47 protein-coding genes and 4 tRNA genes (1 of these 51 running past the window's edge) are annotated in these 57,671 nt (G+C 62.8%); 21 read left to right on the forward strand and 30 right to left on the reverse strand.

What is annotated here, in order from left to right:
- On the forward strand, window positions 1–419 hold a 419-nt coding region (locus tag GTP41_RS16215; RefSeq protein WP_229502912.1), incomplete at its 5' end, for an Ig-like domain-containing protein.
- A 199-nt stretch (window positions 420–618) separates the two neighbouring features.
- Window positions 619–2,346, forward strand: a complete 1,728-nt coding sequence (locus tag GTP41_RS16220; protein WP_161026623.1) for a S8 family serine peptidase — start codon at window positions 619–621, stop codon at window positions 2,344–2,346.
- Between the two features lie 57 nt (window positions 2,347–2,403).
- Here the strand turns inward: GTP41_RS16220 and GTP41_RS16225 are convergent, their stop codons facing one another.
- Window positions 2,404–3,270 carry a PEP-CTERM sorting domain-containing protein gene (locus GTP41_RS16225; RefSeq protein WP_161026624.1) on the reverse strand — a complete coding sequence of 289 codons (867 nt, stop codon included), beginning with the start codon at window positions 3,268–3,270 and terminating at the stop codon, window positions 2,404–2,406.
- Between the two features lie 235 nt (window positions 3,271–3,505).
- Here GTP41_RS16225 and GTP41_RS16230 point away from each other — a divergent pair, with 235 nt between their 5' ends.
- The 7 genes from GTP41_RS16230 (at window position 3,506) to GTP41_RS16260 (ending at window position 8,692) form a co-directional block, all read left to right on the forward strand.
- Entirely contained in the window at window positions 3,506–4,969 is a 1,464-nt protein-coding gene (locus tag GTP41_RS16230) for a protein adenylyltransferase SelO (protein ID WP_161026625.1), read from the forward strand.
- Window positions 4,970–4,978: 9 nt separating this feature from the next.
- The gene (msrB, locus tag GTP41_RS16235; protein ID WP_161026626.1) at window positions 4,979–5,374 is read left to right on the forward strand and encodes a peptide-methionine (R)-S-oxide reductase MsrB; all 396 of its coding nucleotides are present in this window, start codon (window positions 4,979–4,981) and stop codon (window positions 5,372–5,374) included.
- Between the two features lie 8 nt (window positions 5,375–5,382).
- Window positions 5,383–6,012 carry a septation protein A gene (locus GTP41_RS16240; protein WP_161026627.1) on the forward strand — a complete coding sequence of 210 codons (630 nt, stop codon included), beginning with the start codon at window positions 5,383–5,385 and terminating at the stop codon, window positions 6,010–6,012.
- The gene (locus GTP41_RS16245) at window positions 6,009–6,281 is read left to right on the forward strand and encodes a BolA family protein (RefSeq protein WP_161026628.1); all 273 of its coding nucleotides are present in this window, start codon (window positions 6,009–6,011) and stop codon (window positions 6,279–6,281) included. The genes GTP41_RS16240 and GTP41_RS16245 overlap by 4 nt, the downstream gene beginning before the upstream one ends.
- Window positions 6,282–6,371: 90 nt before the next feature.
- Complete coding sequence (locus tag GTP41_RS16250; RefSeq protein ID WP_161026629.1) at window positions 6,372–7,151, forward strand: peptidylprolyl isomerase; 780 nt, start codon at window positions 6,372–6,374, stop codon at window positions 7,149–7,151.
- 63 nt (window positions 7,152–7,214) lie between these two features.
- Window positions 7,215–7,991 carry a peptidylprolyl isomerase gene (locus tag GTP41_RS16255; RefSeq protein WP_161026630.1) on the forward strand — a complete coding sequence of 259 codons (777 nt, stop codon included), beginning with the start codon at window positions 7,215–7,217 and terminating at the stop codon, window positions 7,989–7,991.
- A 47-nt stretch (window positions 7,992–8,038) separates the two neighbouring features.
- On the forward strand, window positions 8,039–8,692 hold the full coding sequence (locus tag GTP41_RS16260; protein ID WP_161026631.1) for a DNA alkylation repair protein: 654 nt from the start codon (window positions 8,039–8,041) through the stop codon (window positions 8,690–8,692).
- 101 nt (window positions 8,693–8,793) lie between these two features.
- On the opposite strand, the gene purL is transcribed toward GTP41_RS16260, so the two are convergent.
- Complete coding sequence (gene purL, locus GTP41_RS16265; RefSeq protein ID WP_161026632.1) at window positions 8,794–12,837, reverse strand: phosphoribosylformylglycinamidine synthase; 4,044 nt, start codon at window positions 12,835–12,837, stop codon at window positions 8,794–8,796.
- Window positions 12,838–13,078: 241 nt separating this feature from the next.
- Here purL and GTP41_RS16270 point away from each other — a divergent pair, with 241 nt between their 5' ends.
- Together GTP41_RS16270 and GTP41_RS16275 are read left to right on the forward strand one after the other, a co-directional pair.
- Complete coding sequence (locus tag GTP41_RS16270) at window positions 13,079–14,689, forward strand: tetratricopeptide repeat-containing response regulator (RefSeq protein ID WP_161026633.1); 1,611 nt, start codon at window positions 13,079–13,081, stop codon at window positions 14,687–14,689.
- A gap of 12 nt (window positions 14,690–14,701) precedes the next feature.
- Window positions 14,702–16,339, forward strand: a complete 1,638-nt coding sequence (locus GTP41_RS16275; protein ID WP_161026634.1) for a tetratricopeptide repeat protein — start codon at window positions 14,702–14,704, stop codon at window positions 16,337–16,339.
- Here GTP41_RS16275 and GTP41_RS16280 read toward each other — a convergent pair.
- Window positions 16,336–19,941 (reverse strand): hydantoinase B/oxoprolinase family protein, encoded by a 3,606-nt coding sequence (locus GTP41_RS16280; protein WP_161026635.1) that lies wholly within the window; start codon window positions 19,939–19,941, stop codon window positions 16,336–16,338. The two genes, GTP41_RS16275 and GTP41_RS16280, sit on opposite strands and share 4 nt — an antisense overlap.
- Window positions 19,942–19,994: 53 nt before the next feature.
- Here GTP41_RS16280 and GTP41_RS16285 point away from each other — a divergent pair, with 53 nt between their 5' ends.
- The gene (locus tag GTP41_RS16285; RefSeq protein ID WP_161026636.1) at window positions 19,995–21,518 is read left to right on the forward strand and encodes an NAD(P)H-hydrate dehydratase; all 1,524 of its coding nucleotides are present in this window, start codon (window positions 19,995–19,997) and stop codon (window positions 21,516–21,518) included.
- A 5-nt stretch (window positions 21,519–21,523) separates the two neighbouring features.
- Here GTP41_RS16285 and GTP41_RS16290 read toward each other — a convergent pair whose 3' ends face one another.
- Entirely contained in the window at window positions 21,524–22,243 is a 720-nt protein-coding gene (locus GTP41_RS16290; protein WP_229502913.1) for an ABC transporter ATP-binding protein, read from the reverse strand.
- Window positions 22,244–22,247: 4 nt separating this feature from the next.
- On the opposite strand from GTP41_RS16290, the gene GTP41_RS16295 reads away from it, so the two are divergent.
- Both GTP41_RS16295 and mnmH read left to right on the forward strand, forming a co-directional pair.
- Window positions 22,248–22,877, forward strand: a complete 630-nt coding sequence (locus GTP41_RS16295) for an arylesterase (RefSeq protein ID WP_202419763.1) — start codon at window positions 22,248–22,250, stop codon at window positions 22,875–22,877.
- Window positions 22,874–23,929 (forward strand): tRNA 2-selenouridine(34) synthase MnmH, encoded by a 1,056-nt coding sequence (mnmH, locus tag GTP41_RS16300; protein ID WP_161026639.1) that lies wholly within the window; start codon window positions 22,874–22,876, stop codon window positions 23,927–23,929. Before GTP41_RS16295 ends, mnmH begins: the two co-directional genes overlap by 4 nt.
- A 46-nt stretch (window positions 23,930–23,975) precedes the next feature.
- Here the strand turns inward: mnmH and GTP41_RS16305 are convergent, their stop codons facing one another.
- The 14 genes from GTP41_RS16305 to GTP41_RS16370 form a co-directional block, all read right to left on the reverse strand.
- Entirely contained in the window at window positions 23,976–25,985 is a 2,010-nt protein-coding gene (locus tag GTP41_RS16305) for a SurA N-terminal domain-containing protein (protein ID WP_308700857.1), read from the reverse strand.
- 28 nt (window positions 25,986–26,013) lie between these two features.
- Window positions 26,014–26,090 (reverse strand) — tRNA-Asp (locus GTP41_RS16310).
- 19 nt (window positions 26,091–26,109) lie between these two features.
- Window positions 26,110–26,186: transfer RNA gene (locus GTP41_RS16315), tRNA-Asp, on the reverse strand.
- A 27-nt stretch (window positions 26,187–26,213) separates the two neighbouring features.
- Window positions 26,214–26,289 (reverse strand) — tRNA-Val (locus GTP41_RS16320).
- Window positions 26,290–26,330: 41 nt separating this feature from the next.
- A complete protein-coding gene (gene hbs / locus GTP41_RS16325) occupies window positions 26,331–26,603 on the reverse strand; it encodes a non-specific DNA-binding protein Hbs (protein ID WP_028102781.1) in 273 nt (90 codons plus the stop codon).
- 271 nt (window positions 26,604–26,874) lie between these two features.
- Window positions 26,875–29,283: an endopeptidase La gene (lon, locus tag GTP41_RS16330; RefSeq protein WP_161026641.1), complete on the reverse strand. Its 2,409-nt coding sequence runs from the start codon at window positions 29,281–29,283 to the stop codon at window positions 26,875–26,877.
- 244 nt (window positions 29,284–29,527) lie between these two features.
- Window positions 29,528–30,796, reverse strand: a complete 1,269-nt coding sequence (gene clpX / locus GTP41_RS16335) for an ATP-dependent Clp protease ATP-binding subunit ClpX (protein ID WP_161026642.1) — start codon at window positions 30,794–30,796, stop codon at window positions 29,528–29,530.
- A gap of 134 nt (window positions 30,797–30,930) precedes the next feature.
- A complete protein-coding gene (gene clpP, locus GTP41_RS16340; RefSeq protein WP_161026643.1) occupies window positions 30,931–31,548 on the reverse strand; it encodes an ATP-dependent Clp endopeptidase proteolytic subunit ClpP in 618 nt (205 codons plus the stop codon).
- 58 nt (window positions 31,549–31,606) lie between these two features.
- Window positions 31,607–32,944, reverse strand: coding sequence for a trigger factor (gene tig, locus GTP41_RS16345; RefSeq protein ID WP_161026644.1), 1,338 nt, complete (start codon window positions 32,942–32,944; stop codon window positions 31,607–31,609).
- A gap of 36 nt (window positions 32,945–32,980) precedes the next feature.
- Window positions 32,981–33,067: transfer RNA gene (locus GTP41_RS16350), tRNA-Leu, on the reverse strand.
- A gap of 140 nt (window positions 33,068–33,207) precedes the next feature.
- Window positions 33,208–35,121: a RiPP maturation radical SAM C-methyltransferase gene (locus GTP41_RS16355; RefSeq protein WP_161026645.1), complete on the reverse strand. Its 1,914-nt coding sequence runs from the start codon at window positions 35,119–35,121 to the stop codon at window positions 33,208–33,210.
- Between the two features lie 9 nt (window positions 35,122–35,130).
- Window positions 35,131–35,589, reverse strand: a complete 459-nt coding sequence (locus GTP41_RS16360) for a hypothetical protein (protein ID WP_161026646.1) — start codon at window positions 35,587–35,589, stop codon at window positions 35,131–35,133.
- Window positions 35,590–35,722: 133 nt separating this feature from the next.
- Window positions 35,723–38,818 carry an efflux RND transporter permease subunit gene (locus GTP41_RS16365; RefSeq protein ID WP_161026647.1) on the reverse strand — a complete coding sequence of 1,032 codons (3,096 nt, stop codon included), beginning with the start codon at window positions 38,816–38,818 and terminating at the stop codon, window positions 35,723–35,725.
- On the reverse strand, window positions 38,815–39,888 hold the full coding sequence (locus GTP41_RS16370) for an efflux RND transporter periplasmic adaptor subunit (protein WP_371867363.1): 1,074 nt from the start codon (window positions 39,886–39,888) through the stop codon (window positions 38,815–38,817). Before GTP41_RS16370 ends, GTP41_RS16365 begins: the two co-directional genes overlap by 4 nt.
- 163 nt (window positions 39,889–40,051) lie before the next feature.
- Between GTP41_RS16370 and hpnC the strand changes: the two genes are divergently transcribed.
- From hpnC to GTP41_RS16395, 5 genes are all read left to right on the forward strand, one after another.
- Window positions 40,052–40,885, forward strand: coding sequence for a squalene synthase HpnC (gene hpnC / locus GTP41_RS16375; protein WP_161026648.1), 834 nt, complete (start codon window positions 40,052–40,054; stop codon window positions 40,883–40,885).
- 38 nt (window positions 40,886–40,923) lie between these two features.
- Window positions 40,924–41,757, forward strand: a complete 834-nt coding sequence (gene hpnD, locus GTP41_RS16380; protein ID WP_161026649.1) for a presqualene diphosphate synthase HpnD — start codon at window positions 40,924–40,926, stop codon at window positions 41,755–41,757.
- Window positions 41,750–43,078, forward strand: coding sequence for a hydroxysqualene dehydroxylase HpnE (hpnE, locus tag GTP41_RS16385; RefSeq protein ID WP_161026650.1), 1,329 nt, complete (start codon window positions 41,750–41,752; stop codon window positions 43,076–43,078). The genes hpnD and hpnE overlap by 8 nt, the downstream gene beginning before the upstream one ends.
- Before the next feature lie 132 nt (window positions 43,079–43,210).
- Window positions 43,211–43,996 (forward strand): DUF1700 domain-containing protein, encoded by a 786-nt coding sequence (locus tag GTP41_RS16390; protein WP_161026651.1) that lies wholly within the window; start codon window positions 43,211–43,213, stop codon window positions 43,994–43,996.
- A gap of 11 nt (window positions 43,997–44,007) precedes the next feature.
- On the forward strand, window positions 44,008–44,823 hold the full coding sequence (locus GTP41_RS16395) for a head GIN domain-containing protein (protein WP_161026652.1): 816 nt from the start codon (window positions 44,008–44,010) through the stop codon (window positions 44,821–44,823).
- Here the strand turns inward: GTP41_RS16395 and GTP41_RS16400 are convergent.
- The 9 genes from GTP41_RS16400 to kbl all read right to left on the reverse strand — a co-directional run bounded on the left by GTP41_RS16400 (window position 44,797) and on the right by kbl (window position 54,141).
- Window positions 44,797–46,017: a TIGR03862 family flavoprotein gene (locus tag GTP41_RS16400; protein WP_161026653.1), complete on the reverse strand. Its 1,221-nt coding sequence runs from the start codon at window positions 46,015–46,017 to the stop codon at window positions 44,797–44,799. The two genes, GTP41_RS16395 and GTP41_RS16400, sit on opposite strands and share 27 nt — an antisense overlap.
- Window positions 45,990–46,601 (reverse strand): GGDEF domain-containing protein, encoded by a 612-nt coding sequence (locus tag GTP41_RS16405; RefSeq protein ID WP_161026654.1) that lies wholly within the window; start codon window positions 46,599–46,601, stop codon window positions 45,990–45,992. The genes GTP41_RS16400 and GTP41_RS16405 overlap by 28 nt, the downstream gene beginning before the upstream one ends.
- A gap of 4 nt (window positions 46,602–46,605) precedes the next feature.
- Window positions 46,606–47,370, reverse strand: coding sequence for a substrate-binding domain-containing protein (locus tag GTP41_RS16410; protein WP_161026655.1), 765 nt, complete (start codon window positions 47,368–47,370; stop codon window positions 46,606–46,608).
- Between the two features lie 156 nt (window positions 47,371–47,526).
- Entirely contained in the window at window positions 47,527–47,781 is a 255-nt protein-coding gene (moaD, locus tag GTP41_RS16415; protein ID WP_161026656.1) for a molybdopterin converting factor subunit 1, read from the reverse strand.
- A gap of 1 nt (window position 47,782) precedes the next feature.
- Window positions 47,783–48,979, reverse strand: a complete 1,197-nt coding sequence (locus GTP41_RS16420; RefSeq protein WP_161026798.1) for a molybdopterin molybdotransferase MoeA — start codon at window positions 48,977–48,979, stop codon at window positions 47,783–47,785.
- A 9-nt stretch (window positions 48,980–48,988) separates the two neighbouring features.
- Window positions 48,989–50,464 (reverse strand): threonine synthase, encoded by a 1,476-nt coding sequence (gene thrC, locus GTP41_RS16425; RefSeq protein WP_161026657.1) that lies wholly within the window; start codon window positions 50,462–50,464, stop codon window positions 48,989–48,991.
- A gap of 90 nt (window positions 50,465–50,554) precedes the next feature.
- Window positions 50,555–51,934: an L-serine ammonia-lyase gene (locus GTP41_RS16430; protein ID WP_161026658.1), complete on the reverse strand. Its 1,380-nt coding sequence runs from the start codon at window positions 51,932–51,934 to the stop codon at window positions 50,555–50,557.
- A 20-nt stretch (window positions 51,935–51,954) separates the two neighbouring features.
- Window positions 51,955–52,917, reverse strand: a complete 963-nt coding sequence (locus GTP41_RS16435; RefSeq protein WP_161026659.1) for an NAD-dependent epimerase/dehydratase family protein — start codon at window positions 52,915–52,917, stop codon at window positions 51,955–51,957.
- A 21-nt stretch (window positions 52,918–52,938) separates the two neighbouring features.
- Window positions 52,939–54,141, reverse strand: coding sequence for a glycine C-acetyltransferase (gene kbl, locus GTP41_RS16440; protein WP_161026660.1), 1,203 nt, complete (start codon window positions 54,139–54,141; stop codon window positions 52,939–52,941).
- Window positions 54,142–54,255: 114 nt separating this feature from the next.
- Between kbl and GTP41_RS16445 the strand changes: the two genes are divergently transcribed.
- Window positions 54,256–54,831 (forward strand): helix-turn-helix domain-containing protein, encoded by a 576-nt coding sequence (locus tag GTP41_RS16445; RefSeq protein WP_161026661.1) that lies wholly within the window; start codon window positions 54,256–54,258, stop codon window positions 54,829–54,831.
- Window positions 54,832–54,834: 3 nt separating this feature from the next.
- Window positions 54,835–55,167 (forward strand): hypothetical protein, encoded by a 333-nt coding sequence (locus GTP41_RS16450; RefSeq protein ID WP_161026662.1) that lies wholly within the window; start codon window positions 54,835–54,837, stop codon window positions 55,165–55,167.
- Here the strand turns inward: GTP41_RS16450 and GTP41_RS27995 are convergent.
- The 3 genes in view from GTP41_RS27995 to GTP41_RS16460 are tightly spaced (at most 43 nt apart) and all read right to left on the reverse strand, a layout consistent with a single transcriptional unit that may run on beyond the window.
- A complete protein-coding gene (locus GTP41_RS27995; protein WP_371867370.1) occupies window positions 55,164–55,505 on the reverse strand; it encodes a DUF6404 family protein in 342 nt (113 codons plus the stop codon). The genes GTP41_RS16450 and GTP41_RS27995 overlap by 4 nt on opposite strands.
- Window positions 55,457–55,849 (reverse strand): nuclear transport factor 2 family protein, encoded by a 393-nt coding sequence (locus tag GTP41_RS16455; protein ID WP_161026663.1) that lies wholly within the window; start codon window positions 55,847–55,849, stop codon window positions 55,457–55,459. The genes GTP41_RS27995 and GTP41_RS16455 overlap by 49 nt, the downstream gene beginning before the upstream one ends.
- 43 nt (window positions 55,850–55,892) lie before the next feature.
- Window positions 55,893–57,671, reverse strand: partial view of a zinc-dependent metalloprotease gene (locus GTP41_RS16460; RefSeq protein ID WP_161026664.1) — the 3' portion only. 624 nt of this gene lie beyond the right edge of the window; 1,779 of the gene's 2,403 nt are visible here — the last part of the coding sequence; its start codon lies off the right edge, out of view — the gene reads right to left on this strand; it ends in the stop codon at window positions 55,893–55,895.

Consider the following 57,671-nt stretch of genomic DNA (forward strand, 5'->3'; position numbering starts at 1 on the left):
CCACCGACGCGGCCGGCCCTTACAGCTTCGCCTGGGACACCACCACCCGTGCCGATGGCGCCACCAGCATCGTCGCCAAAGCCTACGACAGCTCCGGCAACGTCGGCACCAGCACCATCAACGTCACTGTGGGCAACAACGTCGTCGCCGACACCACCGCGCCGGTTGTGAACATCACCAACCCGGTCAACGGCGCCACCATCTCCGGCAACGTGAACATCGGCGCCAGCGCCACCGACAATGTGGCCATCGCCAACGTCAGCCTGTATGTGGACGGCGTGCTGAAGGCCACCGGCAACGGTTCCGTGACCTATACCTGGAACGCCCGCAAGGAAGCCAGCGGCACCCACACCATCCAGGCCATTGCCCGCGACACCGCCGGCAACAGCACTACCAAGACCGTACAAGTCGTTAAGTAAATCTCCCGCTCCACCAAATGCCGGCCTGCGGGCCGGCATTCTCTTTTCTATCACGCACAAGTGTCACTTCTACCATGATAGTTGCTGCGCATAATTACGTAAGTCGTTGAATACGCACAATGTTTTCCTCGGATAAAATTTGCGCGGCATAACTTCTGGTATCGCTCACACCACTCATTTTTGCAATAAGGACGCCTCAATGAAGATTCACACCACCGCCAGCTACCTCTCCTTGGCGCTCGCCGCCGCAGCCAGCCCGGTTCTCGCACAGGATGTCGAGCCGGAGCAGTTCGCCAGCGGCCGCATCCTGGTATCGCCCCGTCCCGGCCTGCCGGAAGCGGCGTTCAAAAAGCTCCTCAAGGATCACGGCGGCAACGCGGCCCGCAAGCTCAATGGGCTGAATGTGTATGTGGTGGAAATGCCCCATGGCCGTGAGAAGGCCCTGAAGCAGGCGATGAAGCGCAATCCCCATGTGAAATTCGCCGAGCTGGACGGCGTACTGCAAATGCAGCAAACCCCGTCCGACCCGTACTACGCCAATGAGTGGCACCAGGCCAAGATCGGCGCGCCATCGGCATGGGATATCGCCACCGGCAGCGGCGTCACCATCGCCATCCTGGATACCGGCGTCGATGCAACGCACCCGGACCTGGCGGCCCGCATCGTCCCAGGCTGGAATACCTACGACAACAACAGCAATACCTCCGATGTGTATGGCCACGGCACCAAGGTGGCGGGCGCCGCTGCGGCCGCTGGCAACAACGCAGTCGGCGTGGCAGGTACCGCTTGGAACGCCAAAATTATGCCGATGCGCATCAGCGACACCAACGGCTACATCACTTACTACAGCATGGTGGCCAACGCCATCACCTGGGCCGCCGACCGTGGCGCCCGTGTCGCCAACATCAGCTACGGCGTGCAACACGTGGCTTCCGTGCAGTCGGCCGCGCAGTACATGCGCAACAAGGGCGGCGTGGTGGTGACCGCCGGCGGCAACAACGGCGCGCTGGATTCGAACGCTGGCACCCCGACCATGCTGACCGTGGCCGCCACCGATGGCAACGATGTGCGCGCCAGCTGGTCCACCTACGGCGCACCCATCGACCTGAGCGCGCCGGGTGTTGGCATCTGGACCACGGTCAAGGGCGGCGGCTATGGCGCCGTCAACGGTACCTCTTTCGCCAGCCCGGTCACCGCCGGCGTTGTGGCGCTGATGCTGTCGGCCAATCCGGCCCTGAAGGCGGAGCAGATCGACTCGATCCTGCTCTCCACCGCAGATGATCTTGGCACTGCCGGGCGCGACACCTACTATGGCGCCGGGCGCGTCAACGCCTACCGCGCTGTGTTGGCTGCCAAGTCGGCCGTCACCAGCGATACCCAGGCGCCCACCGTGGCTATCGCGTCGCCTGGCAGCTCGGTCAAAGGCATTGCCAACATCAATGTCAGTGCAACGGACAACCTGAGCGTAAGCCGGGTCGAACTGTATGTCGGCGGCGCGCTGCTGGCGAGCGACACCACCGCGCCGTACAGCTTCGCCTGGGATACCAGCACCCGCGCCGACGGCGCCACCACGCTGGTGGCCAAAGCTTATGACAGCTCGGGCAATGTCGGGACGCACTCGCTGAACGTCACGGTCGCCAACACGGCAGGCAGCGCCGACACCACGCCGCCGGTGGTCAGCATCAGCAATCCGGCCAGCGGGGCGACCGTTTCGGGCAATGTTGCGGTCAGCGTTACGGCCAGCGACAACGTGGCGCTGTCCAATGTGAGCCTGTATATCGATGGCGTGCTCAAGGCCAGCGGCAATGGTGCGGTCTCCTACAATTGGAACAGCCGCAAGGAGAAAAGCGGCAGCCACACTGTGCAAGCCGTCGCCCGCGATAGCGCCGGCAACACCAGCAGCAAGTCCGTCCAGGTCTGGAAGTAATCTCCCAACGAAAACGCCGGCCTGGTGGCCGGCGTTCCGTATCTAGTTCCATCAAGCTCAGCGCATCCAGCGTTGACGGCCCCGCTTGATCGCAATCGCTGCCCCGAGCAGGCCGAAGGAGAACAGGATCAGAGAGTTCGGCTCCGGAATTTCACGTGGACCGCAATCTTCGACGGCTGGATTGCAAGGCTCCTCGCCAATCGGATTGCCCGAGTAGTGCGCCCATTCCTCAAAGCCGTCATTATTTCCTTCAAACCTGGAATACAGGTACAGGTAAGCGCCGTTCTGAGAGACAGCATCGTTCAGCCCCAAGCTGGCAAACGCGCCCGCGAACATGCTGAGCGGGATATCCAGTGTCATGTCCCCGCTGCCGCTGCCGCTATTCAGCGCGTAGTTAAGCTGGGCACCATCGTCGCCCGCGCCATCCATCTGGTACACCAAGGCGCTGAGAGCCAATGGCAGCAAGTCACCCTGCCCCAGGACCGGTTCGATGCTCTGGTTAGGACTGGTGGACAGGAAGATTTGTACTTCACTCAATAAGAGGAATGGATTGGCTTTGGTCTGGTTGATGTCGAGCAGGAAGCGCATGACCTCGCCGCCGGCGTCGGCACCATTGATATCGATAAAGCCAATGGAGCCCACAGTCACCTCGTGGTTGTAGGTGTCCGTGCCGTCGTTCTGGTAGGTATTGCTGACCCTGGTGTTATAGGCCTGGACCGTGGCTTGATTGTCGCGGATCCGCACAAATGGATCGATCACGCCCGACCCGGTCGATTGTGGTGGAACCTGAGTATAGGTAGCGCCATTGATCGTGCCGAATGCTCCGGCAGTTGTTAAATCAAGCGGCGCAGCTTGTGCTCCGATCCCAACCCCCAGCGCTAGCGCCGCAAATGCCGGCGCGAGTAGTGTTTTTATAACGCTCATGTTACCCCCAATTTTTGTTGGACTGCACCGGAGTAACTCGCATAAAGCATGCCTGTTGATAGCACCTTAGTATTTTCAATGGCTTACACTCAGCAGTTTGACTGCGCAGTCATGAGTTGTAAAACTTTCCGACAGAAAGCCATTTGAAATCAAGAACTTAAAGCTTCCTTAAGGCCATTATTTTTGCCTTGTAGTACATACGTGAAGTCGCCAGCTGCGTTACAATTCGCCGCATATGACAGCTGCCCTCTTCCCTTTTGAAAATTCCTTCGCGGGCTTGCCGCCTGTGTTTTATACCCGCCTCGTGCCTACGCCGCTGCCAGCGCCCTACCTGGTTGCGCTCAGCCCGTCCGCCGCCACGCTGATTGGCGCCGATCCCGCTGCACTGCGCAGCCAGGAAAGCGTCGAGACGCTGGTTGGCAATCGGGTGGCCGAACGTTCGCAACCGCTGGCCGCCGTTTATTCAGGGCACCAGTTCGGTGTCTGGGCCGGACAGTTGGGCGATGGCCGCGCCATCCTGCTGGGCGATATCGCCACGGCCGATGGCCCGCTCGAACTGCAGCTCAAGGGCGCCGGCCTGACGCCCTACTCGCGTATGGGCGACGGACGCGCCGTGTTGCGCTCCTCGATCCGCGAATTCCTGTGCTCGGAAGCGATGCATGGCCTTGGCATTCCCACCACCCGCGCCTTGTCGGTGGCAGGCTCGGACCAGGGCATTGTGCGCGAGTCGATCGAAACGGCCGCCGTCGTGGTGCGCATGGCGCCCACCTTCATCCGCTTTGGCTCGTTCGAGCATTGGTACTACAACCGCAAGCCCGAGGAACTCAAGCAGCTGGCCGACTATGTGATCGAGCGTTTCTACCCTGCCCTGCAGGACGAGGAAAACAAATACGCCGCGTTGCTGGAGGAAGTCACCCGCCGCACCGCGCGCATGATCGCACACTGGCAGGCGGTCGGCTTCATGCATGGCGTGATGAATACGGACAATATGTCGATCCTGGGCCAGACCATCGATTACGGCCCGTTCGGCTTCATGGAAGGCTTCGACGCCAACCACATCTGCAACCACAGCGACAACCAAGGCCGCTATTCCTATGCCAACCAGCCGCAGATCGGCCACTGGAACTGTTACGCCCTAGCCCAGGCTCTGCTGCCGCTAATCGGCGAAGTCGAGCTGACTCAGGAAGCGCTTGATGTCTACCAGCCTGAGTTCGCGCGCCACATCAACCAGCTGTTGCACGCAAAACTCGGCTTGGAAACCACCCAGGAAGGCGATAGCGAGCTGCTTGACGGACTGTTCGCCATTCTTCAGGCCAACCATGCCGACTACACGATTTTCTTCCGCCGCCTGAGCGGGCTGCGCGCAGCCGGTGCGGAAGGCGACGAGCCGCTGCGCGACCTGTTCATCGATCGCGCCGCGTTCGACCAGTGGGCGGAAGGCTACCGTGCGCGCCTGCGTGCCGAGAACAGCAACGATACGGCGCGCAAGCTTGCGATGGATCAGGTCAACCCCAAGTATGTCCTGCGGAACTATATGGCACAGGTGGCGATTGAAAAGGCGCAGAATAAGGACTTTTCCGAAGTCGAGCGCCTGCGGGCCCTGCTCGAACGCCCGTTCGACGAACAGCCTGAAAATGAACATTATGCGGCCCTTCCGCCAGACTGGTCCAACCAGCTGTCGGTGAGCTGCTCATCTTGAAAGAAGAGAATGGATAAAGTCGTCAAACCGGACGCCGAATGGCGCGCCCAGCTCGATGCACTGGAGTATCAGGTCACTCGCCACGCCGCCACCGAGCGCGCCTTTACCGGCAAGTTCTGGGATCACCACGAGCATGGCATCTATACCTGCGTCTGCTGTAACACACCGCTGTTTGAATCCGACGCCAAGTTCGATTCCGGCTGCGGCTGGCCAAGCTATTTCAAGGCGCTCGATCCGGCGAATATCATTGAGAAAACCGACCGCTCACATGGTATGCTGCGCACCGAAATCATCTGTGCAGTATGTGATGCCCACCTGGGCCACGTGTTTCCCGATGGCCCGCCGCCAACCGGATTGCGTTATTGCGTGAATTCGGCCTCGCTGCGTTTTGATCCCAAGCCCTAACAATAAGCATGAAATTCATTTTCGACCTGTTTCCGCTGATCCTGTTCTTTGGCAGCTATAAATACGCCGGCAGCAACCAGGAAGCCGCCCATGCGTGGCTGAATGGCCACCTGAGCGGCCTGGTATCGGGCGGCGCCATTCCGGCCTCGCAAGCCCCTATCATTGTCGCCACGATCGTTGGCATCCTTGCCACGGCCGCCCAGGTGCTGTATCTGCTGGCGCGCCGCAAAAAAGTCGATGGCGCGCTGTGGGTGTCCCTGGTGGTGTTCGTGGTCTTCGGCGGCATGACCATCTATTTCCATGATGACAACTTCATCAAATGGAAACCGACGATTATTTATTGGGCGCTGGCGACCGCCATGCTGGTGGCCTACCGCTTCTTCGATAAGAACCTGATCCGCCTGGCCATGGAAAAACAGGTGCAATTGCCCGAGCACGTCTGGGTCCGCTTGCACTTCATGTGGATTACCTTCTGGCTGGTGTTGGGTTTTGTTAACCTATTTGTCGCCTTCGTGCTGTTTAAATCAGACAACGACGCCTGGGTCAATTTCAAAGCCTTTGGTGTTACTGGGCTGATGCTGGTGTTCTTTATCGCCCAGGCTTTCTATCTTTCTAAACATATTAAGGATGAAGCATGAGCGACCCGCGCCTGGCCAAGATCCGCGAGCGTCTGGAAGCGGCGCTGGCACCGCAGGAAATTGAACTGGATGATGAATCCGCGCTGCACGCCGGCCACGCCGGCGCTGCATCCGGCGGCGGTCATTACCGCCTGAAAATCGTCTCCAATAAATTCGAAGGTGTGAAACTCGTCATGCGCCATCGTCTGGTGTATGATTCCGTGCACGATATGATGCATAAAGAAATTCATGCATTGGCCATTACCGCATTGGCACCGTCCGAAGTATGATATGCGCGGAGTTTTTGGGAAGTCCTCAAAGAAGAACCTCAATTCAAAATCCCCGCAATTCAGTAAACTTTCCCGTAGGAATTAAACTAAATGACTTTCAAGCCAGCCCGCTTGCTGCTCGCACTTATCGCCGTTGCTGCCGTACCAGCTTTCGCTCAGAACGCCGCTGTTGTTAATGGCAAAGCTATCCCGTCCGCTAAAGTTGACGCCCTGGTCAAGCAAGTCACGGCCCAAGGCCAGCAGACGGATTCCCCGCAACTGCGTGAAATGATCAAGAAGTCCCTGATCGGCCGCGAAGTAATGATCCAGGAAGCCGAAAAGCAAGGCCTGTCCAAGAGCAACGAAGTGAAAGCTGCCCTGGAACAAGCCCGCCAGGACATCATGCTGAACGCCCTGGCCGCTGATTTCGTGAAGAAAAACCCGGTTGGCGATGCTGAAATCAAAGCTGAATACGACCGCGCGGTAGCCGCCGAAGGCGACAAGGAATACCACGTTCGCCACATCCTGGTGGAAACCGAGAAAGAAGCAACCGACCTGATCGCCAAGCTGAAAGGCGGCGCCAAGTTCGAAGACCTGGCCAAGAACTCCAAAGACACCGGCTCCGCTGCCAACGGCGGCGACCTGGACTGGGGCACTCCAGCCAACTTCCCTAAAGTCTTCGCTGACGCCTTCACCTCCCTGCAAAAAGGCCAGGTGACCGAGAAGCCAGTTAAGACCGACAGCGGCTTCCACGTGATCAAAGTGGACGATACCCGTCCAGTGAAACTGCCTACCCTGGAAGAAGTGAAGCCACGTATCGCCGACACCCTGGTGCGCGCGAAACTGCAGGCCTACCAGGAATCCCTGGTGAAGAAAGCCAAAGTACAATAATCCCTCACGGATCAAAGCCGGCGCCCACGTGGCGCCGGTATTATTTCAACTAAGGAATACTCGATGAAATTTAAACCAGCTACCCTGCTGTTGGCCCTGATCGCAGTTGCTGCAACCCCTGCTTTCGCCCAGAACGTCGCTACCGTGAACGGCAAAGCCATCCCGGCCGCCCAGATGGACGCTGCTCTCAAACAAGCAGCCGCCCAGGGCCAGCCGGATTCGCCGCAACTGCGCGAAATGATCAAGAAGTCCCTGATCGGCCGTGAAGTGCTGGTGCAAGAGGCCACCAAGCAAGGCGTTGCCGCCAGCAAGGACGTGAAAGACGCCCTGGAGCAAGCTCGCCAGGACATCATCATCCGCGCCCTGCTGGTTGACTACGTCAAGAAGAACCCAGTGAGCGATGCCGAGATCAAGTCCGCTTACGAGCAGTTCAAAGCCACCAAAGGCGACAAGGAATACCACGCGCGCCACATCCTGGTGAAAACCGAAAAAGAAGCGACCGACATCATCGCCAAGCTGAAAGGCGGCGCCAAGTTCGAAGAGCTGGCCAAAGTCTCGCAAGACCCGGGTTCGGCGGCCAACGGCGGCGACCTGGACTGGTCCCCTGCCGGCCGCTACGTCAAGCCGTTCGGCGACGCCATGGTGGCACTGAAGGACGGCCAGTTCACTGACAAGCCGGTCCAGTCCGAATTCGGCTACCACGTGATCAAACTGGAAGGCTCGCGCGCCGCCAAGGTGCCGGCACTGGAAGAAATCAAGCCACAGATCGCCGAGTCCCTGACCCAGCGTAAAGTTGCGGCTTACCGCGACCAGCTGGTTGCCAAAGCCAAAGTGCAATAATCCCGGGCCCTGCCCAGATAAAGCGCCCCACGGGGCGCTTTTTTATTATGCCGACCACACAAGATATTATTGCCGCCCTGACGCCGCTGGCCGACGCCGCCCGCGCCCCGGCCATGCGCGCTTATATGCGCGACCAGTTTGATTTCCTCGGCATCGCCACCCCCGAGCGCCGCGCCGCAATAAAACCAATTGCCCGCGAGTTGCGCCACGCCACACCGGCCGAATTAATCGCCCTGGCGCAGGAATTATGGGCCCTGCCTGAGCGCGAATATCAATACGCCGCGCTCGATATTCTCGCCGCGAATTGGAAGCAATTAAGCACGGGCGAGCTTCCGGAATTAATGGCCCTGGTGCAGCAGAAATCCTGGTGGGATAGTGTGGATGGCCTGGCCGCTATTATTGGCGATATCCTGCGTGGCGAACACGACGGTATGGATGAGGCCCTCGCGCACAACGACTTCTGGGTGCGCCGTATCGCCCTGCTGCACCAACTGGGCTGGCGCGAGCGCACCGACCAAGAGCGCTTGTTCCGCTACGCGCGCGCCTGCGCGCATGAGCGCGAGTTCTTCATCCAGAAAGCTGTCGGCTGGGCGTTGCGCGACTACGCGCGCCATGCGCCCGACGCCGTGCGCGCCTTCCTCGCCGGGCCGGGAACCAGCCTCGCAGCCCTAAGCCGTCGGGAAGCCGCCAAGCACCTGTAAGCTGCACCTTGGCGCGATCGCGCCAGAAGCTGGCGTAAATCGGTGCCGGTGGGACGAAAAAAAGGCCGGGAATCCCCGGCCTTTCTTATCGCACCGGCGCCTTAGCCGATGAACTTGCGGGCGTTGCCCCACATGCGCGCCCAAGGCGAATCCTCGCCCCAACCGTCTGGGTGCCAGGAGTTCTGCACCGTGCGGGAAACACGCTCAGGGTGCGGCATCATGACCGTGAAGCGGCCATCAGCCGTGGTCACCGAAGTCAGGCCGCGCGGTGCGCCATTCGGGTTATATGGATAAGCTTCGGTAGCTGCGCCTTTATTATCAATAAAGCGCAACGCGCCAATCGCCTCATTAATATTCCCGGTCTGGCTGAAATCAGCAAAACCTTCACCGTGCGCAATAGCGATCGGTGCCTGGGTGCCGGCCATACCCTGCAGGAAAATAGAAGGCGAATCCATCACTTCCACCATCGAGAAACGCGCTTCGAATTTCTCGGATTTATTGGTGGTGAATTTAGGCCATGCATGCGCGCCTGGAATCAGCGATTTCAGGTTCGACATCATTTGGCAGCCATTGCAAATACCCAGGCCGAAAGTATCGGTGCGGTGGAAGAATTTCTGGAATTGCTCCGCCATTTCCGGATTAAACAGGATCGATTTAGCCCAGCCTTCACCCGCGCCCAATACGTCGCCATAAGAGAAACCGCCCACCGCGATAATGCCCTGGAATTCATCCAGAGAAACCCGGCGGGAAATCAGGTCGCTCATGTGCACGTCGACAGCGCTAAAGCCGGCGCGGTGCATGGCCCAGGCAGTTTCAATATGCGAGTTGACGCCTTGCTCACGCAGGATGGCGACACGCGGACGCACGCCGGTCGCCAGGAATGGCGCGGCAATATTCTCGTTCAGGTCGAAAGTCACCTTCGGCTGCATGCCAGGATCGGTTTCGTCCAGCAGGCGGTCGTATTCAGCATCGGCCGTGGCAGGATTTTCGCGGACGCGGGAAATACGCCAGCTGGTCTCGCTCCACAGGCGGTGCAGTTCTGCCCGCGGCTTGTTATAGATGATCTTGGCGTCGCGGGTGAATTCGATCACGCCCCGGTCGTTCAGCTTGCCGATGATATGGCTGCAGGCGCCCAGGTTGAACGAGCGCAGCACGTCCATCACAGCCGATTTTTCGTCGGCGCGCACCTGGATCACCGCGCCCAGCTCTTCGTTGAACAGCGCAGCGAGGGTCAGCTCGTTGCGGCGTTCGGCCACCTGGCCGGCCCAGTTCTTGGCATCGCCATGGTCCATGGTGCCTTCGGCGCCCAGGGTCAACATGTCCAGGTTGATGGACAGGCCGGCACGGCCGGCAAAGGCCATCTCCACCAGGGTGGCGTACAGGCCGCCGTCCGAGCGGTCGTGGTAGGCCAGGATCTTGCCTTCCTTGTTCAGCTGCTGGATGGCGTTGAAGAAACCTTTCAGGTCTTCCGCCGAATCCACGTCCGGCGCGGCATTGCCCAGCTGGCCCATGACCTGGGCCAGGGCGGAGGCACCCATACGGTTCTTGCCGCGACCCAGATCGATGACGATCAGCGAAGTTTCGCCCAGATCGGTGCGGATCTGGGGAGTCAGCGTTTTGCGCACATCGTATACCGGCGAGAAGCCGGAAACGATCAGGGACACCGGCGAAATCACCGCCTTGTCGGCGCCATCATCCTTCCAGGTGGTGCGCATCGACAGGGAATCCTTGCCGACCGGGATCGACAAGCCCAGCGCCGGGCACAGTTCCATGCCGACAGCCTTGACAGTGTCGAACAGGGCCGCATCCTGGCCCGGCTGGCCGCAAGCGGCCATCCAGTTGGCGGACAGTTTGATGTCGGAGATATCGCTGATTGGTGCCGCGGCCAGGTTGGTGACAGTCTCGCCCACCGCCATGCGGCCCGACGCCGGCGCATCGATCACGGCCAGCGGGGTACGCTCGCCCATGGCCATCGCCTCGCCCACATAGCCGTCGTAGCTCAGGGTGGTCACGGCGCAGTCAGCCACCGGCACCTGCCATGGGCCGACCATCTGGTCGCGCACCGACATGCCGCCCACGGTACGGTCGCCAATAGTGATCAGGAAGCTCTTGTCGGCCACGGTTGGCAGCAGCAGCACGCGCTTGGCGGCCTCCTCCAGCTCAATACCGGTCAGGTCGATGGCCGGCAGCTCATTCTGCACGTGGTGCACGTCGCGGTGCATCTTCGGTGGCTTGCCGAGCAGGACTTCCATCGGCATATCGACCGGGTTGTTGCCCATTTCCGGGTCGATCACCTTCAGCTGGCGCTCTTCGGTCGCCACACCCACCACGGCGAACGGGCAGCGCTCACGCTCGCACAGGGCCTGGAACAGGGCCAGGTCGCTCGGGGCGATCGCCAGCACATACCGTTCCTGGGATTCGTTGGACCAGATTTCCTTCGGCGCCATGCCGGACTCTTCCAGCGGCACCTTGCGCAGGTCGAAAATCGCGCCGCGCTTGGCGTCATTGGTGATTTCCGGGAAGGCATTGGACAGACCGCCCGCCCCCACGTCGTGGATCGAGATGATCGGGTTCTTGTCGGCCAGCTGCCAGCAGCCGTTGATGACTTCCTGGGCACGGCGCTCCATTTCCGGATTGCCGCGCTGGACCGAGTCGAAGTCCAGGTCGGCGGTATTGGTGCCGGTCGCCATCGAGGAAGCGGCCGAGCCGCCCATGCCGATGCGCATGCCCGGACCGCCCAGCTGGATCAGCAGGCTGCCGACAGGTATGTCGTTCTTGTGGGTGTGGGAGCCGGAAATATTGCCGATACCGCCAGCAATCATGATCGGCTTGTGGTAGCCCATCACGGTGTCCTTACCACCGGCAAACTGCTGGCCGATGTTCTGCTCGTAGGTACGGAAATAGCCTGCCAGTACCGGGCGGCCGAACTCGTTCGAGAACGCGGCGCCGCCCAGCGGACCTTCGATCATGATCTGCAGGGCCGAGGCGATGCGCTCCGGCTTGCCGTACACCTGGCTTTCGTCGCGCTTGCCGACCGGCGCGGTCACGCAAGCTGCGTTTTCCCAGGCTTGCACTGCGCCCGGGATCATCAGGTTGGAAACGGTGAAGCCGGTCAAGCCTGCCTTCGGCTTGGAGCCACGGCCGGTCGCGCCTTCGTCGCGGATCTCGCCGCCGGCGCCGGTGGAGGCGCCCGGGAATGGGGAAATCGCGGTCGGGTGGTTGTGGGTCTCCACCTTCATCAGGGTGTGCACCAGTTCGGTGGAAGGCGCGTACTCCTGGCCTTCACGCGGGTAGAAACGGGTCACTTCCGCGCCTTCGATGATCGAGGAGTTGTCCGAGTAGGCGACAACGGTACCGCGCGGGTTCTTCTCGTGCGTGTTCTTGATCATTTTGAACAGCGACTTGTCCTGCGCCACGCCGTCGATGGTCCAGTCGGCGTTGAAGATCTTGTGGCGGCAGTGTTCCGAGTTCGCCTGCGCGAACATCATCAGTTCCACGTCGGTCGGGTTGCGCTTGGCGTTGGTGAACGCTTCCAGCAGGTAGTCGATCTCGTCGTCCGACATCGCCAGGCCCAAGTCCGTATTCGCCTTTTCCAGCGCCATACGGCCGGCCCCCAGCACATCGATGGATTCCAGCGGCTTCGCTTCCAAGCTGCCGAACAGGCCGGCGGCCTGGTCCGGGTGGCGCAGCACGGATTCAGTCATGCGGTCGTGCAGCAGCGCGGCCACGGCTTGCGCCTGTTCCGCGTCCAGCTTTTTCGCCGCGCCCAGGCCGGTGCCCAGGATGCCGCCTTTCAGGTTGATGCGGTAGGCGACGCCGCGCTCCACCCGGTGGATATGGGCCATGCCGCAGTTATGCACGATGTCGGTGGCTTTGGAAGCCCACGGCGAAATGGTACCGAAACGTGGGATCACCACAAACTCTTCCACCACGCCGTCGGACTGTTCCGGCAGGGCTGGCTCACCATAGGTCAGCAGGCCGTTCAGGCGGTTCAGGTCGTCTTCGGACGGGGCCGAGGCGGAATCCACAAAGTGGATATAGCGGGCTTGGACCGACGTAATGGCCGGCAAAACTGCTTGGAGTTGGTTGAGGAGGCGTTGGCTACGGAAGGAGGACAGGGCGTTGGAACCCGGCAGAATCAACATGGTTGGGGCGTGAAGAGTGCAGCGTGGCTGCGGATTAAAGGAATACTGTGCACGAGCTGACTGGTCTTGCTGTATTTCGATTTGCCGACATTATACTTGTTTCAGCTTAAGCTTCCCACCCTTATCCACCCTTCCCCGCTGAGAGTCTGATTGGCTCGAAAGCAACATTCGTCGCCATAGGGCCTGTTTTTTGCCTCCCCTTGGAGTATTCTCCCTCCTATAACAGCCTTTTGCCCTGAAAATGCAAGAATATAGCGCCCTGTCGGTCCTGGTTATCGACCCCAACCAGCATATGCGCTCGGGTCTGCACAATATGCTGACCCAGCTGGGCATCACGCGCATCGAGCATGCCGTCAGCGCCGGCACCGCCATCCGCCACCTGGAGAAGAAGTCGTTCGACCTGATCCTGTGCGAATACGACCTGGGCAGCGAGCAGGGGCAGGATGGCCAGCAGCTGCTGGAAGACCTGCGCCACCACAAACTGATCCTGCCATCCGCCATCTTTATCATGCTGACCACCGAGGGCGTGTACAGCAAGGTGGTGAGCGCGGCCGAACTCACGCCGACCGACTACATCCTCAAGCCTTTCACGGTCGATGTGCTGGCGCAGCGCATCGCGCGCGCCGTGGATCGCCGCAGCGCCCTGCTCCCGGTGCACCAGATGACCGAGCAAGGCCGCATGCGCGAAGCGATTTTGGCGAGCGAGGTGTCTGCCGCCGCCAATCCGCGCTATGCCACCGAATGCGGCCGCCTGCGCGCCGAAGCCCTTATGGCCTTGGGCGAAATGGCCCAGGCGGAAGCCATCTACCGCGAAATCCTGGAAGTGCGCCCGCTGGGATGGGCGCAGCTGGGCCTGGCGCGCTGCCAGAAGGAACAGGGTCAGTTGCCGGCGGCGCTGGAGACCTTGCAGCGGCTGGTGGACGAGAACCCCAAGTTCATGGCCGCGTATGACATGACCGCGAGCATCCAGCAAAGCCTGGGGCAGCCGGCCGAGGCCCGCGCGGCGCTGGAGGCGGCGGTCTCGATATCGCCGCATATGGTGCGGCGCTTGCGCCACTTGGGCCAGGTGGCGTTCCAGTCCGGCGACCTGGAGGCGGCGGAGAAGACCTTCAAGCAAGTGGTGGCCAAATCCAAGTATTCCGAATTCCGCGATCCGGAAGACCATGTGAACCTGGTGCGCACACTGGTGGAGAAAGGCGACGCCAGCGCGGCGGCCAATGTCCTGCGCGACCTGGAGCGTTCCGCCCGGCCCGGCGCGGCCACCGAAGTATGCAAAGCGTATTCGGCCGCCCTGGTGCAGGGCCTGAACGGCAAGGACGAAGCCGCGCGCACGGAGCTGGGCAACGCCTTGCGTGCCCTGGGCGACGCCCGCTCCATTTCCAGCGCCGTGAAAATGGGCCTGGCGCAGAACTGCCTGCAGCAAGGCATGGACGAACAGGGCATGGAATTGCTGGATGCATTGGCCGGCGATCCAGCCAGCGGCGTGTCGGAAGCCGACGCCCTCGCCGTCTACGAACGTGCCGGCCGCGCCGAACTGGCGCAAAACGAGGGTGACAGCGTGGAGCGTTACCTCGATGGCTTGGTGCGCCAGGCTGCGGCCTACAGCGGCCAGGGCGACCAGCGCGGCGCGATCCAGGTGCTGCAGGTGGCTGTGCGCCGCCGCCCCGAGAACGCAGGACTCATGTCCGCCCTCGCCTCCGCCATCCTGCGCCTGATGCTCGATAGCGGCTGGGAGACGGCGCTCGGGGAGCAATGCGCGGCCATCCTGGTGCGCATGCGCAAAACCGATCCCCAGCATCCCATGCTGTCTGCGCTATCATCGCAGTATGTCACCCTGCGCGGTAAACAATAAGAGACAGAATCAATGCAATCGTATAGCGACCTGTCGGTGTTGATCATCGACCCCAACCCGGCCATGCGGGGCAACCTGCATAATATGCTGAACCAGGCCTCGATCACGCGCATCGAGTATGCCGTCAGCTCCGGCACGGCGATCCGCCAACTGGGGAACAAGCGTTTCGACGTGATCCTGTGCGAGTACGACCTTGGCAACGGCAGCGAGGACAGCGGCCAGGATGGCCAGCAACTGCTGGAAGACCTGCGCAACCACAAGCTGATCGACCGTTCGACCATTTTCATCATGCTGACCTCGGAAGCGGTGCAAAGCAAGGTCATGGGCGCGGCCGAACTGACGCCGACCGACTATGTGCTGAAACCCTTCACTGTGGATGGCCTGATGCAGCGCATTGCGCGCGCGGTCGACCGGCGCGCGGTATTCATGCATATCTACCAGCTGATTGCCCAGGGCCAGCAGCGCGAGGCGATTGCCGCCTGCCAGGAGGCAGAAGCCAGCAATCCACGCTTTGCCACCGACTTCGCGCGCCTGCGCGCGGAAATGCATGTCGAGCTGGGCGAGCTGGCCGATGCCGTGCTGGTCTACCAGACCGCACTGGCCGGCCGTCAGCTGGGCTGGGCGCAACTGGGCCTGGCGCGCTGCCAGTTCGGCCTTGAGCGCTACGACGATGCCATGCAAACCCTGGAGCGCGCGCTGGAAGGCAATCCCAACCTGATGGGCGCTTACGATCTGCTGGCGCGCACTTATGTGGCCATGGGCCAGGCCCCGCAGGCGAAGAAGATCCTGGAGGATGCGGTGGCGATGTCGCCCAACCTGGTGCACCGCCTGCGCCATTTGGGCGAAGTCTCCTACGAGACAGGCGACATCACGGCAGCGGAAAAAGCCTTCCGCCAGGTGGTGGCCAAGGCGCGCTATTCGGAGTTCCGCGACCCCGAGGACCATGTCAACCTGGTACGCGCGCTGGTGCGCAAGGGCGACGTCAACCAGGCATCGAACGTGATCCGCGATATGGAGCGCACCCTGCGCGCCAGCGCCAATACAGAAGTCTGCAAGCACATCTCCTCCGCCCTGCTGCTGGATGTGACGGGCCACGCGACGGAAGCTGCGTCCGAACTGTCGAATGCCGTGACGGCGGTCGGCATGGCGCGCGGCCTGTCGAACCAGTTGCGCATCGGGCTGGTGAATTCCTGCCTCAAGCACCGCCTGGACAAGGATGCGGCCGATGTCGTCATGCATATGATGAACGACAACGACAAGCCGATCACGATGGAGGAAGCGGTCGGCGTGTTTGAAAAGGCCGGCCGGCACGACCTGGCGCGCGGCGTGGGCGACAAGATCGACAACGTCATGCAGGAACTGGTCACCGAGGCGGAAGCCATGGCGCGCCAGGGTGACCACCGCGCCGCCGTGGCAACGCTGCACCAGGCGCTGCGCCGCACGCCGGGCAACCTCAAGGTGCTGTATGCCGCCGTGGGCGCCATTCTGCGCCAGCTGGACGAACTGGGCTGGGAGGCGCCGCTGGGCGAGCAGGCCGGCACGCTGATCAACCGCATCCGCCGCCTGGATCCGGACAGCCCGGCACTGGAAGCCTTGCTGATCCAGTACGCCGGCACCCAGCGCAAGTACGGTATTTCGACCACGGCCTAAGCTTCGGGGCCGTAGCCCCCGCCACCAGGCGTTTCCACCACAAAGATGTCGCCTGGCTGCATATCGGTCTTGCCGATGTGGCCCAACTGCTCGCTGCTGCCGTCCGCGCGCAGCACCGTATTGCGGCCCAGGGCGCCGGGCGCACCACCCGCCATGCCGAACGGGGCGTGGATGCGGTTGTTGGACAGGATGGCGGCCGTCATCGCTTCCAGGAAGCGCACTTTGCGCACGCCGCCGCTGCCGCCATGCCAGCGGCCAGCGCCGCCCGAGCCCTTGCGGATCTCGTAGCTCTCCAGCCGCACCGGGAAGCGGAATTCCAGGATTTCCGGGTCGGTCAGGCGCGAATTGGTCATATTCGTTTGCACCACATCCGTGCCGTGGAAGCCTTCGCCCGCGCCGGAGCCGCCGCTAATGGTTTCGTAATACTGGTACTTGGCGTTGCCGAAGGTGAAGTTATTCATCGTGCCCTGCGATGCGCCCTGCACGCCCAGCGCGCCGTACAAGGCGTTGGTGATGCAGGTCGAGGTTTCGACATTGCCCGACACGACCGAGGCGGGATAATGCGGATTCAGCATCGAGCCGGGGGGAATAATCACGTGCAGCGGCTTGAGGCAGCCGGCGTTCAGCGGAATATCGTCGTTCACCAGGGTGCGGAAAACATAGAGCACGGCCGCCATGCACACAGCCGACGGCGCGTTGAAATTGTTGTCCAGCTGGCCGGAGGTGCCGGTGAAGTCGATTTCCGCGCTGCGCTCGGCGGCATTGACGCGCAGCGCAACACGAATCACGGCGCCATTATCCAGTTGTAATTCATAGCTGCCGTCGCGCAGGGCCGAGATGACGCGGCGCACCGCCTCCTCGGCGTTGTCCTGCACGTGGCCCATATAAGCGCGCACCACCTCCAGCCCGAAATGCGCCACCATGCGGCGCAGTTCTTCCACGCCCTTCTGGTTGGCGGCCACCTGGGCGCGCAGATCGGCCATATTCTGGTCGGGATTGCGCGCCGGATAGCGCGCGCCGGCCAGCAGGGCGCGCGCTTCGGCGTCGCGCAGTTGGCCGCCGGCGGCGCCATCGACCAGTTTGAAGTTGTTGATCAGGACGCCCTCTTCCTCGATGCTGCGCGAATCGGGCGGCATCGAACCGGGCGTGCTGCCGCCGATGTCGGCATGGTGGCCGCGCGAGCCCACATAGAACAGGATCTCGCGCTCCGCCTCATCGAATACCGGCGTGATCACGGTGACGTCCGGCAGATGGGTGCCGCCGTTGTACGGGTCGTTGAGCATGTACACGTCGCCCGGCTGCATCTTGCCGGCATTCTGCCGCATCACGGTCTTGATGCTCTCGCCCATGGAGCCAAGGTGCACCGGCATGTGCGGCGCATTGGCGATCAGGTTGCCGCCCGCATCGAAGATGGCGCAACTGAAGTCCAGGCGCTCCTTGATGTTGACCGAGTAGGCAGTGTTCTGCAGGCGCAGCCCCATTTGCTCGGCGATCGACATGAACAGGTTGTTGAAGATCTCCAGCATCACCGGGTCGGCGCTGGTGCCGATGGCGCGGCGCTGCGGCAGCGCTTCAACGCGTGTCAGCACCAGGTGGTCTTGCGGCGTGACCTCGGCCTGCCAGCCCTGCTCCACGATGGTGGTGGCATTGGCTTCCGCGATGATGGCCGGGCCCTTGATGATGTCGCCGATGCGTGTGGTGTCGCGTTTGAACAAACCGGTGTCATGCCACTGGCCCGCGCTATACATACGCACCAGTTGTGTCGGCGCCAGCGCCGCCTGGCGCGGCGCCTGTTGCGGCAGCGCTTCGGCCGGGGCGTCGGACTTGCCGATCGCCTCCACCGAGACCGCCTCCACCACCAGGGCCTTGGCCGGCATCAGGAAGGAGAAGCGTTTGCGGTAGGCGGCCTCGAACTGCGCCTGCATGCTTTCAATACTGTCGAATAACACCAGCAAGGCCGAATCGGTGCCTTCGTAGCGCAAATGCGCGCGCCGGATCACGCTGATACGCTGGTCGGCGACGCCTTGCGCGTGCAGGGCGGCCACGGCCTCTCCGGCCAGGCTTGCCAAACGCGCTTCCAGCGCGGGCAGCGCCTCCGGCGCCAGGCGCAGCTCGACCGCGCTTTCGCGCATGGCGGTCTGGTCGGCCAGGCCCATGCCGTAGGCCGACAGCACGCCGGCCAGCGAGTGGATGAAGACCGTCTTCATGCCCAGCGCGTCGGCCACCAGGCAGGCGTGCTGCCCGCCCGCGCCGCCAAAGCTGGTCAGGGCGTACTCGGTCACATCGTGGCCGCGCTGGACGGAAATCTGTTTGATGGCGTTGGCCATATTGCCGACCGCGATCTCAATAAAGCCTTCGGCGACTTTCTCCGGGGTGGTGGCGGCGCCGGTGGCGGACGCGATCTCGGCGGCCATGGCGGTAAACTTTTCGCGCACGATTGCCGCATCCAGCGCCTGGCTGCCATCGCTGCCGAACAGTTTAGGGAAGAAGCCGGGCTGGATCTTGCCCAGCATGACATTGCAATCGGTGACCGCCAACGGGCCGCCACGGCGGTAACTGGCGGGGCCGGGGTCGGCGCCCGCGCTATCAGGCCCCACGCGGAAGCGGCTGCCGTCGAAATGCAGGATCGATCCGCCGCCCGCCGCCACGGTGTGGATGCTCATCATCGGCGCGCGCATGCGCACACCCGCCACCTGGGTCTCGAAAACGCGTTCAAACTCACCGGAGAAATGCGACACATCGGTCGAGGTGCCGCCCATATCGAAGCCGATCACCTTTTCGAACCCGGCGGCGCGGCTGGCGCGCACCATGCCGACAATGCCGCCGGCCGGGCCGCTCAGGATGGAATCCTTGCCCTGGAAGGTGCGGGCGTCGGTCAGGCCGCCGTTCGATTGCATGAACTGCAGGTTCACGCCGGGCAGCTCGGACGCCACCTGGTCCACATAGCGGCGCAGGATGGGCGACAGGTAGGCGTCGACCACCGTGGTGTCGCCGCGCGCGACCAGTTTCATCATCGGGCTGACCTGGTGCGAAACAGAAACCTGGGTATAGCCGATGTCGCGCGCAATCGCCGCCAGCGCGGCCTCGTGTGCGGTGTAGCGATAGCCGTGCATCAGCACAATGGCGATGGAGCGCAGGCCCTGGTCGAACTGCGCCTGCAACGCGGCCCGCGCGGCGCTTTCGTCGAGCGCCTGTACGATGTCGCCGTGCGCGCCCATGCGCTCATTGATTTCCACTGCCTGCTGGTAGAGCAATTCGGGCAGCACGATATGGCGGTCGAACAAGCGCGGCCTGTTTTGGTAGGCGATGCGCAGGGCGTCGCGGAAACCGCGCGTGATGGCCAGCACGGTGGGCTCGCCCTTGCGTTCGAGCAGGGCGTTGGTGGCAACCGTAGTGCCCATCTTGACCGCCTCCACCTGCGCCACGGGAATCGGGCCGCCGGCGGCGACGCCAAGCAGGTGGCGGATGCCGGCAAGCGCGGCGTCGCGGTAGTGTTCGGGGCTTTCGGACAGGAGCTTGTGGGTGGTCAGGCTGCCATCCGGGCGGCGCGCCACGATATCGGTGAACGTGCCGCCACGGTCGATCCAGAATTGCCAGTCCATGCCCTGCCTCGCGCTAGTCGTGAAGCCGCTATTGTAGTGCTAGAATTGCCGGCATGACGCCCTTGTTTACGATTGCTGAAATCCGTGCGATCGAGCACGCTGCGGCCCAGCGCCTGCCCGCCGGCGCCCTCATGCAGCGCGCCGGCCAGGCCGGCGCCAACGAGGCGCTCGACCTGCTGCCGTTCACCATCAGCCGCGCCCGCGTGCTGGTGCTGGCGGGTCCGGGCAATAACGGCGGCGATGCGCTGGAAACTGCCGCGCATCTCGGCCATGCCGGGGCGCAAGTCACTATCCTCCATCTTGCGCCAAACGGTGCGGCTGCGCCGGAGCGCGTGGCCGCCCTGCAGCGCGCGCGCAGTTCGCCCGCACGCTTTGCCGATATCGCCAGCGCGGCTGACGGCGCCGCCCTGGCCTCGGGCACGGACTGGACGCTGGTGGTCGATGGCTTGTTCGGCATCGGCCTGGCGCGCCCGATCAGCGGGGACGTTGCGACGCTGGTGGAAGCGGTCAACGCCCTGCGCTGCCCCATCGTCGCGCTCGACGTGCCGAGCGGGCTGGACGCCGACACCGGCGCGATCGTCGGCGGTGCCGGCGGCGTCGCGCTGCGCGCAACGCACACCATTACCTTCATTGCCGATAAACCCGGCCTGCATACAGCGGAAGGCCGCGACCATGCGGGCATCGTCATCGTCAGCAACCTCGATATCGAGCGCGAGCTGTTCCCGCCCGCGCGGGCGCGCCTGAACGATGTGGCCCTGTTCGGGCATTGCGCGCGGCGCCGCCGCCACAGCTCGCATAAAGGCAGCCATGGCAGCGTGGCCGTGATCGGTGGCGCGCCCGGCATGGCCGGGGCGCCGATCCTCGCCGCGCGGACGGCGCTGGCCAGCGGCGCGGGTCGGGTCTATGCCTGCTTTATCGGCGAGGCGCCCGCCTTCGATGCGGCGCAGCCGGAACTGATGTGCCGCAGCGCCCAGGGCTATGATTTTTCCAGCGCCGTGCTGGTCATCGGTCCCGGCATGGGCAGCGCCGCCGCCAGCGCCGCGCTGCTGGGCAGCGCCCTGGGCAGCGAAAGCCCGGCCGTGCTCGACGCCGATGCGCTGAACCTGCTGGCAGCCGGCGCCGCCCTGCGCGCGCAGTTGGCACAGCGCGGGGCGCCATGCATTTTGACACCGCACCCCTTGGAGGCCGCGCGTTTGCTCGGCATTTCCGCCGCCCAGGTGCAGGCCGATCGCCCCGCAGCGGCTCGCGCTTTGGCGCAGCAGCTGGCAGCCACGGTGATTTTGAAAGGATCGGGAACGCTGATCGCAGCGCGCGATGGCGCGATCGTCGTCAATACCACCGGCAACCCGGCGCTGGCAACGGCCGGCACCGGCGATGTGCTGTCAGGGCTGTGCGGCAGCTTGCTGGCGCAGGGCTGGCCGGAATGGGAGGCAGCGCTGGCGGGCGTCTGGCTGCACGGCATGGCCGCCGACGTGCTGGTCACGGAAGGCGCCGGCCCGATCGGCATCGGCGCCAGCGAGCTGATTCCCGCCATCCGCACCGCCATCAACCGCCTGGCGGCGCATCACGGCAGCTAAGGGCCTTAATCGAGGACTGCGCCGCCCTCGGCGATGCGTCCCGCAGCGATCGTGATGGTGCGGCCGCAGCGCGCCGCGATATGGCGGTCGTGGGTCACCAGCACCAGGGTCGATCCGTGCTCGCGGTTCAACTCGAACATCAGCTGGATCACCGCTTCGCCGGTCGCCGCATCCAGGCTGCCGGTCGGTTCGTCCGCCAGCAGCAAAGGCGGCTGCGTCACGAAAGCGCGCGCCAAGGCCACGCGCTGCTGCTCGCCGCCGGACAGGAACTTGGGATAGTGTTTCAGGCGGCTGGAAAGCCCGACCCGGCCCAGCATGGCTTCGGCCTTCTCGCGCGCGCCGCTGTCGCCGGCCAGTTCCAGCGGCAGCATCACGTTTTCCACCGCCGTCAGGTGCGGCAGCAGCTGGAAGGACTGGAACACAAAGCCCAGCTTCTCCTTGCGCAGGGCGGCGCGGCCGTCCTCATCCAACGCGAAGATATCCACGCCATCCAGCACCACAGTGCCATCGGACGGGGTATCCAGGCCGGCCAGCAGGCCAAGCAAGGTCGACTTGCCGGACCCGGAGGCGCCGACAATGGCAAGCGTTTCGGCCTTTTGCACTGTAAAATCCACCCCATGCAGGATGGTCAATTCGCCGCTGGCGTCGGCCACCCGTTTGCCAAGGCCAGAAACGGAAATAGCCGCCTGCACCAACTGGCTGGAGGTCTGAGGAATATCACGCATGGTCATGTTCAATAAAGTATACAGTTTCCTTGCGGTGCTGCTGTTGTCGTTCAGCGCCGCCACGAACGCCTATTCTGCATCAAAAACCGTCCTCGTGGTGGGTGACAGTTTATCCGCCGAATACGGCATCGCTCGCGGCACCGGCTGGGTCGCCCTGCTGGAGCAGCGCCTGAAAGAGCAAAAGCTCGCCGCCACTGTGGTGAACGCCAGTGTCAGCGGCGAAACCACCAGCGGTGGCCGCACCCGCATGCCCGCCCTGTTGAGCAAGCATAAACCGGACGTTGTCGTGATCGAACTGGGCGCCAATGATGGCCTGCGCGGCCTGCCGGTACCGGCGGCGGAATCCAATTTGCGCGCCATGATCGACGCCTCGCGCAAGGCCGGCGCGCGCGTGCTGCTGGTGGGTATGCGCATGCCACCGCAATATGGCCGCGACTACACGGACCGTTTCTTCGCCATGTACGGCACCCTGAGCAAGGAGACCAAGGTGCCGCTGGCGCCCTTCATGCTCGATGGCGTGGCGCAAAAGCCGGAGTGGTTCCAGGCCGACCGCCTGCATCCGCTGGCGGAAGCCCATCCCACCATCCTGGGCAATATCTGGCCCCACCTACAGCCTATCCTTAAAAGCAAATGAAGTATCCTGAGATCCTCTCCATCGAAGACGTGCTGGCGCGCCTAGACGACTTCGACACCATTATCGATGCCCGCAGCCCCGCCGAGTACGCGCTCGACCACCTGCCGAATGCGATCAACTGCCCGGTGCTGGACGACCAGCAGCGCATCACCGTGGGAACCATGTACAAGCAAGTCGGTTCCTTCGAAGCGAAAAAGGTCGGCGCCGCGATGGTGTCGAAGAACATCGGCCACCATATCGAGACCCTGTGGCTGGACAAGCCCCGCACCTGGAAGCCGCTGGTCTATTGTTGGCGCGGCGGCAACCGCAGCGGCTCGATGGCGACCGTGCTGGCCAAGATCGGCTGGCCGATCGTGCAGCTCGACGGCGGCTATAAAGCCTTCCGCACCGCCATCAATGCCGACCTGGAAAAGACCCCGGACCTGGACTTCCGCGTGATCTGCGGCACCACGGGCAGCGGCAAGACCCGCCTGCTCGACACGCTGGAGTCGATCGGCGCGCAGGTGCTGGACCTGGAGCAGCTGGCCGCCCATCGCGGTTCGGTGCTGGGGAACATCCCGTGCCAGCCGCAGCCCTCGCAGAAAGCGTTCGAAACGTCGATCTGGGACCGCTTGCGTCGTTTCGACCGCAGCCTGCCGGTCTTCGTGGAGTCGGAAAGCCGCAAGGTTGGCTCGCTGCGCGTGCCGGGTGCCTTGATGGAGCGCATGCGCGCCTCGCCATGCGTCGCCATGCAGGTGGCGCGCGCCGACCGCGTCAAACTGCTGATCGAGGACTACCAGCATTTCGCCTGCAACGCCCCTGCCCTCAACGCCCAACTGGAATACCTGGTGCAGTTGCACGGCCGCCAGCGTATCGAAAGCTGGCAGCGAATGGCCACGGCCGGCGACATGCCGCAGCTGGTGGACGAACTGCTGGTGGATCACTACGACCCGGCCTACCTCAAGTCGATCGACCGCAACTTCGTACAGTATGACAAGGCGCTGCAACTTGAACTGCCCGATATCACGCACGATTCCTTCCTCGCCGCAGCCCGCAAGCTGCATGCGGGATAAAAAAAAGGAGGCTCCGAAGAGCCTCCTTTTTTTATGCCGCAGCTGATTATTCAGCCGCTGGCTTGGTGATCGTGCCGACCGGACGCAGGATCTTGATCTTCGCCTTTTGCTTCAGCACTTCCAGGTAGCTGGAGAACTCCGACTGGGCCACCAGTTGGCCGATACGCTGGCTTTCCTGTTCGCGGCGAGCCGCATCTTGTTCTGCCGGCTGGCCGACCTTGCTGATGCGGTAGACGCCATAGCCCGCGCCAGGGATTTCCACGCCAACGTAGGCTGGCAGCTTGGCGGCATCTGCCTTCATCACGGCGGCAAATGCGGCAGGCGGAATACCTTGCGATTTCGCGCGCGAGACGGTCTTCGCTTCCGAGAAGCCTTCCGCGTCGCCCGACTTCTTGGCGGCGGCCAGTTTCTCTTCGCCAGCCTTCTTGGCCGCTTTCACGGCTTCTTCCATGGCCACTTGCTGCTTGATCGCGGCTTCAACTTCCGCCAGCGGCTTTTTAGAGGCTGGCTTGAACTCAACGACACGCCCTGCGATCAGGGTTTGCGGCGCGACTTCAACGGCTTCCGTGTTGCGCTTGTTCTTCAGCGCATCATCAGCGAACAGCGCGGTCAGGAACTTGGCGTTGTTGAATGGCGCGGCGCCCAGCATCGGATTCGGCTGGCGGCCCAGGCCTTCGGCGGTTTCGATCTTCAGCTTCAGCTTATCGGCAGCCGGTTTCAGGCTTTCGTATTGCGAATACACGATATCGGTGAACTGCTCCGACATTTCGGAGAACAGCTTGCCGGCCTTCTGCTTTTTCAGGTCGGCCACGATCTCGCCCTTCACTTCCTCCAGCGGCTTGATCTGTGCCGGCTTCAGCTCAGTCACGGTGATGATGTGATAGCCAAACTCGGACTTCACCAGGTCGCTGATCTCGCCCTGCTTCAGTTTCAGGATGGCTTCTTCCACCGGCTTGACGAAGGTGCCTTTGACCAGCACGTCCAGGTCGCCGCCCAGTTCCGCGGAGCCCGGATCTTCCGACTTGGCCTTGGCGATCTTGGCGAAATCAGCTGGAGTCTTGCGCACTTCGGCCAGGGCGGCTTCCGCTTTCGCCCTGTCCTTGATCAGGATATGCGAGGAGCGGCGCAGTTCTTCGGTGCCGAAACGGGCTTTGTTGGCCGCGTAATAGCCGTTGACTTCTTCGTCGGTCACGCTGACCTGCGGTGCAACGGAATCAGCGTTCAGCAGCACGTATTCGATCTTCGCGGATTCAGGAATCTCGAACAGCTTGGCGTTCTTGTCGTAGAAGGCCTTCACCATGTCGTCGGTCACTTTGACATCGGCGATGTACTTGGTCAGCGGGAACGCCAGCTCCTGCACTTCACGCTCTTGCGCGCCGAAATCGGAAATCGCTTTCGCCACGGTGCGCGGGGTGATGCCGCTCTGCTCCAGGCCGCCCAGGATCTGGTTGATCACCAGGTCGTTGCGCAGCTGGTTCTGGTGCATATCGACATTCATGCCTTGCTGCGCCAGGATCGAACGATATTGTTCGGTATCGAAGGTGCCGTCGGCTTTCACCAGGGTCGGGAAATCGTTCCACACGGCGCGCTGCACGGTGCCGTCGCTGACGGTCATGTGCGCTTTGCGGATTTCAGCAGTCAGTGCGCGCTGGGCCAGCAACTGGTCCAGGACGTTCTGTTTGAATTCCGGCGTATCGAACAGTTTCTGGTCGAACTGGGCGCCCATTTGCTGGCGCATCGTGTCGAGCTGGCGGCGCTGCGCATTTTCCCATTCCTGCTGGGTGAGCGGATAGCCGGCCACCTTGGCGATCGTGTTCGGGTCTTCGCCAAACAGCGTAACGCCGCTGACGCCGACCAGCACAAAGGACGGCACAATCAGGAGCGCCAGGATAATCTGCATCAGCTTTTGATGCGTACGTACGAAATCGAACATGTCAGCTATTGTTTTCCTAGAGTGGAGGCTTAGAACTGCCCGCGCGATTTTACAGGTCAGTTGCTCACACGGCAAGTGAATGTAAAAAAACCCCACCGGCACAGAGTGCGACCTAGGGCGCATTCTGGCAGATGGGGTTTTTTTGATATTCTGGCGGAGTGGACGGGGCTCGAACCCGCGACCCCCGGCGTGACAGGCCGGTATTCTAACCAACTGAACTACCACTCCAGGTAGTGCTTGCATTTGCTGGCGGAGCGGACGGGGCTCGAACCCGCGACCCCCGGCGTGACAGGCCGGTATTCTAACCAACTGAACTACCGCTCCAGCATTTACAACACTTTTGTTTAAGCTTGGTGGGCGTTGAGAGGGTCGAACTCCCGACCTAATCCTTGTAAGGGATCCGCTCTACCAACTGAGCTAAACGCCCGCTTAAACTGCTTGGTAAGCATTACTGCTTACCGAAGGCCATTATTGTACAGCGTCTTTCAGAGCTTTACCAGCTTTAAATTTCGGTACTTTCGCTGCGTCGATCTTGATCTCTTCTTTGGTGCGCGGGTTGCGGCCGGTACGGGCTGCGCGCTCGCTCACGGAGAAGGTGCCAAAGCCAACCAGGGTGACGCTGTCGTTCTTGGCCAGGGTGGTGGTTACGCCGTCGATCATCGCATCCAGGGCGCGCGCTGCCGCGGCCTTGGAGATGTCTGCGGAAGTGGCGATGTGGTCGATCAGTTCGGTCTTGTTCATTACAGTCCCCGTCACAAAGGTTTATATCGTTTATACCGTTTTCTATGCTGCGTTTTCGTTTGCATAAAAATCTCAGGGGCGTATTAAACAGGGCGGCATTGCTTTGTGTCAAGGGTAAATGCAAACGGGCGCCATTTCTGGCGCCCGTTTTTGGCTGGTTTGAACCCGGTAAACCTGGGTCTGACCCAAGGGTCAGACCCAATCTACTCGAATTCCACGGCTCCGGCATACTTGGGGTCCGACCCTTGGGTCCGACCCTGCCCTGCCGGGTTTAATGCTTGACTACCTCGCTGCTGCCGTCAGCCGCTGCCACCGCCGGCACTTCCACCGGCGCTGCAACCTCCACAATCGGCTCCGGCTGGCGCTCCAACGCCACTTCCAGCACCTTATCGATCCAGCGCACCGGCACGATTTCCAGCTTGTTCTTCACATTGTCCGGAATCTCAGCCAGGTCCTTCACGTTCTGCTCTGGAATCAGCACGGTTTTAATCCCGCCGCGATGCGCCGCCAGCAGCTTCTCCTTCAGGCCACCAATCGGCAACACCTCACCGCGCAAGGTGATCTCGCCCGTCATCGCCACATCCGCACGCACCGGAATGCCGGTGAAGGTCGACACCATGGCCGTCGTCATCGCAATACCTGCCGATGGACCATCCTTCGGCGTCGCGCCTTCCGGCACGTGGATGTGGATATCCTGCTTCTCGAACACTTCGTTCTTGATGCCCAGGCGCGATGCGCGGCTGCGCACCACGGTGCGGGCAGCTTCGATCGACTCCTTCATCACATCGCCCAGCGTACCGGTACGGATGACGTTACCCTTGCCCGGCATGCCGACCGATTCGATGGTCAGCAGGTCGCCGCCCACCTCGGTCCACGCCAGGCCAACCACCTGGCCAACCTGGTTGGTCTTCTCGGCCACGCCAAAGTCGTAGCGGCGCACGCCCAGGAACTTGTCCAGGTTTTTCGGCGTGACCGCTACCTTCTTGTCCGACTTTTTCAGCAGCAGCATCTTCACGACCTTACGGCAGATCTTGGAGATTTCGCGCTCCAGCGAACGCACGCCCGCTTCACGGGTGTAGTAGCGGATGATGTCGCGCACCGCCGCTTCGCTGACCGAGATCTCCGCTTCCTTCAAGCCGTTGTTCTTGACCTGCTTCGGCAGCAGGTAGCGCAGCGAGATATTGGCTTTCTCGTCTTCCGTGTAGCCGGACAGGCGAATCACTTCCATACGATCCAGCAGTGCCGGCGGGATGTTGTACGAGTTCGAGGTCGCCACGAACATCACATCGGACAGGTCAAAATCGACTTCGATGTAGTGGTCCGAGAAGGTGTGGTTCTGCTCAGGGTCCAGCACCTCCAGCAGGGCCGACGATGGATCGCCGCGGAAGTCCGCGCCCATCTTGTCAATCTCGTCCAACAGGAACAGAGGGTTGCGCACGCCGACTTTCGACAGCGATTGCAGCACCTTGCCCGGCATCGAGCCGATGTAGGTGCGGCGGTGGCCGCGAATCTCCGCTTCGTCGCGCACGCCGCCCAGCGCCATGCGCACGTACTTGCGGTTGGTGGCCTTGGCGATCGACTGGCCGAGCGAGGTCTTACCCACGCCAGGCGGGCCGACGAAGCACAGGATCGGCGCTTTCAGCTTGTCCACGCGCTGCTGCACCGCCAAGTATTCGACGATGCGTTCCTTGATCTTCTCCAGGCCGTAGTGGTCGGTGTCCAGCACTTTCTCGGCGTTGGCCAGGTCGTTATTGACCTTGGACTTCTTCTTCCAAGGCAGCGAGACCAGGGTGTCGATGTAATTGCGCACCACGGTCGCCTCGGCCGACATCGGCGACATCAGCTTGAGCTTCTTCAGTTCGGCCTGGGCTTTTTCCAGCGCCTCCTTCGGCATCTTGGCGGCGACGACTTTCTTCTCGAGTTCGTCGATATCGGCGCCCTCTTCGCCCTCGCCCAGTTCCTTCTGGATGGCTTTGACTTGCTCGTTCAGGTAGTACTCGCGCTGCGACTTCTCCATCTGGCGCTTGACGCGGCCACGGATGCGCTTTTCCACCTGCAGGATATCGAGTTCGCCTTCCAGCTGGCCGAGCAGGTGCTCAAGGCGCTTGGAGACTTCGATGATTTCCAGGATCACCTGCTTTTGCTCGAGCTTGAGCGGCAGGTGGGCCGCCACGGTGTCGGCCAGGCGGCCGGCATCGTCGATACCCGACAGCGACGCCAGGATCTCGGGCGGGATCTTCTTGTTCAGCTTAACGTACTGGTCGAACTGCTGGACGATGGCGCGGCGCATCGCCTCGATTTCGGACTCGTCGCCCAGCTCGGACTCCAGCGGGACCAGGTCGGCCACGAAATGGGTTGGGCTATCGGTAATTTTCTTGATGCGGGCACGCTGTGCGCCTTCGACCAGCACTTTGACCGTGCCGTCAGGCAGCTTCAACATCTGCAAGATGTTGGCCACGCAGCCAATTTCATAAATATCCGATGGCGAAGGTTCGTCCTTGGCGGCCGCTTTTTGTGCGGCGAGCATGATGCTCTTGCCTTGCTCCATGGCGGCTTCGAGCGCCTTGATGGATTTTGGTCGGCCAACAAACAACGGGATCACCATGTGCGGGAACACGACTACATCACGCAGTGGCAACAGAGGCAGTTGAGTTTGCTCAGTTAATTTGGTAGTTGTCATGGCGTACCTTATTTAAAAACCTGGTCTTTATGTGTGCCCCAGCGGCAATTTCACAAGGCCAGTACTGCAATTATATTTGCTTTGAGAAAATGCAGTAGCACTCTAATAAAAACATGCGGATTTGCAGCGCAAGAAACAAAAAAAGCCACGCGCGACCGCAATCGCGAGTGGCTTTTCGACTGAAGCCTGCGTTCTATTATTGAGACTGATTGTAACGCCTTGCCTCAGGGATTCAAAACCCTATTTAGTTTTCCCCAGCAGCTTTAGGGGATTCCTGGTAAATCAGGAGGGGTTTTGCGCCACTGGTGATGGTATTTTCATCAATAACGACTTTGGTGACGTTTTGCTGGTTCGGCAGGTCGAACATAATATCCAGCAACGCGTGTTCCAAAATAGAACGCAGGCCACGGGCGCCGGTCTTGCGCGCCAGCGCCTTGCGGGCGATCGCGTGCAGTGCGGCAGGACGGATTTCCAGTTCGGCGCCTTCCATCTCCAGCAGCTTCGAATACTGCTTGACCAGCGCGTTCTTCGGCTCGACCAGAATCTCGATCAACGCTTCCTCGGTCAGCTCAGCCAGGGTCGCCACCACCGGCAGGCGGCCCACCAGTTCCGGGATCAGGCCGAACTTGATCAGGTCTTCCGGCTCGGCGTCCATCATCAGGTCGCTGTTCGAGCGCTGTTCCTTGCTCTTCACTTCCGCCGAGAAGCCGATGCCGGACTTTTCGGAACGGTTGGAAATGATCTTCGCCAGGCCGTCAAACGCGCCGCCGCAGATGAACATGATGTTGGTGGTGTCGATCTGCACGAAGTCCTGGTTCGGGTGCTTGCGGCCGCCTTGCGGTGGCACCGACGCCATGGTGCCCTCGATCAGTTTCAGCAGGGCTTGTTGCACGCCCTCGCCCGACACGTCGCGGGTGATCGATGGGTTGTCGGACTTGCGGGAAATCTTGTCGATCTCGTCGATATAGACGATGCCGCGCTGTGCCTTCTCAACATCATAGTTGCAGCTCTGCAACAATTTCTGGATGATGTTTTCGACGTCCTCCCCCACATAACCGGCTTCGGTCAGGGTGGTGGCGTCGGCGATCACGAACGGCACGTTCAGCATGCGCGCCAGGGTTTGCGCCAGCAGGGTCTTGCCGGAGCCGGTTGGGCCGACCAGCAAGATGTTGGACTTGGCCAGTTCGACGTCGTCTTTCTTGCCCAGGTGCTTCAGGCGCTTGTAATGGTTGTACACCGCCACCGACAGGATGCGCTTGGCGGTCGCCTGGCCGATCACGTACTGGTTCAGCAGTTCCGTGATTTCCAGCGGGGTCGGCAGGTCCGACTTGGCGCCCGTGACCGATTCGATACTGGACGTTTCATCGCGGATGATGTCATTGCACAGGTCAATGCACTCGTCGCAAATGAAGACGGACGGGCCGGCGATCAGCTTCTTCACTTCATGCTGGCTCTTGCCGCAGAACGAGCAGTACAGGAGTTTTTCGCCGCTGGAAGATTTTTTCTCTGACATGGGACTAATCTTTAGTTTTGGTGCAAATTTGCCGTGCGCATAAGCAAGAAATCCTGCGCACAACCACATGCTACCCGAAATAAATGCAAAACGCCCGAACGTTGTAGCGTCCGGGCGTCGTATTGCTTGGACGCTTATGCGCGGCTGGTCAACACTTTGTCGATCAGGCCATATTCGGCCGCTTCGTCAGCCGACAGGAAGCGGTCGCGGTCGGTATCCTTGGCGATCTGCTCAACACTCTGGCCGGTACGCTCCGCCATGATGCTGTTCAGGCGATGGCGCAGGTAGAGGATCTCTTTGGCCTGGATCTCGATGTCGGACGCCATGCCTTGCGAACCACCGGACGGCTGGTGGATCATGATACGGCTGTTCGGCAGCGAGAAACGCTTGCCCTTGGCGCCGGCGGCCAGCAGGAAGGCGCCCATCGAGGCGGCCATGCCGGTGCACAGGGTCGACACGTCAGGCTTGATAAACTGCATGGTGTCGTAGATCGCCAGACCGGCGGAAACGGAGCCGCCCGGGGAGTTGATGTACAGCGAGATGTCTTTGTCCGGGTTTTCGCTTTCCAGGAACAACAGCTGTGCCACGATCAGGTTAGCCATCTGGTCATTGACCGGGCCCACCATGAAGATCACACGTTCCTTCAGCAGTCGCGAGTAGATATCGTACGAGCGCTCACCGCGGCCGCTTTGTTCGATCACCATCGGCACCAGGCCGAGCATTTCCGTATCGAGTGCGGGATTACGATTCATTCCAATTCCTTGTGAAAACAACGCCGGCTCTAGGCCGGCGTCGAATATTGTCAAGCTATTACGCTTGTGCGCTTCCCATGAGTTCGTCGAAAGCTACTTCTTTCGAGACGTTCTTGCACAGGCCCAGGACGTAAGTAACGACGTTTTCTTCCAATACAAGTGCTTCCACTTCGGCCAGGCGACGACGGTCGGAGTAGTAGTACTTCAGCACTTCACGAGGATCTTCGTAGCTTTGTGCGAAGTCTTCGATCTGCGCCTTAACTTGCTCAGGAGTGGCTTGCAGCTCCTGGTCGCCCACCAGCTTGGACAGGATCAGGCCAAGGCGCACGCGACGCTCAGCTTTGTCCTTGAACAGCTCTGCCGGGAATGGTACATCTTTTACGTTCATGCCGCGCTGCGCCATGTCCTGGCGGGTCATTTCAGCCAGACGCTCGGAGTCCTGGGCGATCAGCGACTGTGGCACTTCCAGCTCGGCGGTCTTGACCAGGGTTTCCATCACGGCTTCTTTGTTGCGTGCCTTCACGCGGCCAGCAACTTCGCGTTCCAGGTTGACCTTGATGTCTTCGCGCATTTTGGCCAGGTCGCCGTCAGCCACGCCCAGGGACTTGGCGAACTCTGCGTCAACTTCCGGCAGGTGGGCCCATTCCAGGTTTTTCAGGGTGATGGTGAACTCGGCGGTTTTGCCAGCCACATCCTTGCCGTGGTAGTCCTCTGGGAACGCCAGCGGGAAGGTCTTGGATTCGCCAACTTTCAGGCCAACGGTGGCCGCTTCGAATTCTGGCAGCATACGGCCTTCGCCCAGCACGAACGGGTAGCCGTCGGCTTTGCCGCCTGGGAACTCAACGCCGTCGATGGAGCCGACGAAGTCCACGGTCACGCGGTCGCCATTGGCAGCAATCGCTTCGCCGCCGTCGCCGTGCTCGCCCTTCTCGCCCTTCACGTGGAAGTGCACGCGCTGTTTGCGCAGGATCTCAACGGTCTTGTCGATTTCCGCGTCGGTCACGGTGGACTTCACGGTTTCGATCTCAACCTTGGTCAGGTCGCCGATGGTGACTTCCGGGTAAACTTCGAAGGTAGCGTCGAACGACAGCTGGCCTTCTGGTGCATCTTGCTTTGGCTCGATCTTCGGGAAGCCGGCTACGCGCAGCTGGTTTTCGTTGGCAGCGGTGTTGAAGGCTTGGCCGACTTTATCGTTCAGCACTTCAGTCTCGATCTGGTAGCCGTATTGTGCGGCGACCATCTTCATCGGCACTTTGCCCGGACGGAAGCCAGGAGCACGTGCGGAGCGGGCCTGTACTTTCAGGCGCTTTTCCACTTCGGAGCGGACGTCCGACAGCGGGAAGGAAATCGTCATGCGGCGTTCGAGAGTGCCCAGGGTTTCAACTGCAGTGGCCATTATAAAAATCGTCCAATAAAAATAAAAGTGTACTTATGGTGCGAGGAGGGGGACTCGAACCCCCACACCATTGCTGGCGTCAGGACCTAAACCTGGTGCGTCTACCAATTTCGCCATCCTCGCGGCATATTTGCACAAAAGCAAAGGGCGACCTTACAGTGAAAACGGGGTCGCCCGGGAGCTTTCAACTTCAACCCGGCATTTTATACGGTGTTTCCCGAGTTCGGTAGAGTTTTTTGCGTTCTGCGCAACATTTGCCTCCCCTAGCAGTAGTTGGCCGTCCAGCTCGCGGTCCAGCCAGTGGCAGCGTGTGTGCGCCAGACCGCGCCCGGCACCGCCAGCGACAGCACGTGCTCCCCTTCCCTCCAGAACAGGCGCTGCTCGTCCACCAGGGCGGCCAGCGCCACTTCCAGCTGCCCCTCGCCGCGCGCCAGCGGGCGCAATGCCTCCAGCGTTTGCATGCGCTCATCGCAGGCCAGCATTAGCTGGCGCGCCAATCCGCGCAGGCGCCACACCCGCGCCTCGCCGAAGCGGCTGTCGTGCACCGTCATTTCGCCGCGCACGGGCTCGTCATCGTAATACAGGTAGACCGGGCGCGCGCGGTGCTGGCCTTTCCAGTGCTCGACCTGCTCCACCAGCATGCGGTACAGGCCCGCCAGCTCGTCGGGATAATCGAAGCCGCGCGCGAAGTAGTAGGCGCAGTCATCCAGCGCAAAACGGTTGGCAGACAGCCAGTCTTGCGCAAACAACAAGTCGTAGCAGCGGTGATGGCGCGGACGCGGGCTCAGGCCGAAACGGGCCGGATCGGCCTGCAGCGGCGCGAAACGGGTCACGATGGTTTCGGTGCGGCTGACCGGCGGCGTCAGGTGGTAGAGCTTGGGCAACTGCAGCAGCATGGCGCGGTACCACCCGGCTTGTTCGCCCGGCAAACCGTACAGCACGTTGTAATTGATCTGGATCCGGTTGCGGTAACCGGATTTCAAGGTCAGCACGTTGTGGATGCCGCGTACGCCCTTGTCCATCAGGCGCAACACTTCTGAGGAAAACGACTCGATGCCCGGCTGCAGCTCGATGAAGCCGGCGGCGGCGAAACGCTGCAGGCGCTCGCTGGTCTGGTTGGCCTTGATCTCGCCCATCAAGCGGTAGCGCGGCTGCTGCCCGGCCAGCGCGTCCAGCATCTCGTCGTAGTACTGGCGCGGCAGGATGTAGTCGGAAAAGCGGAAAACGTGGTCGCCATACCGCTCGCGCAGCGCCGCCAGCATCTGCAGCACCCGCTGCGCCGGCTTGGCGCGGTATTTCAGGGTTTGCTCGTCGATGCCGCAAAACACGCAATGCTTGTGCTGGCCCCACCAGCAGCCGCGCGACGCCTCCACCGGCAGGACCTGGCTGCGCACGATCACGCGCTCGTCCCTCTGCAGCGCATCCAGGTCGGCGAACCAGTCGCTGTAGGACGGCGGCGGATTGGCGCCCAGGTCGGCCTGCTGCGCCGCTTGCGCCGGCTGGCCCCGCAGCGCGACCCCGGGTATGTCGCCCAACGCCCCGGCGCCGACCGACGCCTGCGCCAGACGCACGATCTGCGGCTCACCGTCGCCGCGAGCCACCGCATCGATGAAGGGGAAGCTGGACAAGATGGCGTCGCCCGGCCGCCCTTCCAGTGCGTAGCCGCCCAGCACCACCGGCAACCCCGGCTGCAGTGCCTTCAAGCGCCGCGCCAGGGCGACCGAGGCCAAAGTCTGGTCGAACATGCAGCTCAGCCCCACTAGCGTTGGCTGCCATTCCAGCACCCGCTGCGCGCATTCGTCCAGGTAGCGCGGAATGACATCCTCGCGCAACGCCAGGCACAGATGCAGCAGCTCCTCCTCGCTGCGGTAGCGCGGCTGGCGCACTTCCGGCGCGTGCAGGCGGCAACGCTCCACCAGGCACGCCGCCTGGGCTTCGTCGAAGCGCGGGTCGAGCGCGCCGCTAAAGAGGAACTCATTGATGCCCCAAAACGCGGCCAGCATGGTGAAGGTGTCGGCGCTGATGTGGCGCAGCAGGCCCAGGTTCAGGTGCATGACGCGGCTGGCCACCTGTGCCTCGTCCAGCACCGCCTTCAGCGTGGCCAGGCCCAGCGACGGTTCGGCATAGGTTGCCCACGGCATGCTGGCCAGCAGCACGCGCGGCGCGGCGGAGGCCATGGCGCGCCCCTACATCTTGATGATGCCGGACTGGTCGATCACAATCTCCTCCAGCGGGTCGCTGCCCTTGACGATCACCACCGTCACCGCCACCGCCACGGCGACCACGGCAATATTCATCTTGGTGCTGCCGGGCGTGAGGAAATCGTGCACCGCGACCAGGTGCTTGAGCACTTCGTCGGAGAGCTGCAGCTCGAGCTTGCCGGCCACTTCCTGCGGCTTCTCCAGCATATGCTCAATGTAGCGCCCATCATGCACCACGGCATTATAGAAATGGAGCGCCTCTTCGGCGGCGCCGCGCGGAATGTCGAGCCGCCCTTCCAGGGCGCGGCTGGCCTGGCCGTAAGCCGCCTCCAGCGCTGCGGCGGAACAGATGAACTTGTCCAGCGCCGGCCAGCGCTGCGCCAGGGCCTCGCGCGCGAACAGGCGCTGCTCAAAGGTGATGCGTTCGGTGGTCTTGCAGTCCATGATGGTCCTCCTTCTCGGTCGTCAGTCTTTCCAGACTAGCGGACGCGCGGGAGGCCGGCGGCACTGCAAGCACCAGGTTTGAGGCAGCTCTGTCCGGGCGCAGATTGATGGAACTTATCCTTACCCGGCTGCGTTACGATTGGGCTCGCTCCGGCTTGGGCACACGGAACCAGGCCGCATACAGCGCCGGCAGGAACAGCAAAGTCAGCGCCGTCGCCACGATCAGCCCGCCCATGATGGCCACCGCCATCGGGCCCCAGAACACCGAACGCGACAGGGGAATCATGGCGAGCGCGGCGGCGGCGGCAGTCAGGATGATCGGACGGCAGCGGCGCACCGCCGATTCCACGATGGCGTCCCAGGCCGGCACGCCGGCCTGGATATCCTGCTCGATCTGGTCCACCAGGATCACCGAGTTGCGGATGATCATGCCGAACAGCGCAATGATGCCCAGGTTGGCCACAAAGCCCAGCGGACGCCCCATGATCAGCAGCGCCATCGCCGCGCCCGCCACACCCAGCGGGCCGGTCAGGAACACCAGCAGCGAACGCGAGAAGCTATGCAGCTGCAGCATCAACAGGGTGAAGATGATGAACACCGCCAGCGGCAGGTTGGCGGCAATCGACTCCTCCGCCGCGCTGCTGTCGGACGCTGCGCCCTTGACCTTGATCTCGTAGCCCGGCGGCAGCTTGGCGCGCAATTCGTCCAGCTTGGGATTGATCTGGCCTGACACAGTCGGCCCCTGCACGCCCTCCGCCACATCCGACTGCACGGTGATTGCCCATTCGCGGCCTTCGCGCCAGACCACGCCCGGCTCCCACACGAAGTGCACGCGCGCCAGTTGCGAGATCGGCACCGAGCGGCCGGAATTGGTCGGAATGTAGGTATCGTTCAGCACGGAAATCGTGTTGCGCTCGTCCAGCGGCTGGCGCACCTGGATGTCGATCAGGCGGATGCCTTCGCGGAACTGCCCGATCGGCGTGCCTGACAGGATGGTGTTCGCCGCGCGCATCACCGTTTGCGAGGTGACGCCCAGGGCGCGCATCTTGTCCTGGTCCAGGTCCAGGCGCAGCACCTTGACCGATTCATTCCAGTTGTCGTTCACGCCAACGGTATTCGCATTGGCCCGCATAATGTCCTTCACCTGGTCGGCGATGGCGCGCACGCGCTCGACTTCTGTGCCGGTGACGCGGAACTGCACGGCGTACGGCACTGGCGGACCATTCGGCAGCAGCTGGACGCGGCCGCGGATCTCGGGGAAGTCGGTCTTGAACATATGCGTGATCTTCTGGCGCAATTCCTCCCGCGCTTTCAAGTCCTTGGCCAGCACCACGGCCTGCGACACGTTCGTCTGCGGGAAGATCTGGTTCAGCGGCAGGTAGAAGCGCGGGCTGCCGGTGCCGACGTAAGTCGTCACGCTGGCCACGCCGGCTTCCTTGCGCAGCAGCGCCTCGAACTTCTTGGCCTGCAGTTCGGTCTGCGCAAAGGCGGTGCCCTCCGGCGACCACATCTCCACCATCAGCTCCGGACGGCTGGAGTCGGGGAAGAACTGCTTCTCGATGAATTTGAAGCCGTACACGCCAAGGAAGAACACCACCAGCGTCGCCACGATCGTGGTCTTGCGATACTCCACGCACCAGCTCACCAAGGCGCGGAACTTGCGGTAGCCCGGCGTATCGAACAGTTCATGCTGGCCGCCGCCCTCGGAATGCGGCTTGACCTGCAGCAGCACATAGCCGATGTAGGGCGTGAACACCACGGCCACCAGCCAGGACGTGACCAGCGCGATGGCATTCACAGAGAATAGCGAGAAGGTGTACTCGCCCGCCGCCGACGCGGCCAGGCCGATCGGCAGGAAACCCGCCACCGTGATCAGGGTACCGGTCAGCATCGGCATCGCGGTCGAGGTGTAGGCGTAGGTTGCCGCTTCCAGGCGCGAATGGCCCTCCTCCATCTTGCGCACCATCATTTCCACCGCGATGATGGCGTCGTCCACCAGCAGGCCGAGCGCGATGATCAGGGCACCCAGCGAAATCTTGTGCAGGTCGATGTCCAGGATGCGCATGAACAGGAAGGTCACCGCCAGCACCAGGGGGATCGTCAGTGCCACAACCAGGCCTGGACGCGCGTCAAGGCGAAGTTTCGGCTTGGTGTGCAGGCCGAGCGCAACGAAGCTCACGGCGAGCACGATCAGCACCGCTTCCACCAGGGTGCGCAGGAATTCTCCCACCGAGGCGGTAACGGCGGCTGGCTGGTTCGAAACGCGCTCCAGCTCAATGCCAACCGGCAGCTTGGACTTCATGGCATCGACGGTCTTTTCCAGGTCCTTGCCCATCTGGATGATGTTGCCGCCCTTCTCCATCGATACGCCCAGGCCGATCACTTCCTTGCCGTTAAAGCGCATCTTGTCGCGCGGCGGGTCCAGATATTCGCGCTTGATGGCGGCAAAGTCGCCCAGGCGGAAGGTGGTGTTGTTGGCACGTAGTTCCAGCTCCTCCAGGTCTTTCACCGTGCGCAGCGCGCCCGATACGCGTACCTGCAGGTTATCGGTCGGGGTAACCGCCACGCCGGTCGCTTCCACCACGTTCTGGGTCGCGATCTGGTTAGCGATCTGCTCGATGGTCAGTCCCAGCTGGGCGAACTTCTTGTGCGAGAACTCGATATTGATCTTCTCGTCCTGCACCCCGAACAGCTCAACCTTCGATACCTTTTTCACGCCCAGCAGCTGCTGGCGCACCAGGTCCGCGTAGTCCTTCAGTTCCGCATAGGTGAACCCATCGCCGGACAACGCAAAAATGGAGCCGTAGGTATCGCCGAATTCATCGTTAAAGACCGGCCCCTGCACGCCCGCCGGCAAGGTGGAGCGGATATCGCCGATCTTCTTGCGCACCTGGTACCAGGCTTGCGTCACCTCCTTGGGCGGCGTGGACTCGCGCAGATTGACCAGGATCAGGGTCTGGCCCGGCTTGGAGTAACTGGTAATCTCGTGAATATAGGGCGTTTCCTGCAGCTTCTTTTCCAGCTTGTCGGTCACCTGCTCCGCCATCTGCAAGGCGGTGGCGCCCGGCCAGAAGGCTTGCACCACCATCGCGCGGAAAGTGAACGGCGGGTCCTCGTCCTGGCCCAGGTTCTTGTACGCCAGCAGGCCGCCGATCAGCAGCACCGCGATCAGGTAGCGCGTGAGCGGGATATGTTCCAGCGCCCAGCGCGACAGGTTGAAGCCCTTCATTTGGCGGCTCCAAGGATGGTCACCTTCTGGCCCGGCTTCAGCAGGTTAACGCCTGCCGTGACCACAGTCTGGCCCGGCTTCACGCCGCTGCCCAGCACCAGCTCATTGCCGGACACCCCACTCACCGTCACCGGCACCAGGCGCACCGTGCCGTTTTCCACCACCCAGACCGAAGTGGCCGCCTTCTCGTGGAACAGCGCCGTCAGCGGCACCTTGATTTGCGGCTGCGCCGTGCGCGAGGCGAAAGCCACCAGCGCCGTCATGCCAAGCTTGGCCTCCGCCAGGCTGGCAGGAATCGACACGCGGAAAGCGTAAGTCCGCGTGGACGGGTCGGCCACCGGCGACACCTCACGGATCTTGCCCGCGACCGACTTGTCGGGACTGGACCACAGGCGCACCTGCACGTCCTTGATGGCGCGCAGGGTATCGACCTTATCTTCCGGCACGCCGAAGACGATTTCCTTCTCGTCGGTTTTGGCCAGGCGCACCACCGGCGTGCCGGGCGACACGACCTGGCCCACCTCGGCGTCGACCGCCGTCACCACGCCGTCGATATCGGACACCAGGCTCGCATAACCGGCCTGGTTCGACATGCCGCGATATGCGGCCTGCGCCGAATCCACCTGCGCCTGGGCCGACTTGGCCGCCGACAGCTTGGCGTCGAGGATGGCCTGGCTGACGAAATTCTTCTCGCGCAGCTCCTGGTAGCGCTTCAGCTCCGCGTTGGCCAGGTCGCGCGTGGTTTCCGCCGCGCGCAATGCGGCCATGGCCTGCGCCTGCGACAGCTTTAAGTCCTGCGGATCGAGTTCCATCAGCACCTGGCCGCGTTTCACCACGCTGCCGACATCGATCTTGCGTGCCACAATCTTGCCGCCGACACGGAAGCCCAGGCGCGATTCGACGCGCGCCCGCACTTCACCGGAGAATTCGGCGTTCACATCGATATCGCTGGCCTGCAGCACCATGGCGCGCACCGGGCGGATATCCTCCGTCTTGGGGGCCTCTTTCGAGCAGGCGGCGAGCAGCACGGCGCAGGCCGCAACCAGGGGTAGTTTTTTTGCTACGAACACGATGGAATTCCTTTTAAGTGTCTCTGGCAATTGCCGGGGGTGCATCTTTGCCATTATTATTTCCAGTCTGGAACTAATTGACTTTCCGTTTAGTAAAAAATTATAGCCGGGTCAACAAAACTTGCAAATGACTTTCGCGTCATTAATTTAGAACAGCACCTCTATGTCCGTTGACCATTACGAGAATTTCCCCGTCGCCTCCATCCTCATGCCGCGCCGCCTGCGCCCGGCGGTGGAAGCGATCTACGCCTTCGCCCGCAGCGCCGACGATATCGCCGACGAGGGCGACGCCACGCCCGAACAACGCCTGGCCGGGCTGAGCGCCTACGAAGAGGCCCTGGGCCGGATTGAACGCGGCGCCGTCGGCAGCAACGGCCCCGAGCCGATGTTCGAACGCCTGGCTGCCGCCATCGAGCGCCATCAACTGCCGCTGCGCCCCTTCTACGACCTGTTGTCCGCCTTCAAGCAAGACGTGGAGGTGTCGCGCTACGCCGATTACGCCACCCTGCTCGACTACTGCGCCCGCTCCGCCAACCCGGTCGGCCGCTTGATGCTGCACCTGTATGGCGCCGCCGACGAACAGAATATCCGCGACTCCGACGCCATCTGCTCCGCCCTGCAAATCATCAATTTCCTGCAGGACGTCGCCATTGACGAGCACAAAGAGCGCATTTACCTGCCAATGGAGGACTTGACGCGCTACGCCCTGTCGCCGGCCCACCTGTCGCGCCCCGATAACAAGGCGAAATGGCGCGCCATGATGAAATTCCAGGTGGAGCGGGCCCGCGCGCTGATGCTGCAAGGCGCACCGCTGGCCTGCCGCCTGAAAGGCCGTATCGGACTCGAACTGCGCATGGTGGTGCAAGGCGGCCTGCGCATCCTGGAGGCGATCGAGGAAGTCGATTATGACGTTTTCCTGCGTCGCCCCAAGCTTGAAAAGCGCGACTGGTTCAAGGTTTTCTGGCGCGCGCTTCGGATGCGCCGCACTTCCCTATAAAATAGCGCCTTTGTCAGCATTACCCACGCCATAAGAATATGTCCCCCGACGAATACTGCCAGCAGAAGGCCGCCGCCAGCGGTTCCAGTTTCTACTACAGCTTCCTGTTCCTGCCACCGGAACGCCGCCGCGCGATCACGGCGCTGTACGCCTTTTGCCGCGAGGTCGACGACACCGTGGACGAATGCAGCGACGAATCGCTGGCCCGCATCAAGCTGGCCTGGTGGCGCAACGAGATCGCCCAGATGTACCAGGGCCAGCAAAGCCACCCAGTGACCCAGGCCCTGCAGCCGCACATTGCCGTGTATGACCTGAAGCAGGAGCATATGCAGGCCATCATCGACGGCATGGAAATGGACCTGAACCAGACCCGCTACCTCGATTACGCCGGCCTGTCGAAGTACTGCTGGCACGTGGCAAGCGTGGTCGGCATCCTGTCCGCCTCGATTTTCGGCGTGACGCGCCCGGAAACGCTGCAGTACGCGGAAAAACTGGGCCACGCCTTCCAGCTGACCAACATCATCCGCGACGTGGGCGAAGACGCCCGCAAAGGCCGGATTTACCTGCCGGTGAATGAACTGCAGCAGTTCAACGTGACCGCGGCCGACCTGCTGAACGCACGCGAAACCGAAAATTTCGCCAAATTGATGCAATTCCAGGTCGCGCGCGCGCAAAAAGCCTACGACGAAGCGTTCGCCCTGCTGCCGAAAGAAGACCGCCGCGCCCAGCGCCCTGGCCTGATCATGGCAGCCATTTACCGCACCCTGCTCAACGAGATCGAGGACGATGGCTACCACGTCCTCAAGCAACGCATTTCGCTGACGCCGATCCGCAAACTGTGGCTGGCGTGGAAGACCTGGGTTCGTGGCTAAGCGCTTTGCGGTGGTTGGCGGCGGCTGGGCCGGATTCAGCGCCGCCGTCGAACTGGCGCGCAGCGGCCACCAGGTCACCGTCTTCGAAGGTGCACGCACAGTGGGCGGCCGCGCGCGCCGGGTTGATATCGACGGCCGCGTGCTGGACAACGGCCAGCACATCCTGCTCGGCGCCTACCGCGAAGCCCTGCGGCTGATGCGCCTGGTGGGCGTCGACCTCAACGCCGCCATCCTCAAGCTGCCCTTGCAGATGCGCTACCCGAACGGCACCGGCATGGACTTCATCGCCCCGCGCCTGCCGGCACCGCTGCACGTCGGCATTGCCCTGCTGCGCGCGCGCGGACTGGAACGCGAAGACAAGCTGGCCTTGGCCCGCTTCAGCACCACCGCGCGCTGGATGGGCTGGCGCCTGAACAATGACTGCAGCGTGGCCGAGCTGCTGGAACGCTTCGAGCAAACCCCAAGGCTGGTGCAACTGATGTGGCGCCCGCTCTGCCTGGCCGCGCTCAATACCCCGCTGGAACACGCCTCGGCCCAGGTCTTCCTCGCCGTGCTGCGCGACAGCCTCGGCGCCGGCCGCGCCGCCTCCGACATGCTGTTGCCGCGCGTCGACCTCTCCGCGCTCTTCCCCGCCGCCGCCGCCGCCTGGCTGCAGAAGAAGGGCCACCAAATCCACCTCGGCGCCAAAATAAGCACGCTACAGCCCGGCACTTTATCGACGTGGCTGGTAGGCGAGGCGGAGTTCGACGGGGTGGTGCTGGCGACTGCGCCGGCCGCAGCGGCCGCCTTGCTGCAGCCGCTGGAGGCGACTGCGGCGCTGGCGGCGCAGCTTGCCGGCCTGGAATCGGAGCCGATCACGACCTGCTACCTGCAATACCCCGCTGGCACGCGCCTGGAAACGCCCTTCTACGCGCTGGTGGACGATCCGGCAAGCCGGCGCTATGGCCAGTTCGTCTTTGACCGCGGCCAGCTCGACCCGCGGCAGGAGGGCCTGTTCGCGGTGGTGATCAGCGCTGCCAGCGCGGCGGCCGAGCTGCCGCAGGAGGAACTGGCGGCAGCCCTGGCATCCCAGCTGGCGGCGGATTTGGGCCGGCCGGCGCTGGCGCAGCCGTCCTGGACGCGCGTCATCACCGACAAGCGCGCCACCTTCGCCTGCACAGCGGGGCTCGAGCGACCCGCCAACGCCACCGCGCTCGATGGCCTGGTCCTGGCCGGCGACTACACCCAGGGCGACTATCCCGCCACCCTGGAAATGGCCGTGCGCAGCGGCGTCCAGGCGGCCAAACTCCTGGCCGGGGCCGCCCGCCGCAGCAGGGCGTGAGCAGCGTGCCCCGCCTGTCCCCCGTTTTGGTCGCCTGCTCCCGCATTTCTGCAGCCTGTCGCACGCCGGTGGAGCGCCGCGATCTTGTCCACTACAGTGACAACATGGAGTAAAAGAAGGCTGGAGTTACTAATGAGCAAGAATGAGTACCTGGACGCATTGAAGAAGGCCCTCGCCGGCTTGCCGCCCGATATCGCGGCCAAGACGATGGCTTACTACGAACAGCGTTTCATCGACGAGCTGGCCGCCGGCCGCAGCGAAGCCGAGATCGTGGCCGACCTGGATGAGCCGCGCAAGATCGCCATGACCCTGCGCGCCAGCAGCCACCAGCAAGCCTTCGAGCAGCACCGCAACCCCGCCAACCTGGCGCGCGTGGTGTTCTCTTTCATCGGCCTGGGCATATTCAACCTGTTCATGGTTGTGCCGGCGGCTGTATTCTCGGCCCTGCTGATTTCCGTCTATGCCAGCGCTTTCGCCTTCTACATCAGCGGCATTGCCATTACGGCAAGCGGGCTGGCCGGCGCCAATGAGCTGGTGCTGAGCGGCCCGCTGCGCCACCTGGTCATTTACGACGACGAGGGCGAGCAGGTCGAAGCCCGCATGCAAACCAAGGTCTCGATCAGCGAGCAAGGCGTGGACATCTTCCAGGAGCCATCCCCCGGCCTGCGCAAGGAATGGGATGAAGCCGCCAGCAAGTCCGAGAAACTGCTGGAAGGCGCGGAAGCCATGGCCGAAGGCGGCGTCCATATCACCTCCGACCTCGACAGCGAGTCGCGCGCCACACAGGCCGTGGTCGGCATCGGCCTGGTCTTGCTCGGCATCCTGCTGACGCTGGCCAGCATCGTGGTCACCAAATACTCGCTGATCGGACTGAAACGCTACATCCAGATGAACGCTTCGCTGCTGCGCGGCGCGTGAAAGGAAGGACCATGAATTTCCGTTCCCTGTTCAAGATCGGCCTCGGCATGGCGCTGCTGGCGGTGCTGCTGACCGCCGTGTCCTACAGCATGTTGCGGGTCCAGGGCGCCGCCAATCCCACCAGCGTCGCCGGCCGTACCGCCCGCACCGAGGTGCGCGAAGTGGCCGCCACCACCTCCACCGTGGAGCTGGTCGGCCCGATCGACCTGCGCCTGCGCCAGGGCGACATCCCTTCGCTCAAGGTGCGTGGCGAGCAGCGCCTGCTGGGCAATATCGCCACTGAGCAGCAAGGCAATACCCTGCGCATCGGCTCCAAAGGCCTGCTGCTGCATCCGCGCCGCCCGATTGAAGTCGAACTTGTGCTGCCATCCCTGAATGAGCTGGTGATCAACGGCAGCGGCGACAGCACGGTTAATGGGTTCAGCGGCGAGCACCTGAGCGTGCAGTTGCAAGGCTCGGGCAACCTGACCTTCAATGGCCGCTATAAACAGGTGGAAGCCGGCGTGCACGGCAGCGGTGACCTGAACCTGAACACCGGCCAGGGTGATCGCGTAACGCTCGAAATGGTGGGTTCGGGAGCCATCACGTCCAGCGGCAGCTGCAAGGAGCTGACCGCCGACCTGACCGGTTCCGGTGACCTGAACGCGCAGCACCTGGCCTCCGACAAAGTGACCGTTACCCTGCAGGGCTCCGGCACCACCAATGTCTTTGCGCGCCAGTCGGCGGATGTGACGATGAAGGGTTCCGGCGACATCCGCGTGTACGGCAACCCGAACGACCGCAATGTGAGCCGCAGCGGCTCAGGCGGCGTGAGCTGGGTTCACTAAGTAGCGCAGCACATCCCTGCCGGCGGCCAGGCCGCTGGCAAAGCACGCCGTCAGCAAATAGCCGCCGGTCGGCGCTTCCCAATCGAGCATCTCGCCCGCCACGAAGGTGCCGGGCAAGGCCTTCAGCATCGTTCCCTGCAGCGCCTCGAAACGGACCCCGCCCGCACTGCTGATCGCTTCGTCGATCGGGCGCGGCGCGTGCAGGATGACCGGCAGCGCCTTCAGGGTGGCGGCCACGCGCAGCGGGTCGTGGAACGCCTCTTTGTCCAGCACTTCGTGCAGCAATCCGATTTTCACGCCTTTGATATTCACCCGGCTTTGCAGGAAGCTCGACATCGAGCGCGAGCCGCGCGGGTGCGACAGCTCTTGCTGCAGGCGCTCCAGCGGCCAATCCGGCAGCAGGTCGAGTTCAATGGTGGCGCGGCCTTCGGCGGCGATGCGGTCGCGGATGCCGGCGGAGACGGCATAGATCAGGCTGCCCTCCACCCCGCTGGCGGTGATCACCAGCTGGCCTTTGCGGGCGCCGATGGCCACCGTGGTCAAAGGCTGGCCGGCGTATTTGGCGGAAAAATGCTCGCTCCAGCGCGCGTCGAAACCGCAGTTGGCCGGCACCAGCGGCGCCACCTCAACGCCGTGCTGCGCCAGCAAGGTTTGCCAGGCGCCATCCGAACCAAGACGCGCCCAGCTCGCGCCGCCCAGGGCCAGTACGGTGGCTGCCGGGCGCACGATGTGCTCCCCGTCCGGCGCCGCGATGCGCAGCGCGCCGTCGCCGGTCAAGCCCAGCCAGCGATGGCGCTGGTGGAAATGCACGCCGCTTTCACGCAGCCGGTGCAACCAGGCGCGCAGCATGGGCGCGGCCTTCATCTCGGTCGGGAAGACGCGGCCGGAAGTACCGACAAACGTATCGATGCCCAAACCGTGTACCCAGCCGCGCAAATCGTCCGGTGTAAAGGCGTCCAGCATGGGGCGCAAGACGCCGGCGCGGCTGCCGTAGCGCGCCATAAACTGCTCATACGGTTCGGCATGCGTGATGTTCATGCCGCCGCGACCGGCCAGCAGGAACTTGCGGCCGACCGACGGCATGGCGTCGTAAACCGCGACGCGCACGCCTGCCGCGGCCATGACTTCCGCCGCCATCAGCCCGGCGGGGCCGCCGCCGATGACGGCTACACATTGTTCGTGATTACTCTCCATAGGGGCTGCATTGTAGTCGATCTTGGGGGATCGGCTGCCAGCACATCGCGGCCGTGGCGCGCGGCGCGCCGCGCCAGCGCGTCGAGCGCCCAGATGCGCGCGCTGCGCGCATTCATCTCCTGCCGATAGAAGCAGAATCGATTGCCGCCCAGGCTCAGCGCCTGCGCCATGGCCACATGAGCGGCGCGCAGCACGGCCGCGCTGTCGCGCCCATCGCCGGCCAGGGCGATGCCGATGCTGGCGCTGGTCGCGACATTGTCGTTATGCCAGGGCATCGGCCGCTTGACCGCCTCCAGTACGCGCTCGGCCAGCCCCAGCACGTCCTCTTCCCGGGCCAGGCCGGGAATGATTACAGCAAACTGGCAACCTAGCAGGCGCGTCATGCTTTCGCCAGGCTGCAGGACGCGGGCCAGCGCCGTCGCCACATGCGAGAGCAGCGCGCTGCACGCCTGGGGGCCGTGGCTGATTTTAATGCCGCTGTAACGGTCGATGGTGAGCACCAGCACGGCGGCCGTGTGCTCGCTGCTATGCGCCGCGGCCAGCACCTGGCCCAGGCGGTCATGGAAAAGTGCGATGGGTTCCATAAGCTCAATCCAGGTAGGGGACAAAATCGAAGGCGCTGAGGATGCCGTTTACTTGCGCCGACAGGCAGAAAGCAAAAAAACTGCGCGCAATGCCGAGCGGCGGCTCTTTGCTGACGAGCGTGAGTGAGCGGCAAATCGGGTAGCTGCCATTGCGGATATTGGCCATGCAGGCCGAGACGCCCGAAACCGGCAGCAGCCGGATCGACACGCCCTGCGCTATGGCGCGTTCCGCCGCGCCGATCGAAACGAATGAGATGGCGTTCTCGCAGGAAGCCACTACCGCCATGCGTTCGATATCCGATTCAACGGCAGCGTTAGGCTTGAAGGTATCGAGCGGCTGGCGCAGGAAGCGCGCCAGCAAGGCGTTGGACGCACTGCCCGGCTGGGCGGCGACGACATGGAAGGCATCCATGCGGCCGCTGAAGATGGCCTGCAGCTGTTCGAAGTCCAGCGGCTCCATCGGGTTCTCGGTGTGCACCACCACCCCCAGGCCATCGCGCGCAATCGGTATGCCATACAGGTCGTGCTCACCCGGCGCCAGGGCACGCGACAGCATGGCGATGTGTGCATGGCCGGCGCGCACCTCTTCCAGGCCGCGCAGGGAGCCGCCCAGCTCCACCTCAATCGCAACTTCGGGATGCAGCAAGCGGTACTTGGCCGCTATCTCGCGCAGCAGCGGTCCCATGGTCGTGGAGCCGGCGATATGCAGGCGCGCTGAATGCAAAAGCGGAGGGACGGAAACCGCGTCCGCCACAAAGACGAAACCCATTGCGACTCTCCTTGCAAGAAAGGAAATAAGCCGCAGGGAGGGGGCGACGGGATTTTAGAGGGGAAACGTGCGCGGCAGGTTTGGGCCGCACAGTTCCAAGTATATGCCGATGGCGCGCCAGGTCAACAGTAGCCGGCGCGCTGTTGCGAGGAGGTCTTAACCGCCTGTCACTGGTGGGAAAAAGGCAATTTCATCGCCAGCCGCCACGGGCGCAGCGGCGTCGCACATGCGCTGGTTGCTGGCCATGCGCAGGGCGCGCCCTTCCGCCAGAGCTCCGGCCCAGGGTTCGCCGCGCCCAATCAGCCAGGCGCGCACGGCGCCGACAGTGGCCACGCCATCCGGCAGGACGACGGTTTCGCCGCTGCCGAGCGCCTCGCGCACACTGGCAAAATACTTAAGATTGATCTGCATATCAGTACATCAATTCGCTGAAGGGGATAAAGCGCACCACATCGCCCGCCGCAATCGGGTTGCCGGGCGGGTTGTCGACCAGGCCATCGCCCCACACGGTGGAGGTCAGCACGGCCGAACCCTGGTTGGGGAACAGGTCCAGGCCGCCTTTCTCATTCAGTTTCGCGCGCAGGAATTCGTTGCGGCGGTCGGCTTTCGGCCAATTGAAGTCGGCCCGCAGCTGCATGCCGCGCGCCTGCGCCGGGACATCGGCGCCCTGCAATCGCAACAGGAAGGGCCGCACGAACAGCAGGAAGGTGACAAAACTCGACACGGGATTGCCCGGCAGGCCAATGAAGAAAGCCTGCCCTACTTCGCCAAATGCCAGCGGCTTGCCCGGCTTCACGGCGATCTGCCACATATTCAGCTTGCCTTCCGCCTCCACGGCGGGTTTGATGTGGTCTTCCTCGCCGACGGACACGCCGCCGGAGGTGATGATCAGGTCATTGCCATTGGCCGCCTGGCGCAACACGGCGCGCGTGGCATCCAGGGAGTCGGGCACGATGCCCAGGTCCTGCACCTCGCACCCCAGGTTTTCCAGCAAGGCGCGCAAGGTGAAACGGTTGGAATTGTAGATGGCGCCCGGCGCCAGCGGTTCGCCCGGCATGGCCAGCTCGTCACCGGTGAAGAACACTGCGACGCGCAGCTTGCGGCGCACCGCCAGTTCGGCCATGCCGATGGAGGCGGCCAGGCCCAGTTCCTGGCTGCGCAGGCGCGTGCCGCTGGCCAGGATCACGCTGCCGACGCTGATGTCCTCGCCGGTGCGGCGAATCCATTCGCCGGCTTGCGGCGCGTGGCGGATCGTGACCAGGCCTTCCGCCGCTTCGCACTGCTCCTGCATCACCACCGCATCCGCGCCCTCGGGAATCATGGCGCCGGTGAAGATACGGGCAGCGCAGCCAGGCAGCAAGGGCTGGCCGACATGGCCGGCCGGGATGCGCTGCGTGACCGACAAGGTGGCGCTGCCGCTGGCGCAATCGGCGGCGCGCACCGCGTAGCCATCCATCTGCGTGTTGTCATGGCCGGGCACATTCATGCCCGACACCACGGCACGCGCCAGGACGCGGCCATTGGCTTCCAGGGTCGGCACGGTTTCAACTTCCGCCGCGGGGCGCGCGGCGGCGAGCAGGAAATCGAGGGCTTCGCGGACGGCGAGCATTGCCATTGTTTACAGTCCTGTGTTGGCGGCGATGAACGCCTTCATCTTGGCCACGTCGGCCGGCATCACTTCAAAGCGCTGCGGCAGCGTTTCGATGTTCTCAAAGCCTGCCGGGCGCTCCGCGTCCTGGCCCAGCGCCTCCAGGATGGTTTCGTTGAACTTGGCCGCCAGCGCGGTTTCCAGCACGATCATCGGCACGCCAGGCTCGATATGCTCTTTGGCGACCTTGATGCCGTCGGCGGTGTGGGTGTCGATCACGATGCCGTAGTCGTCGGCCACGTCGCGGATGGTCTGCACGCGCTCATCGTGGTTCGATTTGCCGGATTTGAAGCCGAACTTTTCGACCAGCTTGAATTCGTCGCCATCGCTGCCCGGCGCGCCGGACAGGTCGAAACCGCCTTCGGTTTCCACTTTTTTGAACAGCTCGCGCACGCGCTTGCCGTCGCCCTGCACCAGGTCGAACACAAAGCGCTCAAAGTTCGACGCTTTGGAAATGTCCATCGACGGGCTGGAGGTATGGTAAGTCTCGGCCGACTTGCGCACGCGATACACGCCGGTGCGGAAGAATTCGTCCAGCACGTCGTTTTCATTGGTGGCGACGATCAGTTTGTCGATCGGCAGGCCCATCTGGCGGGCGATATGGCCGGCGCAGATATTGCCGAAGTTCCCCGACGGCACGGTGAAGGAAACCTTCTGCTCATTGCTCTTGGTCGCTGCCAGATAGCCACGGAAGTAATACACCACTTGCGCCACGACGCGCGCCCAGTTGATGGAGTTGACGGTGCCGATCCTGTGGCGGGCCTTGAATTCCAGGTCATTCGAGACCGCCTTGACCATGTCCTGGCAATCATCGAACACGCCTTCGACGGCGATGTTGAAGATGTTCGGGTCCTGCAGGCTGAACATCTGGGCGGTCTGGAAGGCGCTCATCTTTTTATGCGGCGACAGCATGAACACCTTGATGCCCTTCTTGCCGCGCATGGCGTATTCCGCCGCGCTGCCGGTATCGCCCGAGGTGGCGCCGAAAATGTTCAGCTGCGCATCCTGCTTGGCCAGCGTGTATTCGAACAGGTTGCCCAGCAATTGCATGGCCATGTCCTTGAACGCCAGGGTCGGGCCGTTGGACAGCGATTGCAGGATGAGCTTTTTGCCGTCGCTGTCGTCCAGCACGCGCAACGGCGTGATGTCGGCGGCGTTTTCGCCCTCGCGCACATTGCGGTAGACGTCGGCGGTATAGGTCTTATGCGCCAGGGCGCGCAGATCCGCTTCAGGAATGTCGTCAGCGAACTTCTTCAGGATCTCCACCGCCAGGTCGGCGTAGGACATGTAGCGCCACTTGTTCAGCTCTTCGCCGGTGACTTGCGGGTATTCCACGGGCAGGTACAGGCCACCATCCGGTGCCAGGCCGCCCAAAAGGATGTCGGAAAACTGCTGTGGGGAGTGTGCTGCAGCCGACGCGTCGGCCCGGGTAGACACGTATTGCATAGAGTAGAAAGTCCGGTTGGCAGGTAAAAACGGACATTTATTATAGTGCCAACCGAATATTCGTGGGGCGTTGCCCCACAAAACCTTAATTTAGCAGGCGGCGTGGTTCACCGTCACCACATGGATGGCCAGGCCACCCAGCGACGTTTCCTTGTATTTGGCCTGCATGTCGGCTCCGGTCTGGCGCATGGTTTCGATCACATTGTCGAGGGTGACAAAGTGGGTGCCGTCGCCCTTCAAGGCCAGCGAGGCGGCGGTGATCGCTTTCACCGCGCCCATGCCATTGCGCTCGATGCACGGGATCTGCACCAGGCCGCCGATCGGGTCGCAGGTCATGCCGAGGTGGTGCTCGATGCCGATTTCGGCGGCGTTCTCGATTTGCGCATTGGTACCGCCCAGTGCCGCGACCAAGCCGGCGGCGGCCATCGCACATGCGACGCCCACTTCACCCTGGCAGCCGACTTCAGCGCCGGAGATCGAGGCATTGCGCTTGCACAGCATGCCGATCGCGGCAGCCGTCAGCATGAAGGCGCGCACGCCCGCCACCGGATCGACTGGTTTACAGTCTTCCGCATAATATTTCAGCACAGCCGGAATGATGCCGGCGGCGCCATTTGTAGGCGCGGTTACAACACGTCCGCCTGCCGCGTTCTCTTCGTTCACCGCCATGGCGTACAAACTCACGCCGTTCAGCGCGTCGTGCGGCAGCTGGTTGGTGCGGTCGCCCTGCTGCGCCTGACGCCACAAATCAGCGGCGCGGCGCTTCACCTTCAGACCGCCCGGCAATTGGCCGGAAGTCTCCAGGCCGTGCTGGATGCAGTCGCGCATGACGTGCCAGATACGGTCCAGGCCAGCATCCAGCTCGGCTTCCGTCATCCGCTTCAGCTCATTCTCCCGCAGCATTTGCGGGATGCTCTTGCCGCTGCTGACGCCGTGGCCCAGCAGTTCCGCCATGGTGTTGAAGGGATAACGCAAGCGCACGGCGGGCTTGTCGTCCGCCGCGCTTTGCTCGCCTTCGGCGACAATGAAACCGCCGCCCACCGAGTAGTAAATTTTGGTCAGCGTGCTGCCATCCGCGCGCTGCAAGGTGAAGCGCATGCCGTTCGGGTGGCCCGGCAAGTTCTCGGCCATATGGAATAGCAGGTGCTGCTTGCGCGTGAACGGTACGGTCTTCTCGCCCAGCAGGCGCAGCTCCCCATCCACGTCGGCGGCGGCCAGCATATCGTCCACCGCGTCAGGATCCACGCCTTGCGGCGTTTCGCCCATCAGGCCAAGCAGCACGGCCTTGTCGGTGCCGTGGCCAACGCCGGTCAGGGCCAGGGAGCCGAACAGCTCAGCAGTCACCGAGGCAACATCGTCCAATGGACTGTTCTCGACCAGGAAGCGGCGCGCCGCCACCATTGGCCCCACCGTGTGGGAACTCGACGGGCCAATGCCAATCTTGAAAAGGTCGAAAACACTCATGTCCATTGTTACTTGTCTCTCTCTGGTTATGCGGCCTCGCTGAGGCTCACGTCAATATTCGCCAGCATGTCCTTCACCATCTCGTCCACGCCGATGCTTGCTTTCCAGCCCCAGTCCGCACTCGCCTTGGAGTCGTCCAGGCTGCGCGGCCAGCTGTCGGCAATGGCTTGGCGGCTGTCCGGAGTGTAGGCAATCTTGAATGCAGGCACCGCACGGGTGATCGCTGCTGCCAGTTGTTCCGGGTTGAAGGAAACGCCGGCGACATTGTACGACGAACGGATCTTAATTTGTTCGGCCGGCGCGTCCATCAATTCAATGGTTGCGCGGATTGCGTCGGGCATGTAAATCATGGGCAGCGTGGTCTGCGGGCCGAGGAAGCAATCGTAGGTCTCGCCGCGCAGCGCGGCGTGGAAAATCGCGATCGCGTAGTCGGTGGTGCCGCCGCCTGGTGGCGATTTAAAGCTGATAATTCCTGGGTAACGGATCGAACGCACGTCAACGCCGTACTTCAGGAAATAATATTCGCACAGTCGTTCGCCTGCCAGCTTGGAGATGCCGTAGATGGTGGTTGGATCCATCACGGTGAACTGCGGCGTGTTCTCAGCCGGGGTGTTCGGGCCGAACGCCGCGATCGACGATGGCCAGAAGATACGCAGCGGCTTGCCCTGCTCGCCGCGCTCGCGCGCCACTTCCAGGATATTTAACAGGCCGTCCATGTTCAGGTCCCACGCTTTCAGCGGCGCCGCCTCGCCGGTGGCCGACAGCATGGCTGCCAGCTGATAGACCTGGGTGATGCCTTCCGCTGCCACCAGTTGCTCCAGCGCGGTTTTGTCCATCACGTTCAGCACCTGGTAGCGCGCTGCGTTGTATTTATTGACCGGGCTGATATCGGTAGCAATGACATTCTGCGCGCCGTGCTGCTTGGCCAGCGCCTCCACCAGTTCAGAGCCGATTTGGCCGTTGGCGCCAATGACGAGGATACGTTCCATGTTCTTACCTGCTTTTTCCAGTTAGTTCTTGATGATGCCGAGTTCTTTGCCAGCTTGTTCGAATGCTGCGAGGACCTTGTCCAGTTGTTCGCGGGTGTGGGCGGCCGACAACTGCACGCGCACGCGCGCCTGACCCATCGGCACCACCGGGTAGAAGAAGCCGGACAGCAGCACGCCCAGCTCGTACATGCGGGCCGCGAATTTCTGCGCCACTGGTGCTTCGAACAGCATCACCGGCACCACCGGGTGGGTGCCTGGCTTGATGGTGAAGCCGATGCGCTCGATCTCCTTGCGGAAGTAGGCGGTGTTCTCATGCAGGCGGTCGCGCAGCTCGGTGGAGGCGGACAGGCGCTTCAGCACTTCCAGCGAGGCGCCGGCGATGGATGGGGCCAGCGTGTTGGAGAACAGGTACGGGCGCGATTTCTGGCGCAGGGTGTCGATCACTTCCTTGCGGCCGGAGGTGAAGCCGCCCATGGCGCCGCCCAGGGCTTTGCCCAGGGTGCCGGTGATGATGTCGATCTTGCCCAGCACATTGTGGTGCTCGTGGGTGCCGCGGCCGGTCTTGCCCATGAAGCCGGAGGCGTGGCACTCGTCAATCATCACCAGGGCGCCGTACTTCTCGGCCAGTGCAACGATCTTGTCCAGCTGGGCGATGGTGCCGTCCATCGAGAACACGCCGTCGGTCACGATCACCTTGTGGCGCTTGTCGGCGGCAGCCTGCAGTTGCTTCTCCAGGTCGGCCATGTCGTTGTGGGCGTAGCGGAAGCGCGCGGCTTTGCACAGGCGGATGCCGTCGATGATGGAGGCGTGGTTCAGCGCGTCGGAGATGATGGCGTCGTTTTCATCGAACAGTGGTTCGAACACACCGCCATTGGCGTCGAAGGCCGCCGCGTACAGGATGGTGTCTTCGGTGCCGAGGAATTCGGAGATGGCTTTTTCCAGCTGCTTGTGCACGGTCTGGGTGCCGCAGATGAAGCGCACCGAGGACAGGCCGTAGCCGTATTTCTCAGTCGCTTCGATGGAGGCCTGCGCCACCCATTCCTGGCCGGACAGGCCCAGGTAGTTGTTGGCGCACATATTGATCAGGGTACGACCGTCTTCAGCCTGCACTTCGCTGCCCTGGCGCGACGCGATTACGCGTTCCGGCTTGTACAGACCCTCGTTGCGCAGCTTTTCCAGGTTCTGTTGCAGGCCCGTGTAAAACGCATTCGTCGCTTGGCTCATGGTCGTCCTCTGATGTAAAGTTTACTCTTATTTCACTAATCCGGATGGAATTCACTATATTGAACGTAAATTCGATATACAGAATCCTACGTTACTACATTGAACTTTGCAAGCGTGAAGCAGACCACTCCCACCAATGCCCCGCCGGAAGTCGGCGCCGCCCTGCAACGATTGCGCCTGGCGCGCGGCCTGACGCTGGAGGACCTGTCCCGTATCGCCGGGGTCTCCAAGTCCATGCTATCGCAGATTGAACGGGAAAAGGCCAATCCGACCATCGCCATCACCTGGCGCCTGGCCAATGCCCTTGGGGTGCAGATCGGGGAGTTGCTGTCCGACGTCGAAAAGGATGTCGAACTGATAAAGTTGGTGGATGCGCATGAGACCCCTACCCTGCCTGGCGCGCACGCCGGCTACGTGCTGCGCATCCTGGGGCCGATGGAACTGGCGGGCAAATACGAATGGTACGAGCTGACGCTGGCACCGGGCGGCGAACTGGTCTCGCAGCCTCATGACCCGGGCACCACCGAGCACCTGACCGTCATGCATGGCTCGATGGAGCTGGAAGTCGCTTCCAGCAAAAAGAAGGTCAAGCTAGGCGGCACTGCGCGCTATGTCGCCGACGTCCAGCACGCCATCCGCAACCCCGGCAAGTCCGAGGCGAAGGCGCTCCTCGTTGTGATTCACCGCTAAACCTTGCAAACTAAAACCAGCACCTGGCTGCGCGCCCTCTCCTACCTCATGGTCATTGGCGGTACCGTTGCGCCTTTGATCTACGAGGAGATTTCGCGGCGCGGCCGCAGCAGCAGCGTCGGCGGATGCCAGAACGCAGGCTGTGTCGGCGCTGGCACCGGGGAAGGCCTGCTTTACATGGCTTTCCTCATCCTGCTGTGGGCGTTCTGCTCGCTGGTCAACGCGATTGCCTTTTACGGCTATCCTGGCCGCACCAGTTGGTTGCGCCGCCTGGAGCTGGCAGTTTTTATGCTGCCTTGGGTGGGCCTGGTTACCTTGTGGCTGGTGCGCTTCTAAGATCGCCCCAGGTCACGCCAGGCGGGCAAGCCATTCCTGCGCTTCGCCCTTTCGTACGACGCGGCGATGACGCCACCAAACACAGCGCCCGCGAAGATCGCGTACGCAAGGCCGGTATTAAAGCTCGCGCCATCCTTGGACCAATGCAGTAGCCACATCGGGCCGCCCCACATCACCGTATAGTACGAGCCGACGACAAGGAAGTTTTGCCAGAAGGAGGCAAAGTGCGGTGGTGCCAGGTCGATGCCGAGGCGCCATAACCCAAGCTCCCGCCCCCCGGCCTCACCGCTTAGACCATTGACCGGACCGCAGTCGCATGCGACCAGACAATCTGCCAGGCGCCATTGCGCTTCTCATAGAGGTCGGTATGCCAGTGCGTGGCGCGCGGCATGTGGTGCTGCCCAAAAGTGACTTCCAGCTCGGACTGGTAGCGGATGGCCGCGCCCTGGCCGAACAGCCGCACTTCGATGTCCTTCGGCTCCCAAACCTTGTAGCACAGCGTCCCGGCGGCGATCGCACCAAGGTACTGCTCCCTGGACAACGCCATGCCAACCGGCGTGACGAGCTGGAAGTCGTCGGCGTGCAGCAATCTGGCCGCTTCGACATCACCGGCTACCAGTGCCGCGAGCCGCGATTGTTCGAGCGCGCGCAGCGCTTCGTGTTCCTTCAGTATTTCGGACATATTGCTCCTCGTTGGCTTCGGATGAGTGGCCACATGGCCAGCCTCAGATAGGGGCTCCGGGCGGGATTGTTGGCAGGGCGCGCAGCTTGACGCTGCGCGGGTCGGCCAGGTAGCGCAGAACGTGGTCGGCGGCCTGGGCGCGGCTGGCGGCTGTGGTGCCTTTGCCGGGGTTGGCTTTCAGCCAGCCGGCCAGGGAGCGCAATTGCTGGCGCAGGTCGGCGTCGACGTTGGTGTGGAGCTTGCCGCCGTCTACTACTTGCAGCAGTGCGTCAAGCACGACCCAGTTGGCGGCAAGTTGCACGGCTTCGCCGCCGCCGAGCTTGCCCGGGACGGAATTGCGCTTCCAGGTGCTGGCCAGTGCGGCATCGATGATTTCGCCGGTGCCAGGCATGGCGGCGTCGCGCGCGTGTTGCCAGTACAGGCGGTTCAGGCGGCTGGCGTCGAACAGGAAGCCTGCGGTCTGGGCGGCGCCGGTTTCGGCGGCCGAGAGCGCGTCGAAGACGGCGCTCATGCGGGTGCCGAAGTACTCCTTGTTGCGGTCGAAACCTGCTGCGGGCGGGGAGAGCTGGTCAAGCAGGCCTGCAGGCAGCGCCAGGTATTCGGCGCGCAGGGTTTCGGCCAGGCGCGCGATGGCGGCGCGCTGGGTGGCGGCGGGCGTGGTTTTGACGCCCGCTGCGGCGCGGCCAGCGCGGATGTCGGCGCTGGTGGCGGATTCGTACTCGCCGCCTGCCAGCAGGCGCGCCACGGCTTCACCCTGGTAGCGCTGCAGCAGGTAGACCGGCACCAGGCGCGCTTCCAGTTCGCCTACCTGGCGCTCGTCTGGCAGCACGTCGAAGGAGAAGTTGTCCAGCGCGCGGCGGCGGATGGCGCCTAATTGATCCCACGTCTTCAGCGCGTCGGGGCCGAAGTCCCACAGCAAGCCGTTCGGGTGCGCGGCGCCCTGGGCGCGCGCGTCGTTATCGGAAACGTATTGCAGGCCGGCGGCGCGGGCATCGCTGCGCAGCTTGGCCAGGGCATTTGCTTCCGCCTCGCCGCTGCCGAAATCACCGTAGACATACTTCACCAGGTACTCGTCCCAGGCGCCAACGCCAACACCGTAGGCGTCCTGCAGGTCGATGCCGCCGTCGGCGCCGAGCTTGAGCACCGGATGCGGGTAGTCCATGACGGAGCCGTTGCCGTGGCGGCTGGCGGCAAAGTTGTGCGCAAAGCCGAGCGTGTGGCCGACTTCATGCGCGGAAAGCTGGCGCAGGCGCGCCAGGGCCATTTGCTCGGCGAGCTTGCGGCGTTCGACGGCGGCGGTTTTGCCGTAGGGCGCCAGCAGCGCTTCGGCGATCAGGATATCCTGCCGCACGCGCTGCGATCCCAGCGTGACGGCGCCCCGGATGATCTGGCCGGTGCGCGGATCGGTGATCGCGTTCCCGTAAGACCAGCCGCGCGTGGCGCGGTGCACCCAGGTGATCACGTTGTAGCGCACATCGGCCGGGTCGGCGCCTTCCGGCATCAACTCGACACGGAAGCCGTCCTTGTAGCCCGCCTTCTCGAACGCGGCGCTCCACCAGCGCGCGCCTTCCAGCAAGGCCGAGCGCACCGGCTCGGGCGCGCCACGGTCAAGGTAGTACACGATTGGCTTGCCGCCCTTTTCCAGGCGATGCCGGATCTGCCAGCGCACGTCGAGGCTGCTTGCCAGCGGCGTGGCGAAATCGTAGTAGGCGGTGTCGATGCCGCCAGAGAATGGATGGTAACGGCGCGGCTGGTAGCCGTTGTCCGGCAGCCGCACCATGGAAATATGCTGGCGCATAGAAAGGCTGGCCGGATCGGCCGC

The organism is Pseudoduganella guangdongensis (assembly GCF_009857475.1).
In the GTDB taxonomy this organism is placed as follows: domain Bacteria; phylum Pseudomonadota; class Gammaproteobacteria; order Burkholderiales; family Burkholderiaceae_D; genus Rugamonas; species Rugamonas guangdongensis.

Bases quoted from the DNA above. Each gene is read 5' to 3' on its own strand.
- GTP41_RS16305 (WP_308700857.1), bottom strand. From the start codon at position 25,985: ATGCGCCCTAGGTCGCACTCTGTGCCGGTGGGGTTTTTTTACATTCAC.
- GTP41_RS16260 (WP_161026631.1), top strand. From the start codon at position 8,039: ATGCCGACCACACAAGATATTATTGCCGCCCTGACGCCGCTGGCCGAC.
- GTP41_RS16420 (WP_161026798.1), bottom strand. From the start codon at position 48,979: ATGCTCGCCGTCCGCGAAGCCCTCGATTTCCTGCTCGCCGCCGCGCGC.
- hpnD (WP_161026649.1), top strand. From the start codon at position 40,924: ATGTCCCCCGACGAATACTGCCAGCAGAAGGCCGCCGCCAGCGGTTCC.
- GTP41_RS16250 (WP_161026629.1), top strand. From the start codon at position 6,372: ATGACTTTCAAGCCAGCCCGCTTGCTGCTCGCACTTATCGCCGTTGCT.
- tig (WP_161026644.1), bottom strand. From the start codon at position 32,944: ATGGCCACTGCAGTTGAAACCCTGGGCACTCTCGAACGCCGCATGACG.
- hpnC (WP_161026648.1), top strand. From the start codon at position 40,052: ATGTCCGTTGACCATTACGAGAATTTCCCCGTCGCCTCCATCCTCATG.
- GTP41_RS16280 (WP_161026635.1), bottom strand. From the start codon at position 19,941: ATGGACTGGCAATTCTGGATCGACCGTGGCGGCACGTTCACCGATATC.
- GTP41_RS16225 (WP_161026624.1), bottom strand. From the start codon at position 3,270: ATGAGCGTTATAAAAACACTACTCGCGCCGGCATTTGCGGCGCTAGCG.
- GTP41_RS16295 (WP_202419763.1), top strand. From the start codon at position 22,248: ATGTTCAATAAAGTATACAGTTTCCTTGCGGTGCTGCTGTTGTCGTTC.
- GTP41_RS16240 (WP_161026627.1), top strand. From the start codon at position 5,383: ATGAAATTCATTTTCGACCTGTTTCCGCTGATCCTGTTCTTTGGCAGC.
- GTP41_RS16245 (WP_161026628.1), top strand. From the start codon at position 6,009: ATGAGCGACCCGCGCCTGGCCAAGATCCGCGAGCGTCTGGAAGCGGCG.
- clpP (WP_161026643.1), bottom strand. From the start codon at position 31,548: ATGAATCGTAATCCCGCACTCGATACGGAAATGCTCGGCCTGGTGCCG.
- GTP41_RS16405 (WP_161026654.1), bottom strand. From the start codon at position 46,601: ATGGAACCCATCGCACTTTTCCATGACCGCCTGGGCCAGGTGCTGGCC.
- GTP41_RS16430 (WP_161026658.1), bottom strand. From the start codon at position 51,934: ATGGACATGAGTGTTTTCGACCTTTTCAAGATTGGCATTGGCCCGTCG.
- GTP41_RS16275 (WP_161026634.1), top strand. From the start codon at position 14,702: ATGCAATCGTATAGCGACCTGTCGGTGTTGATCATCGACCCCAACCCG.
- GTP41_RS16395 (WP_161026652.1), top strand. From the start codon at position 44,008: ATGAATTTCCGTTCCCTGTTCAAGATCGGCCTCGGCATGGCGCTGCTG.
- GTP41_RS16290 (WP_229502913.1), bottom strand. From the start codon at position 22,243: ATGCGTGATATTCCTCAGACCTCCAGCCAGTTGGTGCAGGCGGCTATT.
- GTP41_RS16410 (WP_161026655.1), bottom strand. From the start codon at position 47,370: ATGGGTTTCGTCTTTGTGGCGGACGCGGTTTCCGTCCCTCCGCTTTTG.
- kbl (WP_161026660.1), bottom strand. From the start codon at position 54,141: ATGAGCCAAGCGACGAATGCGTTTTACACGGGCCTGCAACAGAACCTG.
- GTP41_RS16230 (WP_161026625.1), top strand. From the start codon at position 3,506: ATGACAGCTGCCCTCTTCCCTTTTGAAAATTCCTTCGCGGGCTTGCCG.
- mnmH (WP_161026639.1), top strand. From the start codon at position 22,874: ATGAAGTATCCTGAGATCCTCTCCATCGAAGACGTGCTGGCGCGCCTA.
- GTP41_RS16365 (WP_161026647.1), bottom strand. From the start codon at position 38,818: ATGAAGGGCTTCAACCTGTCGCGCTGGGCGCTGGAACATATCCCGCTC.
- GTP41_RS16360 (WP_161026646.1), bottom strand. From the start codon at position 35,589: ATGGACTGCAAGACCACCGAACGCATCACCTTTGAGCAGCGCCTGTTC.
- lon (WP_161026641.1), bottom strand. From the start codon at position 29,283: ATGACAACTACCAAATTAACTGAGCAAACTCAACTGCCTCTGTTGCCA.
- GTP41_RS16270 (WP_161026633.1), top strand. From the start codon at position 13,079: ATGCAAGAATATAGCGCCCTGTCGGTCCTGGTTATCGACCCCAACCAG.
- moaD (WP_161026656.1), bottom strand. From the start codon at position 47,781: ATGCAGATCAATCTTAAGTATTTTGCCAGTGTGCGCGAGGCGCTCGGC.
- GTP41_RS16220 (WP_161026623.1), top strand. From the start codon at position 619: ATGAAGATTCACACCACCGCCAGCTACCTCTCCTTGGCGCTCGCCGCC.
- GTP41_RS16285 (WP_161026636.1), top strand. From the start codon at position 19,995: ATGACGCCCTTGTTTACGATTGCTGAAATCCGTGCGATCGAGCACGCT.
- GTP41_RS16435 (WP_161026659.1), bottom strand. From the start codon at position 52,917: ATGGAACGTATCCTCGTCATTGGCGCCAACGGCCAAATCGGCTCTGAA.
- GTP41_RS16455 (WP_161026663.1), bottom strand. From the start codon at position 55,849: ATGTCCGAAATACTGAAGGAACACGAAGCGCTGCGCGCGCTCGAACAA.
- thrC (WP_161026657.1), bottom strand. From the start codon at position 50,464: ATGCAATACGTGTCTACCCGGGCCGACGCGTCGGCTGCAGCACACTCC.
- purL (WP_161026632.1), bottom strand. From the start codon at position 12,837: ATGTTGATTCTGCCGGGTTCCAACGCCCTGTCCTCCTTCCGTAGCCAA.
- GTP41_RS16400 (WP_161026653.1), bottom strand. From the start codon at position 46,017: ATGGAGAGTAATCACGAACAATGTGTAGCCGTCATCGGCGGCGGCCCC.
- hbs (WP_028102781.1), bottom strand. From the start codon at position 26,603: ATGAACAAGACCGAACTGATCGACCACATCGCCACTTCCGCAGACATC.
- GTP41_RS16255 (WP_161026630.1), top strand. From the start codon at position 7,215: ATGAAATTTAAACCAGCTACCCTGCTGTTGGCCCTGATCGCAGTTGCT.
- msrB (WP_161026626.1), top strand. From the start codon at position 4,979: ATGGATAAAGTCGTCAAACCGGACGCCGAATGGCGCGCCCAGCTCGAT.
- clpX (WP_161026642.1), bottom strand. From the start codon at position 30,796: ATGTCAGAGAAAAAATCTTCCAGCGGCGAAAAACTCCTGTACTGCTCG.
- GTP41_RS16355 (WP_161026645.1), bottom strand. From the start codon at position 35,121: ATGGCCTCCGCCGCGCCGCGCGTGCTGCTGGCCAGCATGCCGTGGGCA.
- GTP41_RS16390 (WP_161026651.1), top strand. From the start codon at position 43,211: ATGAGCAAGAATGAGTACCTGGACGCATTGAAGAAGGCCCTCGCCGGC.